Below are 57,671 nucleotides of genomic sequence, written 5' to 3' on the forward strand. Positions count from 1 at the left end.
TCAATTAGATTCTTCCTCCCCTGCTTCCCCTGCGCCCCCTGCCTCCCCTGCTCGCCAAAGCGATGGGATATTTTTTTAGTTGGAAGTCCCTTACCTTTCCTGCACAATCTTTGAATTAAATTTGTAAGCACCTTCAAGTTGTGGCAAATGTCAAGCAATAATTCCCTTTTGAACATTATCTGTATTAGTACGAACTTCATGTATGCGTTCCTCACCAAGATTTTCTGGGAGAAATCCACCTGCTTGCATTTTCCATAACCTGTGGTAAGCCCCGCCGAGTGCCAGCAGTTTGGTATGGGAACCATCTTCAATAATGCGACCTTTGTCGAACACCAAAATCCGATCTAGATGGACGATGGTAGATAGTCGATGAGCCACTACAATGACCGTTTTTCCATTCATTACGAAGTCGAGGGTATCTTGAATTGCTTTTTCGGTGATTGAATCAAGGCTAGAGGTAGCTTCATCTAAGATCAGGATCGGTGCGTCTTTGAGAATTACCCGTGCGATCGCAATCCGCTGTCTCTGCCCTCCAGATAACTTGACACCACGTTCGCCCACCAGAGAATTGTAACCATCCTGACTTTGGATGATAAAATCGTGAGCATTAGCCTTTCGCGCCGCCTCGAACACTTCCTCATCGGTTGCATCTAAGCGTCCGTAACGAATATTTTCTAGCAAAGTGCGATGGAACAGAGACGGATCTTGAGGAATCAAACTGATTTGAGCGTGTAGAGCATCCTGAGTCATATCTCGAATATCGACCCCATCAATGATAATCTGTCCAGATTGGGGGTCGAACAAACGCAGAATCAGATTAACAAAGCTGGATTTTCCAGAACCAGAGAAGCCCACTAATCCTATGCGCTGTCCCGGTTGAATGGTGACACAAAGGTTGTGGAAAACTTTCTTCTCCTGGGAGTAGTTGAAGTTCACACGGCGAAATTCAATCTTACCTTGGGTAATTGGGTGGGCGATCGCGCGATCGCTATCAATCAACTCGTGGGGTTGAACGATAATCAAAACACCATTGGCGACATTGCCGATATGTTCAAAAAACTCCAGAAAGCGGCGGCTCAAATTTCGCGCTTCACTGATGATTAATAGCGACAGGCTAGTTGCTACAACAAAGTCAGCAGTAGCGATCTTCCCTTGACTCCAGAGAGAGAGCGAGTAATACAGGGTGCTGATTTTCAGAATGGCTGCTGAGATGAACTGAAACCAGCGAATTCGCTCCGAGTACCAATTGGATTTTCTTACCTGTTTGATTTCGCGTCCTAATTGCTCATTCAAATAGCGTCGTTCAAAACCCAAACGGGCAAACAATCGGCTACTGGTAAGATTTGTTACTGCATCTACAATAATTCCAGTTGTCTCACTTCTAGCGGCTGCGGCTTTTCGGGAGTAAATTCGGCAGCGAGTTGCCAGCCAGAACGAAATACTGATGAAGAGAACTGCCCATATCCCCACGAGTGCAGCCAACGGAGGATAGGCGCGATACAGTATTGTCGTGGCGACGGTATACACAACGATTACTGGCATAAATTCAGTAATCATCATTTGCATGGTCTGAGTAACACCTAGAGAAGTTTCGCTAATCCGATGTGCCAATGCCCCGGAAAAACTGCTACTCATGTAGCGATGGGAATGATGTTGCAAGTAGGCATATAGCGATCGCACAATATGCTGTCGGTGGATGGGATGAAGGATGGTTTGCAAGAGTCCAGCCGATCGCCCGAATACCACTTCACCTACACTCAAAGCGGTGAACAGCATCAGGGGTTGCCTCATGGCATCAAAAATGGGCTTGCCGTCACCCGTTGATTTCGTCACGCCCCGGATGATCTCACCAATGGCATAAGGCAACATAATGCCACAGGTTGCGTGCATTACCTCCAGGAGCGCCATTAACACATACCACCAGCGAAACTGGTTAACGAAATACAAAATGAACCTGAATGGAGTTGATGGCAGATTTGGTGCATCAGCAGCACGTTGAAAGGATTTGAATTGTCTGGTCTTTTTCTTCATGAGAAGCAATCCACTAGCTGAGTAATTCGTAATTCGTAGTTAAAAGAGTCAGATTGAATCTAGTTTTTTATCTATTGGTTAATTTTTTAGTATTAGAGGTTGAATGAACAAGTATTTCGCTGTAATTTTAGGCACTCTTAGATCCCCCCTAACCCCCCTAAAAAAGGGGGGAACCGGAATCAAAGTCCCCCTTTTTAAGGGGGATTTAGGGGGATCTAGAACTTTTAATACCGACAAGAGGACTTTTCAAACATCCTCTTAGCTCGACTTTATCCATTTTTACAAAACCCAAAACCTAGCTCTGAAACCCTTGTATAAAGCTAGTTTTAGTTTTTGTACTTGAGGGATAATCTGTGATATAGAAAAAGTATTTGCCAAAAAACCAGGGTTTTTGCCGGATAAAGAAAGCGAGTTCTTAATTTTGGATAAAGTCGAGCTTAGGGTAAGTTGTTTTATGGTGTTAAATAAAATCATTTGTAATTAACAAATTATGTGGATTTAAGTCCACTACTTGTAACAGGCGGCAAGTTTTATATTGACGTATAAATCCTCCTTGTAAACTGAATTACGAATTACGTTAGCGTAGCGGTAGCGAGTCCGCGAGCGTCATTACGAATTACGAATTATTGTCCTCACTCCCTTAATCCCTAACGTAGAGAATCTCCCCTGCGGTATTCGGCGGTTATGTCGTCTAACTTTTGTTTCAAACTATCGTCGAGTTTTAGTTCCACTGCCTTAAGGTTGTCAGCAAGTTGTTGGGGGCGGCTAGCGCCGATGATGGGGGCAGTGATAATGGGATTAGATAAAACCCAAGCTACTGCTAGGGTGGTGAGAGAAAATCCGGCGAGATCCGCTACTGTGCGTAAAGCCTCAACAGTATTGAACTCGCGATCGTGCCAGTAACGATCTTGATAACGTTCTGCGGCAGCGCCTAGCGTGAAACGTGTATCGGTGGTAGGGCCTTCAGCGAGAATGTGTTTACCGGTGAGCAGACCACCCGCCAAGGGATTGTAGGAAATTACACCCAATCCTTCTTCTTTCGCTAGGGGTAATAGTTCTCGCTCAATTTCACGGAACAACAGGTTGTAGCGGGGCTGAATTGAGATGAACTTGGTTAGATTGCGCGTCTCGGCGCGACCCAAGGCGCGGGCGAGTCGGTAGGCTAAAAAGTTGGAAACACCGATGTAGCGCACTTTGCCAGCACGAACTACTGTATCTAAGGCTTCCAGAGTCTCATCTAGGGGGGTGGAGGCATCGTCAGAGTGCAATTGATACAGGTCGATATAGTCGGTTCCTAAACGTCGCAGGGAAGCATCGATCGCATCTAAAATATGTTTACGTGAAGCCCCTTGATCCCAAGGTGCAGGGCCAACCCTACCGACGCACTTAGTAGCTAAAATAAAATGTTCGCGTTTGCCTTTCAGCCAGCGCCCAACGATTTCTTCGGTACGCCCAGCAGTAGCAAGTCCGCCGCCAAGTGGATAAACATCGGCTGTATCTAAAAAGTTAATTCCGCCATCGGCGGCAGTATCGAGGATATCTCTAGAAGTTTCTTCGTCGGTCTGCAATCCAAAGGTCATAGTGCCAAGACAAAGGCGGGAGACGGTTAATCCAGTTTTTCCGAGATTGGTTGTTGGTAAAGTCATGGGTATGGGAATTGGAAATGGGGAATTGGAAATGGGGAATTGGAAATGGGGAATGGGGAATAGAGAAAACTTTTCTTTTGTCTCTCACTTCCCAGTCCTAGACCCGGATTTCTCACAAGGGTGTGGGAGGTTTGTTGCTTTTTTCTATCTCCCACACTCCTTGGATTTCTCACAAGTGAGAAATCCAGGCTAGATCGTCGGCGCGTTGGAATGAGAAGGAATAATTACGAATTACGAATTGTTTACGCCACCACCAGGCTCTGATCTACTTGGTTAAATTCAGTCTTACCTACCTTAGATTCGATCGCAGTACCCTTGAAGAATTCGGGGTTAGCTTGGGTGTAAAACTTGTAGGGATTAGCGAATACATAAGATTTAAAGTCGGCTTCAGAAATAACGCCTTCTTGAACCAAATCCCAACTTTCAGCCAAGGGTGAAGTCAAATCTGGCACATCCCAGTGACCAACATCGGAGGAATAGATGGCGTTGATCTTGACTCCCAAGGGGTTGGCTTTGTCATTGAATGCCGTCGCGATGGTGCGATCGTCTGACTCGGAACCAAAGAAGAAACTGTTCACCCAGCGATCGCGGATATCTTCAATTGTTTCAATGCCTGCTGCTGCAAAATCATCCAATTCGCTACCAATTGGCGCACGGCTATGACGGCTGAATGAAGCTCCCAGTACAGTCTTAGTCAATTCATCCTTATCTAGGGAATGCCCTTGAGTAACTTCTGCACCGTAGCGTTCAAATATCTCAAATAGCTCATCGGCATTTGTCAACGCTGGATTGTAGTTTTCCAGTGCCTTGATATTGCGCTTGGAGAAACGATCTACCAAATGAATGTAGACGCGGGCACCCCAATCTGAACCACCTTCAAGCATTGCTACGCGCAATTGTGGAAAACGCTTGGTAACACCACCGAAGAACAACGCCTTCGCAAATGCTTCTGAACCATCGGCAAAGTGACCAATATGATTGTTCATGTAGTTACTTATGGAAGAACGTCCAGTCCAACCCTGACTGCCGTAATGGGTGGTGACGGGTACGCCTAATTCCACGACTTTCGCCCAGAAGGGATCGTAGTCGTATTCACTATCTAGTCCGTAGAAGTCGATATAAGAAGCATACTTGGCGATTTCGGGGAATTTATCGGCTGGATATTTATCAGCGATCGCTTTAATCGGTCGTTTCACACCGCCAGTAATATTAATTACTTTTAAACCAAGTGTTTTTACTGCAAATTCTAGCTCCTCAATGCCTTCTTCGGGAGTAGTTAATGGGATACCAGCTACCGGTGTCAGGTGATCGCTATATTTCCGGTAGATATCAGCATGATAGTGATTGACCGCCCGTTGCAGTGCCTGACGATTCTCTGCACTGGCTCCAGCCGGTGCTAGGACATTATTCGGAAACAGCACCGAATAGTCCGATCCTTGCTCCGCTTGACGTTCATAGAGGAGTCCGGGGAGGGTGTAAGTAGCGAGATCCAGGGTATTTTTGGTAACTCTAGCCCACCAAGGCGATCGGATGGTGCGGTTGTATTGACGTTCTTCAGGGGTTTGTTGATACCAGTCCTTACCGTTACTTTTGGAGTTGAGACGGGAAGCTTCGGTTTTACGTAACTCGTCTACGAGCTTCACACCGCCATACTTGGCAATGTAATCTTCAAAAGCTGGGGTGAAATCATTAGTGTGAACGTCGGTGTCAATTACCGGATAATCAAGGGTTGCTCTGATTGCGGCGGAGCGTGAGGTCTTTAATCGGCTATATTCAGTCATGTTTTTATCCTTTAAAAAATTACAAGGTTTTCCTAGCAGGGTTAGATGCTGGTTAGTGTGTTAAGACTTACGCAAGAACTCTCTGAAACTTTTATTTCTCCGTGTCGCGCCAGTTGCTTCAAGTCGGGGAACCGCAAGGGCGCACTGGCTTCTCTGCGTCCTCTGCGGTTCGATTCCGGGCGGCGACCTACAGAAGGTACGGTTTAAAAGGTATAACTTAAGCATCTGCAAAAAATTTATTTACGCCAACACAAGGCTCTTGTCCACTTGTTTTGCTGCAAAACGATTCACCGGACGACGCAATCCCAGGTTTTCACGCAAGGTACTACTCTCGTATTCGGTACGGAACAGTCCGCGTTTTTGCAAGATGGGAACGACTAGGTTAACGAATTCATCCAACCCTGTAGGCAGGATTGGCGGCATGATATTAAAGCCGTCTGCTGCACCGTTGTTGAACCATTCTTCTAACTGGTCGGCAATGGTTTCGGGAGTACCAAGGATGGTGCGATGTCCTCGTGCAGTCGCAAGAGAAAGATACAACTGACGCAGTGTGAGAGTGTTACGAGTCGCCAAATCTCTGACTAGTTTGAGACGACTCTTATTTGTGTTGGTGTCGCTGGGTAGTTCGGGAGCCACATCATCTAGAGAATATTTCGACAGATCGACACCTTTGTAATAGTTCTTTAAAATCCCCCAAGCCACATCGGGATGAATCAGCGATTGCAGGAATTCGTACTTCTCTTGAGCTTCTGCTTCGGTACAGCCAATGATTGGGAAAGCACCAGGCATAATTTTTAGGTCGTCTGGCGATCGCCCATATTGTGCTAATCTCCCTTTGACATCAGCATAAAATTCTTGGGCATCAGCTAGGGTTTGATTGGCGGTGAAAATCACCTCGGCAGTGCGTGCAGCTAAGTCCCGTCCCGATTCAGAGGCTCCGGCCTGAACGATAACGGGGTAGCCTTGGGGCGGACGACCAACGTTTAAAGGGCCTTGGACAGAAAAATATTTGCCCTTATGGTTGAGTGTATGCAGTTTATCTGGGTCGAAATAGACACCAGATTCTTTGTCACGGATGAAAGCATCATCTTCCCAGCTATCCCACAGACCTTTCACCACTTCCACAAACTCTTCAGCGCGTTCATAACGCTGGCTATGTTCTGGGTGATGCTCAAGTCCGAAATTACGGGCAGCGTTCTCATTGCCTGTGGTGACTACATTCCAGCCTGCCCGGCCGTTACTCAAGTAGTCCAAAGAGGCAAACTTCCGAGCCAGGGTGTAGGGTTCCTCATAAGTGGTTGAGGCGGTGGAAATGAAACCGATGTTTTGGGTAACGGAGGACAAAGCCGAGAAAAGAGTGACTGGCTCGAAATGGGCCATTTTACCGTTGCGATACTGAGTTCCGGGAGCGTCACCCCACACTCCTGGGCTATCTGCGAGAAAAACTGCATCAAACAAGCCGCGTTCGGCAGTCTGGGTAATCTCCTTATAATGCTCGAAATTCAATCCAGCATCTGCTTGTGCATCAGGGTGTCGCCAAGAAGATATGTGATGACCGGTGGCTTGAATGAATGCACCTAAACGAAACTTGCGTGTTGTACTCATAAGCTTTTTTATTTTCTATAATGCGATCGCTGATTTGCGTATAGCCAATGGCTTTTCATGTAACATCAGCGATCGCTTGGCTAATTCCTAACTGTTTGTCAAACCCTTATGGCTACGTGGCAAGTGTCTAATGAGTAGACAACATGTATGCTTTCAACTGCTGATATCCACCCAAAAAATACTCAGATGGCAGATTGGTAAAATCCTTTCCATACAAAGCTTTGGGCTAGCATTTACTGCTAACTCAACACTGAAAATTAATAATGGAATGCTTTTAAAGCAGCTAAATTTACGCTTCAGTTGCTCTATATGGAATGAAATAACCAAACATGTAAGTTAGGTTAATACCACAGCAAAACTAGGGTTGCTGCTACTTGGCGCTCGAATTACCATAAATTTATGTGGCAATCTAACTCCGCACATAGAGTCTACACGATGCACACAAAAAAATATGTACTGACAAACACAATATCATGAAAATCTAATTATTAGATAATCTAATATTAAGTATTGCAAACTAATCGTTCGATATCTCAGATTAACTGTATTGTTTGCGATCGCAGCTAAATAATTTGATGGCGGTAGAATGGAGCATTGGTGAATATGGGATGAAATTCTTGCTGTTGGCTAATATAGCTGGGGACTGGGGGAGCAATGCGATTTTGTGAGCAGGGGGAGCAGGGGAGGCAGGGGAAGAGAAAGAAATAAGTGTATTTATAGCTATAAAGGTCGTAAAAATACTAAAGTTTTCTCTTCACTCCCCTTGCTCCCCCTGCTCCCCCTGCTCCCCCTGCTCACAAAATCGCATTGCTCCCCCTGCTCCCCCTGCCTCAAGAGCTCTTTTCACGAGGATCTCACTTTTTCGCGTTGCTCCCGGGGACTGGGGACTGGGTGAAAAGTCTTTTTGTGTCTAAGTTTCATCATCTGTTTGTTGATGTCCTAACCACCAAGGCTGTTGCTATAAAAATAGCTAGAGCGATCGCTCTAGCTATTGGTGTACAATATTTACTCAAATCAGCTTCGGAAACTGTGAGCAATGCCTGATGATACGGTTCAGTGGAAATCACAGCCTCTCATACTTGGCTAAGTATCTCTGCAATTCCCGCCTTTTGCAACTTAGCTTGATATAGCCACCCTTACACCTTAGTCATGAGAAACTTTGATATTTCCGCATGTGCCAACACAGCAGCAGGTTCGCGCTGGAGAGCGTTGTAATACTTTCTCTCAAAAGTATTACCCGTTTCTAACGGTATAATCAGCGTGCGGACATCAGCAATCAACTTTTCAAAGTCGTCCATTGATATTGGTTCATCTGCTTCGAGCATTTCATCAACTTGCACAACCACCTCAGAAATGCGATGTAGCCAAGCAAATTGTTCGTGAGCAATAACTAGCTGAAGAAGTTCTCCGCTTGATACTCGTCCACTAACCTGTTCGTAGGCAATGCGTTCTGTGTCCAGCAACATCTTGTGAAGGTGGAGTAATTTGTTGCGTAAATCGCGTAGATATTGATGTTGACGTATTCTTTGTGAAAGTGTATTTGAAGTCAATGTTATTCATCCTCTGGTTACAATAGTCTTTGTTGGTAAGCTGAAAAACATCTAAATTCCATAATCGAATTAAATCAAACTCTTGTGGGGTGGGCAACATGAGCGCTCTAATTATGCGAGATTATTTGTGAAACAGCTTATTCATCACGAATAGAATTTAACGAATAACTAGTTTGTTGAGCGATCCGCTAGCAATAAGTAGCATATTGAATGGTGGCGTAAACGCTCCTTGCTTTCTCTTCAAAAAGCTCTCCTCTCCGTAGAAGTACAGAAGCGCTCCTCAACAAATAATTCGTAATGATCCTCTTTACGAGTCGCTGTACGAACGTAATTCGTAATTAAAGTTTCAATTTTGCTCAACATCCATAGCCACTTCCTCACTGTTTTGTGCAAACAGCACTATTAACCATCTGCCCAACCTCAATTTATGTATTCGGTTTCTTTGTTAAGACGCATTACAATCAACATATCTTTTTATAGCAGTTATATCTTATATTGGATTAATCATATATTAGCATAAAATTATAAGAAGTACATAATGTAAAACCTATTGAGGAAATGTCAAATATGGGAAAACTGTATTAAATGTCCCTAGCATACGTAATTCTAGGTTTTCTTCAGCAGCAAGAAATGACGGGCTACGACCTCAAAACGAGCTGCTTCGATCGATGTATTGCCCATTTGTGGCCAGCAGACCAGGCACAAATTTACAGAACTCTTGATAAGCTAGTGGAGCAAGGCTGGATTACCTGTACAATTGAGATTCAACGCGATCGCCCCAACCGCAAAGTCTACAGTGTAACGGAGCCAGGAAAAGCCGAATTAGCTCGATGGCTTGAGACTCATCAGCCGTTACCAACTCTAAGAGAACCTTTGCTTCTCCAGTTACACTTTGCAGATCAGTTGCCGAATGAAACTATCATTTACCTACTAGAGCAACAATTGGCGGCTCGAAGCAAAAAGCTTGCTGAATGTGAAATTATTGATTTACCATCACTTAGTGATGAGTCTGCCAACCGCGAACAGGTAATGCAAAGGCTGGTACTGGAGTTGGTGATCCGTAGAGAACAGACTTACATTGATTGGTTGAAGATAGCAATCAATGTTATCAGTCAGCAAAAGCCATGTACATCACACTACCAGATTTTATAAATGGCAACAATAGCAGTCAATCCGTATCTCGATCGCAATTTTGCTCCAATCTGTGAAGAAATCACCACCGACAGATTGCTAGTCATTGGTGAATTACCCCTTGACTTATCCGGGATGTTTGTACGGAATGGCCCTAACCCTCAATGGACACCCATCGGTCAATATCACTGGTTTGACGGAGATGGGATGTTGCATGGTGTACAAATTAGCAACGGCGTAGCGACTTATCGCAACCGCTACATCCAGACAGCCGGATGGAAAAAAGAACGAGAAGCGGGTAAGGCTTTGTGGACAGGATTTTTAGAACCACGACGAATAGATAATCCCCATGGCCCCCGCAAAAACACTGCCAATACTGCCTTAGTGTGGCACGCTGGTCAGATGTTGGCGCTGAACGAGGGAGGTAAACCTCACGCCATCAAACTTCCTGAATTAGATACTATTGGTGAGTATACCTACAATGGCAAGCTGATTTCTGCCTTCACAGCCCATCCCAAGGTAGACCCGGTTACAGGAGAAATGGTCTTCTTTGGCTACTCTGTGTTTGCGCCACCGTACCTGCAATATAGTGTAGTCTCTGCACAAGGCGAACTGTTGCGGACAGTGCCAATCGACCTGCCTATAGGAGTGATGATGCACGATTTCGCCATCACTGAAAACTACACGATTTTCATGGATTTGCCATTGACTTTTAGTGTCGAGCGATCGCAACGGGGAGAACCCATTATGATGTTTGAGCGCGATCGGCCCAGTCGTTTTGGAATTGTACCACGTCATGGTGACAACAGTAATATCCGATGGTTTGAAAGTCCTGCTTGCTACGTCTTCCATACCCTCAATGCTTACGAAGATGGCGATGAAGTAGTGCTTATTGCCTGTCGTATGAGTTCTACTACTGTTTTGAGTGCTGATGATTCGCAACCCGACCCAGAAGGAAATATCCCGCGCCTGTATCGCTGGCGATTTAACCTCAATACGGGGACAGTGCGTGAAGAAATGTTGGACGATGTAGCCTCAGAATTTCCCCGCATCAACGAAAATCTATTGGGGCGGCAAACCCGATATGGCTACACTAACAAAATGGCGAATAGTCCCCTACCTTTATTTGAAGGCATCATTAAGTACGACTTCAGCAGTGGAAAGTCCCAAACGCACGAATTCGGACAGGGACGCTATGGCGGTGAAGCTGTATTTGCGCCGCGTCCTGGTGCAATTGCTGAGGATGACGGTTGGCTTGTGACTTTCATCCATGATGAGAATTCAAATACTTCAGAATTAGTATTGGTGAATGCTCAAGATTTAACAGCTGAACCTGTAGCGCGGGTGATAATTCCTCAACGAGTACCTTATGGATTTCATGGTACTTGGGTTGCTGAAGAATAGGGGATTAGGTATTGGGGACTGGGTAAGAGTACGAAAAAATGATGTTCAAGGCTTTGACCCTTCCCAAATTTTTTTCCCAGTTCCCAGTCCCCAGTCCCTAGTCCCCAGTCCCCAGTCCCCGGGAGCAACGCGAAAAAGTTAGATCCTCGTGAAAAAAGCTCTTGAGGCAGGGGGAGCAGGGGGAGTGAAGAGAAAACCTTAGTATTTTTTACGACCTTTATAGCTATAAATACACTTATTTCTTTTTCTTCCCCTGCCTCCCCTGCCTCCCCTGCTCCCCCTGCTCACAAAATCGCATTGCTCCCCCAGTCCCCAGTCCCCAGTCCCCAAAAAACCTTAAAACCGCGTTTGATACTCGACTACTGCACGACTATCATCGGTTAAATTAGTGGAAGCACGCACACGAAATTCATTGTTTATCCGGTAATTAACACCCCATTGGAAGGGGTCATTAGTTGTTAAAATTTTGATACTGGAAACAGATATTTTGGAAGAAATATCAACTCCCGCCTCGGCTGCTAATTCCAAAGTTGAACTGCTCCTTCCCGCTTCGGGATTATCAGAAATAACGGTAGGAAATATCCGCAGTTCGCTTAAGCCAAAGGTACTCCCAATCTGGTTAAAAGCTGACTGAAAATTGTTGAATACAGCTGAACCTGCGATGTTAATTAGACCCAGAGTACTGTCACCACGTCCTTGGGTGTCTACAAACCCACCTCCTAAAAGAGCAACAATTTCGTTTTGACTACGTGACGGACTGCTTGTTAGTTCTAGATTTTCATTTAGTTTACTAGCCAGGCCGTTGATAATGGCTTCGACTCGAACACTTTCTAATGCTGATAAACCCGTGGAATTTACCCGACTGAAATCATTACTTTGAGTAACATCTAGTACTTTGGCAAATAGCCGAATATCTAAGTTGGGATCGCGCGGTTGGGAGGGACTAAAAGTTGCGGTGTGTGTATAGCCAGAAGCAAGGTTAAATTGGGTAGTAAATAAATTCACGCCACCTTTTTCTAAGCGAATAGTGCCATCAGGTACTGGCTGATTGATTAAGCCATTAACAATGAGATTACCACTGGCACGGAAGTTGAGGATTGGGGGACGGGTAATTTGGACATTTTTACCGAGTTCTAAATCTAGATTATTAAATCTAGCGATACCTGACGGCAACGCATTTCCCTTGCCATTTTCAATTTCAGGTTTACTCTGCTTATTCTCTTTTGTGGGTAATACACCGAGACTACTATTTCCAGATGAACTAGCGTCGGTAGATTCTGCCAGCAATACCTGACCGTCAAATAAACTTACTTTACCGCCAATTATGGGGTTAAGGGCAGAACCAGTAATCTGCAAATTGCCACTAGCGCCTCCTTGGTAAAGTCCCTTGAGATTCAACGCCAACTGTTCGAGATTAACAGTCAGGGGATTGTTAATAGTCACGTTCTCATTGTTGAAAATGGGAATTGCTCCAGCAGCTTCCACCTTCCCACGGCTAAATCTACCTTGAAGATTTTCTACTAAGATGCTGTCAAAATTAAACAATACTCTACCTGTGACATGTCTGAGCTTACCTGGCAAAGCCTGGGCTGAAAAAGTAGCATCATTAATCGTAGCAGTTCCATTTACTTCGGGTTTTTGCAGTGTTCCCCGTACCTTAAGGTCTACTTCTCCTTCTCCTTTTTCAAATACTACTTGATTAGTCAATGCGTTTAACAGTCCCAATCCCTCGTTTTCCAACTTCATATCCAAACTGATTTGCTCGCTGTCTGATGCCACAGAAGCAAAAGGCAGTTTATAAGGTATGCTGCCAGTAATATCAACAGGTTTTGGTCCAGCAACTGCTACACTACTACCAAAGTCTAAGCGGCCGTTGGCATAGCTGAAACTTGCCCTTGCTGACTCTATTTTGTTCTGATTCAATAATCCTTCTGTTATTTGCAATTCCCCTCTAGCTTGGGGATTAGCAATGCTGCCGGCTATTGCTGCTGTACCATTAAGATTCCCTGTAATTCCAACTGGCAGTTTGACAAAATTATTCAGTACTTGTACCGGAAAATTATTCACCCGGAACTGTCCAGATTGTTCATCACCGCCAACATTACCGGTGAAGGCAATCAGCCTATTTTCAGATTCAAGCCGTAAAGGTCGCAAACTCAAAACACCGTTCTCAAAGCTGCCTTCGGCGATCGCTTTATCAGCAGTATAATAACGATTTCGTTCTTCCTTTTTACCCCAGGCAAAGTTTTGTCCATTCAATTTAAAATCCACTGATAATCCATTGGCTGTAGCTGTATTTACAGCCACTTCGCCGTTGAAAGTCCCCTTTAAGTCTGCTAAATCTGGTATTGGTGTGGAATTAAGTCGCTGTTCTTCCTGTTCTTCTACCAAAGTCGCAATTTCAGAAAACCGTTGGATTTGGGTGAATAAAGGTTGATTTGGCGCTCCTTGGGGGTTGGTGGTTAGATCCTCTGCTGTGCCGTAGATTTCTGGTGAACCACCAGGTAAATTTTGTAAATCAAATATCTGTGCTACAGCCAGAACATCTTGGATCTCTCCCTGGTTGACGTTCAGTTTACCTTGTAGTTGAGGGCCTTTGGGACTTTGAGCAAAAGTACCGACAAGAGCGTAACTACTTTTGCCTTTGACAAATTCGCTACTGGCAAGTGTGCCTTTACCGTTACCGTAGCGGAATTGAGCAGCTATTCGATCGCCTTTAAGCCGACCAATTTGTGGATTAGCGATCGCTAAATTCCCCGTAGATGCCAATGTCTGCTGATTAAATAGCAAATCCCCAGTTAACAAACCAGCGATCTTTCCAGCACCCAATCGAGTTATTGGTGGCGGAGTCAAATTCAATATTTGTAAGGGGAAATTTGCAACTTTGAGTGCCCAATCATTCCCTTGAACATTACCTGTAGCTGATGCGTCTTGCCATTTGACTAAGAAAGATTTCGGGCGATTATTGGCATCTAAATTAAAGGCCAAGCGATCGCTATTTCCTGCCAAGTTCAAATTTAACCCGCGTCCCTGGGCTGAATCAATATTTCCAGTTAACAATGGCTCAAAAGCAATATCTTGAACAACCAAGTCTCGTAATTTAATTTGCCCTACCACATTTGGTAAAGGCAGCTTACCAGTGATTTGACCATTAAAATCTACTTTCCCCGCCACAGCAACCTGATTAGGAAGATTGATCGGTAACTGTTTTAAGTTGTAATTCTGCGCTTGGACGTTGAGATTTAGGGCAGTAATTTCCGGTATGCCCGTTCCCCTGGCATTAGCTAATATGTTACCAGTCACACTTAAACCGGGAGCAGTTGCTCGCTCAATGGTAAGCCTTTCACCACTCCAAGCGATCGCAGCCGTCAGAGGTTGCTCAAGCCCAGGGATACCTTGGGATAATTGCACTTGTCCAGCCGCCCGCACATCCGCTAACTTAGACGATCCAACAGTGCCAGCTAATTGTAACTGACCGCCAAATTGACCCCGCAATTGCTCATTGAACCGATTTAATTCCACACCAGAAGCATCAACTAGAGCTTGATAGCGACCATTAGCCAATTGGATATTAGAAGCTGCGATCGTTCCACCTGCAATATTCAGCCGTCCTTGACCGCTAGCTTGGATAGTTTGCGGTTGGAACGACTCAACAGAACCCGCTACGTTTGCTTGACCAGTTAACGTCCCTCTAAACTGGGGTGGTACTGCTGCCAACTGCTGTAACGGGAGATTATTTGCCTGAACTTGGGCCTGGTATACACCGTTAGCCACTTGGATATTAGAGGCTGTAATTGTCCCACCCCCGACATTTACCCGCGCCTGACCGCTAGCTTGGATAGTTTGCGGTTGGAAGGATTCAACAGAACCAGCCACGTTTACTTGACCAGTTAACGTCCCTCTAAACTGTGGTGGTACTGCGGCCAATTGCCGCACAGGAACATTATTCGCTTGAACTTGGGCCTGGTATACACCGTTAGCCACTTGGATATTAGAGGCTGTAATCGTCCCATCTCCGACATTTACCCGCGCCTGACCGCTGGCTTGAATAGTTTCCGGTTTAAAAGAATCAACAGAACCCGCTACGTCGAACTGACCAGTTAATGCCCCTTGAAACTGCTTTGGTACTTTTGCCAACTGCTGCAACGGTACATTATTTGCCTGAACTTGCGCCTGATAGACACCATTAGCCACTTGGATATTTTTAGCTGTAACTGTTCCACCGTCGATAGCAAGACTACCTTCACCACTGCTACGGAGGGTTTTCAGGCTAAAATTATCTCTGTCACCTGCGATTTGAAATGTCCCTGCCAAAGGATTATTTAAAGCTGGGGGAGACTGTTTTAATATTTGTCCCAACCGCACACCATTAGCTACAAGTTGAGCAGAAAAGCTTTGTTCTTGCAGTTGGACATTAGAAACTGTAACTGTACCACCACCAATTTGAACTCCTGCCCCTTCACTGCGAATCGTGGCAATTTTAAATGGTGCTGTGCTACCTGAGAGGATAAGACGACCATTAAACTGTGCCTTTGCCAAAGAGACATTTTGCAGTTGACTTTTGTCTACAAAGGGTTCCAATTTTACCCCAGAGGCAACAGCCACAGCTTGCCAACGCTCATTAACATAACTCCCAGTTGCCTGGACTTTACCATCGCTGACATTAAGAGCCACATTGCGGAAAGAGACGATGCGATTTGGAGAAATCGCAACTTCACCAGTTCCGGGGTAAGTTCCGTTAGGCGCTTGGAATTGTACCGAAGTTTGGACATTGGTAGAAGCACCAGTTAATTGAGCTGTAGCTGAGACATTGCCGATTTGGAATGCGGGCGTTGTTCCATAAACTTTTGCGATCGCATCCCCTGGAACATTCTTGGCAGCGAAATTTAAATCCAGTCGCGGCGTTTTACTGAGTTTAATTGTGCCAGCACCAGTAATATCACCACCAACTATGACTTTACCTTGAATATCTTTGAGGGTCAGTAAAGAGGAACTAGAACTAGTAACAAGCTCAAATTTACTACTGATGCTCTTAAAATCAACTTTGTCAATCCGGGCAGTTTTTATTGTGGTAACTGAACCTGAGAGAATTGGCTCTTTAGTCGATCCGGTAATCAGCAAATCTGCTTGTACTTGTCCAGCGATCGGTATAGGTAGTTTTACCTTCAGAGTCTCCTGGGCATTAGCCAAACTCACGGCATTTACGCGCCCTGCCAACTTAAAGCCTGCTTGAGTGTCGATGATTCCTGTAGTCACCACAGGAATTTTGCCGTAGTTGGTAGTAACGTTATTTAAGTGCAACTCTGTTCCCTGAAAATGGAGATTTCCCTGGCTATTGCTTAACAGTTGCGGTACTTTGGGTATTTGAAGTGTTACCCCTTGCACAGCAGCATTGCCATACAATAAAGTCTGCTGTCCTGGTGTCAACCGAACTAACAAGTCGCCATCGGCTCGACCCGCCTGTAAGTTCACTGGTAACTTAATTAACCGGGTAATATCCGCAGCGAACAAATCTTGGGCTTGCAACTGAAAATTGCCTGCCAGCACCTTAGAACGTGTCTCTCCCTGAATGGAAATATTGCCACCACTGTCTGCTTGCCCCCCCACTTCAAACCGGATCAACTGGTTGTTTGCCAAAAGTTGGGCAGATCCATTCAGTTGAGAAAATGTTACCGGGGAGGTGGGAGACGCAGAAGATATTCCTCCCCCTGCCTCCCCTATTCTCTTGTGCGGCATCAACGCCAACTTGGCGTTGCGAAACCGCAGGTAATCCAAATCAGTTTTAATGGCACCGCCTTCACCTGACGACGCGATGCTAGTGGAAACCCAGCGCTCTTGGTTATCCTGTTCAATATAAATATCTGGATTGACTAAGGTAACATCTAGCTTTAAATGGCGGTTAAAAATTAGTTGTAACAGGTCAAAACCCACTTCTACAGTTTCGACTGTAGCCCGATCTGGATCTGTGGGTGTAGCTGGGATAGATGAAGCCCCAAACTGCACTCCCATCAAGGAAAATTGTGTGACTCTTCCCAGTTTTACCGGACGATTGAGTGTAGTAGTCAGACTCTGTTGTGCCAATGGTGTTAACTCTGTTTGGACAAAAGTCCACAACCGCCAAATACCAACGATAACTCCTAACAGTAAAAGTCCGCCCAAAGCAACACTACCCCGCCTCAACACCAGCAACCACAGACGCTTGCGGATAGGGCATGGGGAGTGAGTATCTTGATTGGGAGATTTAGTCATTTGCTTTCACTGTATTAATTGCCGGATGTCGCTGGCACACACAAGCATTAACTGACACATTGATTCAGTATGCCATTTCCAGGATACGCCAACTAAACCCAAGACCCCACTGGTTGAGTTACGGTATTTGCTTCATCCAATACTTATGCTTCATAATATTGGCCTTTTCAGGTAAATCTGATCTGAATAAAGTGAAAATTGTTCCTTTGACTTTCGCACAGGGACAACCTAGAACTTTAATATGAATAGAATTTAAAAAAGACAGATGATTACACCAATGCGTGTTTTTGTGTTGATTTTTAATGCTCGAACGGAAAATGAGGGGATTCACACGATTCGGGAGGGCGATGCCAAAGGCGGCAAGCTACGCAATAAAATTCTGATGTTCGAGTCAGAAGATGACGCGACGCGCTTTGCTCTAATGCTGGAAGCTCAGGATTTTCCCGCACCGACACCAGAGCCAATGGATGCTGAGGAAATCAAGGAATTTTGCGAAAGTGCTGGATATGAATGGGAAATCATCCCAGAAAACAGCAATTTAGTTGTCACTCCCCCAGAACTGAACGTGGAACAAACTGACTGGCAAGTAGATACCCAGAAGGAGGATACTGTTGAAGACACCTTCCCTCTCAATCAACAGCCACTAGAAGAACCAGAATTATCTGATTCTGAACTAGAGAAGATGCGTCGCAAATTGGAAGGATTGCTGTAATTAGTCATTAGTCATTAGTCATTAGTCATTGGTCATTGGTCATTGGTCATTGGTCGCTAACTGACTAATGACAAAGGATAAAGGACAACGGACAACGGACAAAGGACAAATGACATTGCAAGAACGCGGGCATCTTTTAACCGAGATGGTAAATTCTAACAGTCTTAACTTAGACCAGCTTAATTCTCTGGAATTAGTAGAACTGTTTAATAGTGAAGATCAAAAAGCAGTCGCAGCTGTTGCGGCGGCGAAAGTTCAGTTGGCTGAAGCAATTGATACCACCGCAGCGCGTTTGCGCCACGGGGGACGCTTATTTTATATCGGTGCAGGCACAAGTGGTCGGTTAGGGGTATTAGATGCTGCCGAATGTCCACCTACTTTTTGCACGCCCCCAGAATTGGTACAGGGGATTATTGCTGGTGGTGCGGGTGCGCTGGTACGCAGTTCGGAAGATTTAGAAGATAGCATTGAAGATGGCGAGGCTGCGATCGCTGGGCGACACATTACCCAGCTAGATGTTGTCGTCGGCATTACTGCTGGTGGCACAACACCTTATGTCCACGGTGCCCTTCACGCTGCTCGTCAACGGGGAGCCAGTACTATTTTTATCGCCTGTGTTCCGGCTGAACAAGTTAGCTTTGATGCCGATATTGACATTCGCCTATTGACAGGGCCAGAAATCATCGCCGGCTCAACTCGCCTGAAAGCTGGTACAGCCACGAAGTTAGCGTTAAATATCCTTTCCACTGGAGTAATGGTTAAACTAGGTAAGGTTTACGGCAATCGGATGGTGGATGTAGCAGTAACAAATCAAAAGTTACGCGATCGCGCTTTGCGAATTTTGCAAGACCTCACAGGTTTAAGTCGAGAAGCTGCTGGTTTTTTATTAGAACGCAGTGGTAAATGGGTTAAGCTAGCGCTATTGATGCACTGGACTGGTTTGGAAAAAGACCAGGGCGATCGGCTTCTTTCAGAACACCAAAGTAATCTTAGAGCAGCTGTTATCAGCTATCAAAACCACAACCAATCTTAAAAAAGTTTTCTTAAATAAATACTCTATGGGTGGCTGCTACTTGCCTGAGTAGCACACCTTTTTTTAATAGAATATTTCCTAGAAAGCTCACTAAATTGATGTGCGTTAATAAATGTACACTTAGATAAATATTTTTAACATTCAATAACTAAAGCAAAAATATCTAGAGACTGCTAATCTTTTTGTAAACAAAAATTCAGAACTTATACGGATATAATTCCGTGTGTAATTTATTAAAATAATATATCAATACTGAATGCATTTTAAATGATGTGGACTATAGCAATCTATTTGAGTTCTAAAGCCTATTGATAATGAACTCTAAGCTATAGAACTTATGGACTAGCAAAATGTTTGCTCTTTTTTGATCGCTCTTGATTTTAATAAACTTGATTTAAACTGCTATATATCAAATGTATTTCCACTTTTTGAGGTGTCTGCTGACCACTATATAGCTAGTGTTGGTTTTTCAATAACTGGCTTTTTAATACAAGGAACAAAGTATGACCCACTCGGAACTTATTCTTTCAAATAACCTGGTTAATGAATTTAAAACTTGTACTAAATTACAATATAATGGCAAATTAAATATTAAAAGTTCAAAAGGTAGCCAATGGACTTTTTACTATCGACTAGGACGGATAGTTTGGGCAACAGGTGGAACTCATCCCTTCCGGCGTTGGCGTAGACAGATGGCTCAAAATTGTCCTCAGATTGAGGTTGATAAGTTGCTGCTGCGTTCGCAAGACGTATCAATGGATTACTGGGATTACCGTCTTCTAGAAATCTTTCATAAAAAACAGAAAATTCAGAGAGAACAGATTCAGTGTATTGCCGAAAACACCATAGCAGAACTATTATTTGACCTAGCTCTACAAGGAAATTTTGCTTCTATAAGTTGCAATCGCAACCAAGAAGTTATCTTAGAAACACCAATAAGCTTCACGAGTGCAGAAATGTCTGTAAGGCACATGCAAGACTCGTGGAAAACTTGGTCAGAAGCTGGTTTAGCAAATTTTTCTCCTGACTTAGCACCAGTTCTGCGGCGACCAGAACAACTCCAGCAGATGGTAAGTCCGTCTGTCTACAAAAACTTTGTAAGTTTAATGAATGGCAAATTGACTTTGCGAGATTTAGCCGTGAAAATGAAGCAAAGTGTACTACCGCTCACCCGTTCGTTGCTTCCTTATATCCTTAAAGGAATCATCGAATTGGTGGAAGTACCCGACACGCCCTTAGTGCCTTTAGTCGTGACTGAGGTCAATAATAAGCCCGTCACTACACAACCAAAGAAACCAAATGCTCCATTAGTAGCCTGTGTGGATGATAGCCCTCAAGTCTGTAAAATGCTAGAGGATATTATCACTTCCAATGGATTAAGGTTTATGAAGATTCAAGATGCTGTACAAGCTCTCCCAACCCTTATTCAAGATAAACCAGACCTAATTTTCTTAGATTTGATTATGCCAGTCGCTAGTGGTTACGAAATCTGTACTCAACTGCGGCGAATATCTGCCTTTACCAATACACCAGTGATTATATTAACAGGCAGTGATGGTCTTTTAGATCGAGTTCGTGCGAAGGTAGTAGGTTCTACAGATTTTATTACTAAACCCGTAGTGGCTGACAAGGTAATGAGTATAGTACGTAAGTATTTACCTACATCGAGTGTCCCCATTGAGAAGAGTAAAGCTAAGGTCGATGTTTTTCAGGAGGCAGGAGGCAGGAGGCAGGAGGCAGGAGGAAGCCATGCTTAGAAATGTGAACTTCTCTTGTATGTAATTAGGGAGAATTAATCATTTTTATTGAAATTAATCATCAGATTCGCTGATGAGCTTGAAAATTTAATTTCTCAGCATTAACCTACTGTCACAAACAGCCATAAAAATTTTTTAGAAGGGATATTTACCGCCTCAAAAAACATAAAATTACTAAGGTGATAAATAAGAAATAAGAAATCATCATTCAGAAAAAGTTAGGTAGCTTTAAGAGGTTGAATGAACAAGTGTTTGGCTGTGATTGTAGGCACTTAGAGATCCCCCTTAGCCCCCTTAAAAAGGGGGATTTGAAATGTTTTGCTACCAACGAGAGGACTTGTTCATTCATCCTCTAAGACCGCTACCTAATTTTTTGCACCTAATCAAATATTGAGTAGATGCATAGAATATACTTATTCATCCGCTAGGGCTACAAAATTACTCCTAAATTAGAACGAATAATTCCTTGATTATTTATTGGTAAAATCATTTTATATTCACAAATATATATATTAAACTCTCTTCATTACGTACTTCTTCTGAGGTTAATACATAAAGATTGAATCAAAATTAGACAAATACAATTTTTTGTATTTATAGCAATTCTATTTGAATTGTGAAATAAATATTGGTTATAAAAAAGGCGTTGGCGTTAGGGTCTAGTCTTTTGCATGTCTTTGTTCACGAATCATTTAGGATTTGTATATCTAAGTTGTTTACATTCTTAAAAAATCAAGGGTAATTACCATGAATACTGTTTTAGTTGTTGAAGATGGCTTAACAGATATGGAGATAATCAGCCGTTACTTACAACAGGCAGGTTATTCTGTGATTAGCGCCACAAGCAGTGAAGAGGCTCAAGACAAAATAGATAAAAATAAGCCAGACCTAATATTTCTCGACGTAATTTTGCCAGGGAAAAGTGGCTTTGAGATTTGTCGAGAGCTAAAAAATAACCCCATCACTAGCAAAATACCAGTGGTTTTCTGTTCTACAAAAAATAGCGATGTAGATAAAATTTGGGGTAATATGTTGGGTGCTGAAGGTTATCTATCAAAACCAATTGACAGAGACGAATTAGTAGTAATTGTAAAGCAACTAATTAATAAGTAGTAATTTAGTAGATAAATACTCAAAAAAGTCAGTGTTTCTAATTTAGAATCACCATCAGATTAAAGCATAACTGCAAATAGTGGTTAAAGATAAATCATCAAGTACAAAGGATCGATAACTTTGGAAACCAAGGAAAAGTTTTTAAGTTTTAATTTGGGAGTCAGGGATACAGCCGTAATTTCGTTACACCATATCACAGAAGTTTTGCAAGTATCATTACCAGAAATATGTGGCGTTCCTCAGATGCCTAGCTGCGTCTTGGGTATCTATAACTGGCGGGGTGAGATGCTTTGGTTAGTAGACTTGGAAGCAATGTTAGGTTATCCTCCAATTTCGCAAGGAGCAAATTTACTTTCAAAAATGATGGCGATTGTTTTGGAAAACAATGGTAAGTATTTGGGACTTTTGGTGAGAGAACTTATAGATATTGAAGGGCTAGATACTCAGCAAATGAAACCTCCAAGTGCCGAATTATTTTATCCTAAAATATCACCTTTCTTGCAAGGGTATTTTATTAATGATTCCGAGGATATGATTTTTAATTTGGATGCGATTACGATTATCCAAGCTCCTATGTGGAAAAATCATAATTGAACTTTTGATAGTGAGTGATTAGATATAGGATTTTGGCACTTTTTAATCCTTGATAACCAAATAAGAGTTCATCTGTATTTGTCAAATATCCAAGTGTTACCAATAATAAATTTGAGGTTAATTCAATGACATTTCTATATAACAATAGCCATGAGAGTGAACATCTAATGCCTGAAGTAGAAAATATGAATGGAAACGCTAATATAGCAAATATTGCTAGCCATGAAATATCTTTGTTAAATGCGATCGCTCAAGAATTTAAAACTTGGAGACGACAATTGCAAGACATCGCAACTCACATGCGCCAAGCCCCAGACATTGATACACTACTCAAAATTACTGTAGCGCAGATTAGAGAAAAAATTGGTTGCGATCGCGCCTTAATTTATCAGTTTACTTCCCTTGATTCAGGTAATGTTTTAGCAGAATCTAGAACACTAGGCTGGACACCGACTCTCGGCGAAAATATTCCCGGAATTATTTTTGGCTTATATACCAATCAAGACTATATAGAAGCTGTAGTTATTGATGATATCAATCAGATTCAACTTACCCCTTATCAAAAGCAACTGCTAGATAAATTTCAAATTAAAGCTAGCTTGAGTTTACCGATAGTAGTAGAAGGTAAAGTCTGGGGATTACTGGCAGTAAATAATTGCTACTCAACACGGCAGTGGCAAGAAGTAGAAATTAGTCTCTTATCCCAAATTACAACAGAACTGATTTACAAATTGCAAAGTTTTGAATTCAAAATAGAAGAACAACAGCGAATCCTAGCAAAAAAATCGGTAGCTAAAGTCATCGACAAAATTCTCCGAGCATCAAGTGTCGATAAGATTTTTCAAACAACCACTCAAGAAGTACGTCAATTACTAAAATGCGATCGCGTCGGTGTTTATCGCTTCAACGCTGACTGGAGTGGCGAGTTTGTCGCTGAGTCAGTGGGTAATGGCTGGATAAAAATGGTCAGCCCTGATTTTTATATGGTGTGGGAAGATACCCATTTACAAGACACCAAAGGAGGACGTTATGCCAAGGGTGAAAGCTATGTGGCCAAAGACATTTATAAAATGGGTCATGCTCAATGCCACATTGATATTTTAGAGCAGTATGAAATGAAAGCTTACATCATTGCCCCCATATTTTCTGGAGAGAAATTATGGGGTTTGCTGGGAGCTTATCAAAATTTTGGGACTCGTGATTGGCAACCTTGGGAAGAAAGCTTTGTGACTCAAATTGGGCTGCAATTTGGCGTAGCTATTTCACAAGGTGAATATCTCGACCAAATGCATAAGAAATCTGAACAACTAGCTCAAATAGTTGAACAAGAAAAAGCTTTTACTAAGATAGTAGGACGCATCCGGCAATCTTTAGATGTAGATAGCATCTTCAAAACAACCACTCAAGAAGTCCGTCAATCACTACGATGCGATCGCGTCGCAGTCTATCGCTTTAACCCTGACTGGGGTGGCGAATTTCTGGCTGAGTCTGTGGGTGCTAGTTGGACAAAATTGGTAGGCCCTGATATTAAAACCGTTTTAGACGATACCTACTTGCAAGAAACTAAGGGAGGTCGGTATGTTAGAGGTGAAAACTTTATCGTTAATGACATCTATAAAGTAGGACTTGCTCCTTGCCATATTGAGATTTTAGAGCAGTTTGAAGCCAGAGCTTACATGATTGTTCCTATATTCTTCGGGGATAAATTGTGGGGTTTACTGGCAGCTTATCAAAATTCTAGCTCCCGTGAATGGCAAACCTGGGAAGTGAACTTTTTGGTTCAAACTAGCTTGCAATTTAGCCTAGCTAAATCACAGATAGATTATTTGGAATTAGTACGGTTGAAATCTGACAAACTAGCTCAGATAGCAGAACAAGAGAAAGCTGTCACCAAGATTAGTAACCGCATCCGCCAATCTTTAGATGTAGAAGAAATCTTCAAAACAACCACTCAAGAAGTACGGCAATTACTGCGATGCGATCGCGTCGCCGTGTACCGCTTCAATCCTGATTGGACTGGCGAATTTGTAGCAGAATCAGTCGGTCATACTTGGATAAAACTGGTAGGCCCCGATATCAAAACCGTCTGGGAAGATACCCACTTGCAAGAAACTCAAGGAGGTCGATATGCCCAGGCTGAAAGCTTTGTTGTAAATGACATCTATCAGGTAAGTCATTCTCCTTGCCACATTGAAATTTTAGAGCAGTTTGAAGTCAAAGCTTATGTAATTGTTCCTGTATTTGCTGGGGAGCAATTGTGGGGATTGCTGGCAGCTTATCAAAACTCTGAAACTCGTGATTGGGAAGAATCAGAAGTCACCTTGTTAGCACGCATTGGCAACCAGTTAGGACTGGCATTACAACACACCGAATATTTGCAACAAGTACAGGGGCAGTCAGCAAAATTATCAGAAGCAGCAGCACGAGAAAAGGCAGCCAAGGAGTTACTACAACAACGATCTATTCAACTCCTAACAGCCCTTAGACCTGCACTCAACGGTGACTTAACAGTACGCGCACCCATTACAGAAGACGAACTAGGTACGATCGCCGATGCTTATAATAATACTCTGCAAGCACTGCGGCAAATAGTTCTTCAAGTACAAGGGGCTGCTCAACAAGTTGCCCAAACTTCTACCAATAGCGAGTCTTCACTAGCAGGACTGACTAATCTGGCGCAACAACAATCTGAGGAAATTACCGCAGCATTAGGTGAAATTCAACAGATGGTGGACTCTACTCAAGCTGTGGTGGCGAATGCTGAGTTAGTCCAACTAGCAGTAAAACAGGCTAACCAAACTGTAGAGTCTGGTGATACCGCGATGAATCTGACTGTACAAGCTATCCAAGGAATTCGCGAAACCGTTGCTCAAACCAGCAAAAAGATTAAACGCCTCAGTGAATCTTCGCAAAAAATCTCCAAAGTGGTGAATTTGATTGGTAATTTTGCCACACAGACAAACGTGCTGGCTTTGAATGCAGCCATTGAAGCCACCCGTGCCGGTGAATATGGCAAAGGCTTTGCAGTTGTAGCTGATGAAGTCCGTTCTTTATCTCGCCAGTCAGCAGCAGCAACCATCGAAATAGAAAAATTAGTCCAGGATATTCAAGCAGAAACCGGAGAAGTTGCAGTAGCGATGGAAACTGGTATTCAGCAGGTAGTAGAAGGCACAAATCTAGTTAGTGATACTCGCCAAAACTTAAATGCGATCGTTTCTGCAACTGCCGAAATTAGTCAACTAATTGAGCGAATTACCGCAGCGACTCAAAAGCAAATGACGCAATCTGTAACAGTCACAAAATCAATGCAAGATGTAGCAGGAATTGCTAATAAGACTTTTGCTGAGTCTCAAGAAATTGCCACTGTATTTCAAGATTTATCAGGAATGGCGCAAGATTTATTAACAACTGCTAGCAAGTTTAAAGTCAAATGAAAAATAGTTAGAAGTTAGGAGTTAGGAAATATAAATTATGGAGAAAAAGTATTTGTTTGATAAGCTATGCAGACGAAATCATTCTGATTTTGAGTTGAATAGTCAAGACAACTGAAGAATCAATTGGTCGATCAACTCCTAACTCCCAACTCCCAACCCTTAATTCCCAACTCCCCACCCCTAACTCCAAACTCCTAACTATGATTACCGACGCTGCAATTCGTGAACAAGGATACATCTATTTTCTAGCTGAAGCCCCGGAATTAATACAAATTATTGAGCAAGAACTATTGAGTTTATCAGAAGACTATAGTATTGCCAAAGTTCATAATTTAATGCGGGCTACTCATACGCTTAAAGGTGGTGCTGCTAATGTTGGGCTAGAAGTAATTAAGATGATAGCCCATTTTTTAGAAGATGTATTCAAGGCTCTATATAATCCTAAAGTAGAAGTTGATGCTGAATTACAAACACTTTTACTACAAGCTTATGAGTGTCTTAGCATAGCATTAAATACTGAGTTAATAAGCAGCACTGTTAATGATGAAGAACTACTTCATCGAGCAACTTCAGTGTTTGCACAATTACAAGAAAAGCTGGGGGACGCATTTGGTGATGAGGCTCATATTCCCACTTCTGAGGAATTGGGGTTTGATATTGTGCAGTCCGTTTTTGAAGTTGGAGTAAAACAACGTCTAAATAGTATTGCTGAAGCTGTTAACAATCCCCCAAATAATGACGATTTTATCGAATTATTACAGTCTCAAGCTGAGGTGTTTCTCGGTTTAGCAGAATCTCTAAAGTTACCTGGATTAGGAGAAATTTCTCAAACAATTCTGTCAGCCCTGCAAGCAAATCCCACTCAAGTACAGCAAATTGCAGAAATTGCCCTTGCAGATTTACAGCAATCACAAAAATTGGTATTAGAAGGCGATCGCACATCTGGCGGAGCAACTTCTCCAGCTTTACGAAAACTGACGATAGTCGCAAATAAGGAGTTATCTGGAGAATGGCAAAATAATTTATCTACTGATACATTCGATGAAGAGCAATTTTACCAATTTCTTACTATATCTGATAATAATAAAAACGAAACTGTAAAGCCAATAACTGCCAAATTTTATTTAAAAGTAATTCGCTACATTTTTGGCTGGTTTAATCACGAGATCCAAATACCAGAGAAAGACCTTCATTTGGAATTACTAATTCCTAGCTTAGAAAGAGATGATTTACTTGATTATATTGGAAAATGGCTGAAAAACTTTCTTGATTATATCCAAGATGAAGAGGATAGCCAAAGTCTTTATATTTATCGAAATGGGATCATTTTGATTATCTTGTTTGCAATAACAAAATTCAAGTACTTTATCAAAAAACTTGATAGTTATCTTGCCGTAATAAAAATATTACAGAACCGGATTCATCTATTAGCGAAAGAATATAAAAATTATCCTCCTGTTACTAGTAAAGAGATAAATTGGCTTGATAGTCCCAGGTTACAATCACTATTAGCTATTAAAGAAATACCCCAATCTGTCTCTTATCAAACAACTGATAACCTCCTAGAGGCAATATGGGGAGAAGAAGCTAGCCAAAGTTTTACAGAGCAAGTGGTTACTACTCCAACTGAACATTCTCCAGAAAAGCTTGATTTATTAACTGTCAATGAGCAGGTAGCTATAGATGTTCCTGAAACAGCTATTGAAGTAATACCTGATTTAGCTACACAAGTAAACAAAGAAATAGAAGATAAATCACAGTATGTTCAAACTAAAAATTTTCGTCAGCCTTCATTTATTCGAGTAGATACAGAGAGGCTGCAACATCTAAACTATCTAGCTGGAGAATTGCTAATTTATCAAAAACGGCGTAGTTTGCAAGATGAACAAGTCCAAGAAATCATTGAACAATTAATCCGGCAAATCACTAGACATCAAATAACTTTAAATGAATTACGCGATTTACCATTACAAATACCAAATTTTGCCTCACAACAAACGCAAAATTTTGCGGTAAAATTTGACTCTTTAGAAATGGATATATATACAGAATTTCATATGACATTGCATGAAGCAATAGAAGAGACGCTGCAACTACAAGAAACTACAGAATCTCTTGAATTGCTCGTGACGCAAGCTACTCAAATTAGTAACAAACAAGAGAATTTAACTCTTAATATTATAGAGAGCTTAGTAGAAGCACGAATGTTGCCTTTGGGCAATATCTTAAATCGTTTCCCCCACATGGTAGATAAGTTTGGGAATGTTTATGCCAAACTTGTAGAATTGAAGCTTACTGGTACTGAGGTACTAGTAGATAAAGCGATCGCAGAAAAGCTGTACGATCCCTTATTACATTTAGTCCGTAATGCTTTTGACCACGGGATTGAAGCTCCGCAACTTCGCCGGGAGCTTGGTAAACCAGAACAAGGGTTAATCGAAATCCGCGCTTATCATCAGGGTAGCCAAACTGTTATCGAAGTTCGGGATGATGGTCAGGGATTGAATTTGGAAAGAATTCGCAGAAAAGCTGCTGAATTCTATCCCATACAAACTGAAGAAAAAACCAAAAGTTATGCTTCTAATCTGGCCGAACCTGAACTTTTAGATATGATATTTTCACCTGGATTTTCTACCGCTAATAAAGTGACTGAAATCTCTGGGCGCGGTATGGGGTTGGATATTGTTCGGACTCAGATGAATGCACTTAATGGCTCAATTTCAGTACAATCATTACCCAATCAAGGAACAATATTCATGCTCAAAATTCCTTTTTCTATGACTACAGAAAAATTAATGCTAGTTCAAGCTCAAGGTGTTATTTATGCCCTTCTTTTGGACAGTATCGAAAAAATATTGATTCCCTCCGAGCAGCAGATTAAAGAAATTGAAGGGCAAAAAGTCTTGCATTGGAACACAGACAATGATGAGACTATGGTTAGCCTCCGTCAACTTTCAAAATTGATTAATTATAATGACTCATCCTTGAATAGTCCTGCTCTATACAACACATCAAATACTGACGACCCAAGCATAGCGAAAAATCCGGTGCTTCTGCTCCGACGAAATCAAGGAATGTTTGCTTTGGAAGTTGACCAAATCATTGGTGAACAAGAACTGGTAATCAGACCTTTAGGAAATGCGATCGCACAGCCAAAATATATTTATGGTTGTAGTAGTTTACCCAATGGTAATCTTATCTTAGTGATTGATGCTTCCCTGTTGCTAGAGTCTAACAGGCTCCAACAAACAACACTTGATATCATGGCGCGACCAATTGCTTCTCCCTCAAATAAAAAAGCCTTGGCGATATTGGGAGAAACTTTTGAATCTACGCCATTACTTCCTGCATATACTTCCACAAAAACCATAGAAACCCAACCTAGTTATGCTCAAGAGTCAGAGAATAAATTACCAAAAGTTGTTTTAGTAGTAGATGACGCGATTAGTCTACGCCAAACTATCTCTCTCACTCTACAAAAATCTGGCTATCAAGTAATACAAGCTCAAAATGGTGTAGAAGCTTTAGAAAAGTTGCAGTTACATCCAGAAATTCAAGTCGTTGTCTCAGATTTAGAGATGCCACGAATGAATGGTTTTGAGTTGTTAGGCAATTTTCGTCAATACCCCAAATTAGCAAAAATACCTGTAGTGATTCTCACTTCTCGCAGTGCTGAAAAACATCGCCAGCTTGCCCAAGAATTAGGAGCAAAGGCTTATTTAACCAAGCCTTATTTAGAAAATGAGTTTCTTTCTACAATTAAGGGTCTAATCAATAGTAATGCAGATGATTTAAATCATTTGCTCATAGTGACAAATCATTAAAATTAAGATTAATTTTAGTTTGGTGCTATTGGTAAGTTATCTGTGAGAGTTTAAGTTAAGTGATGCGACAGTGGGGAGAGAGGCATGGTTTACCGATAAAGTGTATCAACCCTTGGGACGCGATCGCTTTAATTACCAGGTAGATTATTTGGATCTGCACCTAGAGAACGTAAATACTGCGCTAACTGTTCAGCCCTTTGTCGCTCCTGTTGTGCTAGTTCTGCATCTGTCAAATAACGGTTTCCTTGCTCATCATACCAACATAAAAATTCCTGTTGTATCCCGGCAATTACACCTTGGTGTCGCCCAATACCTAACCCAACCTCTGGCATCAAATAAGGTTCACCTATTTGTAGTTGGTAATTTCCATCTATCAACTTATACACTTCATAGGGTTGATGTTGGTCGCGTCGCCAAAATTCAGGGTTATAAATTACGTAGTACAATACACCCAGTTTTCTGTATATATCTAGCTTCTCTTCATATTCACCTCCAGGGGTGTGGGATACCATTTCTAATGTGAATATTGGAACTATCCCATTTTCTTCCCAAACCGCATAACTTTTGCGTGATTTGCCACCCTTTTTCCGTTCTACTCCCACACTTAAAAAAGCATCTGGCACTACAGGTACTCTGGGATTTACTCCTGTGGTGTGATATACTCCCATATCTACTCCGAAGTACCAATCTAGGCGATTTGCCCAAATGGAGTTGAGTAAGAATAGTAAAATGTTGGGTAAAAAGTTTTGATCTTCGTTATCCACTGGCGTATCGTCTGAACATGGGAGTTCATCAGTCGTTGGTAACGCATTTTTGAGATCGGGTGAGAGCATAACCGTTGTCTCGCTGGCGTTTGATGCCCTTATTATAAATGAGTGACGAAAAGTTTAATGTTTGGGTGCAGGTTCGCCAAACTTAATTAAAAGTGCGATCGCAATACTAACAAGCAAAATTAACGTCATACTTAAAGCCGAACCAAATCCCCAATTTTGGGTTGCTCCCAGAAACTGGTTATAAATTAACCGTGCCGCCGTCATACTAGAAGCACCACCAAGTAATTCTGGATCGACAAAATCCCCCAAGCCTGTGATGAATACAAGCATCGAAGCAGCCGCAATTCCAGGCAAAATTTGTGGTACAGTTACTTGAAAAAAAGTTTCCACTGGATTTGCACCTAAATCAGCAGCCGCTTCTAACAACCGCTTATCTAGTTTTTCGAGAGAAGCATATAAAATCAAAACCATATAGGGTAACAAGCTATAACTCATACCAATAAATACAGCTTGACTCTGATTAAGTAATTGCAAGGTAGGCAAACCGAAAGTGCTGAGTAAACTGTTGAATAAACCAGTAGGACGAAGAATTGTAATCCAAGCATAGGAGCGAAGTAACGAGGAAGTCCACAAAGGCAAAACAAAGCCTAATAGCAGCAAATTTCGCCAACGTTGCGGCGCTATTTGAGCAATCCAATAGGCGACGGGGAAGCCAAAAATTAAACAAATTATGGTGGTACCAAACGCAAAAAATAGCGATCGCCCAATCACTTGCACATAAAGCGGATCGAATATTCGGACGTAGTTTTGAAATCCATTGGGATTAACCAAATCTCCCGGCCGAATATCTGCAACTAAACTTAACTCGAAAATTATCAACGTTGGCAGCACTAACAAAAGTAATAACCAAATCCCCGATGGTGCAAGTAAGATCAAAGGTTGCAGCCAATTTCCTCGCAGCCGATGCAAATCTTCTATTTGAGAAATATCATTTTTTCCAATATTCATCACTTATAACTCCTAACTCCTAACTATTTTAGCTGCTAGTTAATTGAGTCCAATAGCGATCGTAAACCTCTTCAAAGTCTCCTACAGGAGTAACTCGTTCGCAATTTGCTAAAAGTGACTCTGAGGGAAATAAATTACCATTGTTTTGGATGACTTTTGGCAATTGCTCAAATCCCGCTTTGTTAGGCGTAGAAACACTCAGACGTTTACTGATTTGAGCGGCTATTTCTGGTTGCAAAATCATGTTAATCCAAGCATAGGCTCCATCCAAATTGGGAGATGCTTTGGGAATTACAATAGTATCTGTCCATAATGAAGAACCACTGCGAGGAATCACATATTTGAGTTTAGGGTTTTCTTGAGAGATTTTCACTGCATCTGCTGAATAACACATTGCCAATAGTAAATCTCCTGCCAGAATTTGATTTTGCCAAGCATCGGTGTCAAAACGGGCGATCGCAGGTTTTAACACCTTCAACTTTTCATAAGCTTGTTTGATTTCTGGTTCATTTTTGGAATTGTAAGAATAACCTAGCATCCGTAACGTCGCACCCATCACCTCTCGAACGTCATTAAGCAAGGTCATTCTCTGATTAAGTTCCTTTTGATTCTGCCAAAGGTAATCCCAGTCTTGTGGTGTATCTTTGATTTTTTCGGAATTGTACAGAAAACCTGTTGTCCCCCAGTTAAAAGGGATACTGTAACGGTTATTGGGGTCATAACTAGGATTCTGGAACCGGGGGAATAAATTCTCTAAACCGATTAAGCGATCGTGATTTATTTCTGTTAACAAACCCTTGTTTACCATCTTCTGCACCATGTAATCGGATGGGTAGATGATGCTGTAAGTACCACCACCTCCAGCTTGCAACTTAGCCAGCATGACATCATTGGAATCATATACGTCCGCTAGCACTTTCATACCGGTTTGGGTATTGAAAGTTCTCAGTAATTTTTGGTCAGTATATTGTGTCCAGGTAAAAATATAAAGTTGGTCACGCTGACTAGAAGTATTAGAATTAGCGCGGACTTCAGCCAGCCTCCAGCCACAACCAGCTAAAGATAAGCTAGAAAGTGCTGCCACCCCTTTTAAAAATTGCCGTCTGTTAGTCATTAAGTTAGAAATTATTCATCGACAACTTCTAGATTACGGTATGATTCCTAGCCCCTGGTGTGATTTACTGGCGTGAATGTGTCATTCTTCACACTTGCCAAACGCACCTTCTCCTGCGATCGCCAGCTACGTAAATGTAAGGCTCCTCGAACGGTTGGAATGTGGGGCTTCTATCAGATTTAGCTAAACACTTTATTTTACTTTCAGACTTGGTTAATCTATGATTGTTATCTTTCCTCAAGTGAAGATGCCTGGATGAAAGGGGTTTTTCACCATAGGGGTATCTGTGGGATAACAAACTAGAAGTTTTTGCAGATGAAATCACATAGATTTTGAGTATATAGCTTACACTAGTAGGTTTATGATCATATTTCTTATAGCTTCAATCAATAGGCTGTTATGCTCTTCCCAAGAAAGTCAAACAAGTTTGTAGAAAATTGCGGCACAAAGTATTTAAATATGTTGTTAAACATTTGTAAACTGTTAGCAGCCGAGTAGCCGCGTGTCACATCTTGTTAAGGAATTATCATGAGACAACTTGTTATCGCTGAACGCGTATGCCTGATTGGTCATATCGTGTCAAAAGCCTTTGGACTGGTAGGGATGCTACTGGTCGTACCTAATGCCGAAATAATCTTCAACTTATCGCAGGTTGGAGAAACTGCCGTACAGTTAAGTATGGCTGGCGGTGGTGTAGTTGATATCATCTTAGGGACAATAGCTGTTTCTATTTATGCCTACCGGACGCTAGGATTGGGAACTTGGCTAGCATTCATGCTGCCGGCTATGTTTATCTCTTTGGGAAGTGAACTACTGGGAACCAGCACAGGTTTTCCATTTGGTGATTATAGCTACTTGAGTGGCTTGGGTTATAAGATTGCGGGGCTAGTTCCTTTCACAATTCCTTTGTCTTGGTTCTATGTTGGGCTGTCGTCTTATTTAATTGCGAGAACTGGTTTGCAAGTGGCTCAAAAACCCAGTTGGGGTCGCCATATTGCAGCTATAGCCGTTGGTGCTTTACTCTTCACTTGCTGGGATTTTGCCCTTGAGCCAGCTATGAGTCAAACTTCTCTGCCTTTTTGGTATTGGGAACAACCAGGAGCTTTCTTTGGAACACCTTACCAGAATTATGCAGGTTGGTTTGGCACTAGCGCCCTGTTTATGAGTGTGGCAGGCTTGTTGTGGAGAAATACATCGATTAAATTAGAGCGATCGCAACTTAATCTACCCTTAGTCGTTTATTTAACTAACTTTGCCTTCGCCGCCGGACTAAGTTTGGCAGCTGGGTTCTCCATTCCTGTATTACTCGGCTTATTTCTTGGTGTGGTTCCCGCCGTGGCGCTGTGGTTAAGGAGTTCAACCACACCCACTGAAGTTGCTGTTGAACCAATAAGCAAAGAAGTATCAGTAGCAAAGGTTGAAGTTGCCTTGAAATAGTCTAGAGATTGGGGACTGGGGACTAGGGAGGGGAATAACCAATGCCCCATACCCCATGCCCAATGCCCATTTATTTTGTATAGTCGCACTTTTAATTGATAAGTATTTTGACAACAGTAGACAACGCTTTGATAGTAGAAAGTGCCATATCACTTTTATTGCTACTTATCCAAGTACCAGCAACGGCAATTCTGTTTTCGCGTCTGCTAAAGGGGCCAAGACGGCTGCCCCCACTAGAACCGCAACAGCCGACACCAAAGCTTTTAGGTAGGGTTAGCGTTGTTGTTCCCACATTGAACGAGGCACTTCGTATTAACCCTCTGTTGGCTGGTTTAAGTCAGCAAAGTTATGAAGTTCGAGAAATTATTGTTGTAGACAGTAACTCCAGTGATGGGACACCCGACTTAGTAAAAGCGATACAGCAAAAAGACCCGCGCTTTCGCGTGATGACAGACGATCCCTTACCCTCTGGTTGGGTGGGACGGCCTTGGGCGTTGCATAACGGTTTTCTATATAGTTCTGAAGGTAGTCAGTGGTTTCTGGGACTAGATGCTGATATTCAACCACATCCTGGTTTGGTTGCTGGTTTAGTAAAAACGGCCGAAGCACAAGATTATGACTTAGTTTCCCTTTCACCTCAGTTTATCCTTAAATATCCAGGGGAGTGCTGGCTACAACCAGCTTTGTTGATGACTCTGCTTTACCGATTTGACCCTGCTGGGATCAATGCAGAGCAGCCCGAACGGGTGATGGCAAATGGACAGTGTTTTTTGTGTCGTCGCTCCGTTTTAGCTGCTGTGGGTGGCTATAGCAGTGCAAGTAGTTCTTTTTGTGATGATGTCACATTGGCACGAAATATTGCTGCTCAAGGGTATAAAGTGGGCTTTTTAGATGGTGCAAAGGTGCTGAAGGTACGGATGTATGAAGGGGCGATGGAGACGTGGAAAGAGTGGGGGCGGAGTCTCGACCTTAAAGATGCAACTTCTCGTTCTCAGTTGTGGGGAGATTTATGGCTACTCACATCTGTTCAAGGTCTACCCCTTTTAATTGTCCCCACTTTTTTATTGATTTCTCCCCCACTCGCGCATTTCAACACTCCCCCACTCCTTCTGCTGGGACTGAATTTATTCTTGATGGTGATTCGCTTTGCGATGCTTTTTGCGATCGCCCCCTCTTACGATCGCAAAAGTGCTAAAGGCGGTTGGTTATTCTGGCTTTCCCCTTTAGCCGATCCCTTAGCTGTGCTGCGAATTTTCTTATCTGCGTTCCGCAAGCCACGCGAGTGGCGAGGACGCAAATATATATAGTTGGGAATTAGGAGTTGGGAATTGCTCAATAAGCAATAGTTATTCTTCCCCTACCCCCTTGCCCCTACTCCTCTTCACCTCCGACTCGATCCCCGCGTTCCAGTTCCCAAAGAATTTGATTTCCTTCACGGCGTACCCGTGACACTATCCAGTTTCGCCAGCGCCATTGATCTCCCCGACTGGTAACAGCGCTGGCATGGACATCCATCAAGTCTGCTAACTCAGAACTGGTGATTAAGTAGCCTTTTTCTGAAATTTCGTCAGCAATACGCAGAGTTTCGACCAAGCTGCGGAGTTGCGAAACCCTAATTTCTGGCGGTTTTTCATCGGTTGTGGCCGCAGTTGGCCCAGTTGATGGTTCCATAATGGTTATTTCTGGTGCAGAAGTACTGATTTCTTGCGGACTTTGGTTAATTATTCGAGAGTTTTTTTCATAATCAGCTACTTTTGCTACATTTAGTTCATTTCTGGAAGGTAAAGATTGATAAAAATTTGCAGGAGTTAGTTGTTGTAGGGAAGGGATTTTGCCACTAGCATAGCTGCGAGCGATCGCATCACAACGTTCGTTACCTATGTTACCAGAATGTCCTCGGACGTGTTGCCATTTTACCTGTTGGGTATTGAGTTCATCAAGACTTTCCAAAAGCTCTTGGTTTTGGACGGGTTTACCATCTGACTTTTTCCAGCCCTTCTTTTTCCAGCCTTTCACCCACTTAGTAACGCAGTTTATCAGGTATTCACTATCGGTATGGAGCGTAATTTGTTCAGCTTGTTGAGATGTTTGCAGGAATTGGAGGGCTGCGATCGCAGCTTGCATTTCCATTTTATTATTGGTGGTATGAGGGGATGCATCGCCCATTTCGTGGATTGAGCCATCGCTGAAGTAGACGACAACTCCCCAACCGCCAGGGCCAGGGTTCCCGGTACAAGCGCCATCGGTATATATGCTTTGGATTATAGGTTGAGTGGACATGGTTTAGGATATCGAACCGCAAAGGACGCTAAGGCAAGAGTGATTAGCTGCCAATTTTTAAAGAATATCCAGGCTATTATATCGGTTAGCACTCCAGCAACAACGCTCCATTAGAAGGCTGTTGTGACGAAAAATGGTGTTTTGCTATTGAGTGGGTATTGAGCAACCAACACTGAAGATCAGATTTGGCTGGTTACTAACCCCATATCTACGTTACTGATGAATGTTTTCTATGTTGCGATCGCTTTTCGCTTGGTAAGTGTGAATACTACCTTAAAGGATGTTTGAAAAGTCCTATTGTAGGTATTAAAACGTTCTAGATCCCCCTAAATCCACGCCACTGCGGTCTTGGGGTCTCCCCAAGACCGCAGTGGCTCCCCTTAAAAAGGGGGACTTTGATTCTTCCCCCTTTTTAAGGGGGTTAGGGGGGATCGCTAAGTGTCTAAAATCACGGCGAAATACTTTTAAAACATCCTCTTAAATTGTACTAATTAAATTTTGCTTTGCAGTCGGGTTAACTAGGGGCTAAGGTTGATGTAATCTGTTTATATTTGCAACAGATATTTATCAGCACTAAATTTTCTGGATCGCTTGATAAATTGGAGGTAGCTGTTGCTATTTTTTGTTCTAGCACTCCTCTTTTGCTACGACACTAAATTCAAGATTATATTCAAATTCTAACAAAAATATCTATGAAACTAATTAAAAAAGTATTTCCTATTCCCCGAATTATTTTCTCCTCAATTCTAATTTTAGGTATCATTTTTTTATTTAATAAATTATCGTTAAATGCTGTTGAAATTAGTAGCATAGACTTTATCGGTGAAGCTACTATGCCCAAAGGTTTAATTTTAAAAAAAACTGAAGTAGGAGGTTTGTCTGGAATTAGCTATGATGCAAAAAAAAACCTTTATTATGCTATCTCTGACGATCGGGGACAAAAAGCTGCTGCCCGTTTCTACACCCTAAAAATAGACTTAAGTAAGGGTTATCTGCGAAAAGGCGGAGTTATTGCTGTCAATATTACCACATTATTAAATGAAAAGGGTCAAACATTTCGCCCTGGTGAAACTGATACAGAAGGTATTGCCTTAACTAATAAATCAACTGTGTTTATTTCTTCTGAGGGTGATGTGGCAAAACTAATTAATCCTTTTATTAAAGAGTTTTCACTATCTTCTGGCAAAGAAATTACGACATTTACCATCCCAAACAAATTTTTGCCAGATAAAAGTGGTAAACAAGGTATCCGCAACAATTTGGCTTTTGAAAGCCTTACTATCACACCCGATAAAAACCATCTATTTACAGCCACTGAAAATGCTTTAATTCAAGATGGTATCGCCGCTAAACCTCACATCGGTAGTCCTTGCCACATCTTGCAATATAACTTGCTTAATAACCAGCCGGAAAAAGAATTCCTTTACCAAACAGAAGCCGTTGCACCCTTTTTAGATCTGACTGGCAAATTTGCTAGTGGATTACCTGATTTACTTGCTCTCGATAATCAAGGACACTTCCTAAGTTTAGAACGGTCTTTTACTGGTTTAGGATTTGCTATTTCCTTGTTTCAAGTTTCTTTAGAAGGATCTGATGATATTCACAATATTGATAGCCTTTTAGCAGTTGACTCGAAAAATATTAAACCAGTTCATAAAAAACTACTGTTAGATTTGAGAAGTCTAGATGTACTGCTAGACAACATTGAAGGCTTAACTCTTGGCCCCAAACTACCCGATGGTCAACAATCATTAATTCTTGTCAGTGATAACAATTTTAACTCACTACAACGGACTCAAATACTAGCCTTTAAAATGAAAATTGAAACACCACTGAGTAGATTATTTCGGCGATTACTACTGAATCTCAACCGCTAACTGTACAGAGATATCGCACTTTTAATGCTATTTACTTATTCCTGTGTATTCACGGAATCTATTAGGCAACTTTATCTAGCCTATTCGTAGTTTCCGTGTAATTTCTCAGCCGTATTCCTTAATAAATATGTTACATAATGTTTAGAAAATTTTGCAACCAGATTAACCTTGATGGCGGTGGATGATTAATTTCCTACAAATTATGATATTTTTTTAAATTTAAAATTAGTGCTTAACTATACTTATTAAAGTAATTTGCCAACAATATTTTTCATAAATGATTTTTATGCCACAAAAAAAAACTGAGAATATGGTAGGGCAAAAAGCAGAATTAGACGATTATATTGGGCAATTTTTAAATAATCGCTATTTAATCAGAGATTTGATCGGTAAAGGGGGGATGGGGAGAGTTTATTTAGCAGAAGATAGTGCTAAAGGTTCTATGCCGATCGCAATCAAAATTTTATCACTCAGTTTGGCAAATCAGCAAATGTCCCAACGCTTTGCCAGAGAAATTTTTATTGGCGCTCAATTGGGGCGTAAAAGTAAACATATTGTTCGCATTTTAAGTTATGGCGTTACTGAAGATAAAACCCCTTTTTTTGTAATGGAATACCTTCAAGGGAAAAATCTCAAACAAATTCTTAAAATTCAACCCTTAACAATACCCAAGTTTTTGGAGATTTGTAATCAAATTTGTTTAGGCTTACAATGCGCCCACCAAGGTATCAGCCTCAAAGGAGAGATTTATCCCATTGTTCACAGAGATATAAAACCCGAAAATATATTCCTTACTGAAGATAGTAAACAAGGAGAAATTGTTAAAATACTAGATTTTGGCATTGCCAAATTTTTAACAGAACGAAGTGGGATGACTCTGACAGATTCTTTTATTGGCAGTTTACCTTACTGTTCTCCAGAACACATGGAAGGGCGTAAATTGCTAGATGTCCGCTCTGATATTTATAGTTTGGGAGTACTAATGTTTGAGATGCTGTCAGGAAAACATCCATTTCAGACAAAAAGTAACTCTTTTGGTACTTGGTATCAGGCGCATCGCTTTCAAATGCCACCTACAGTTGAAGAAGTGAATCCGCAAGTCAAAATACCGCAAGTATTAGAAAAATTATTGATGAGTTGTTTAGCGAAAGAAGTAAGCGATCGCCCGCAAAATATTAACCAAATATTAGAAGAATTAGAAAAGGTTAATAATCAGATTAATGATGTTATTCCTAACAAGAGTAGTGAGATTATTAAACTCCCACTTCCGGTTCAATTAGTCCCTGCAACTTTATTGTCAGAACAAGAGTGTTTACAGAAAAACTGGCCTAAAAATAAGCCAATTGGTGCAATTGGTTTTCCCCATTTACTACAAACTCCTCAAAGACCTATACCAACTTTTTGGGCAATGTTGCCCAAACAAGAAATTACAAAATTTTTGGATAAAGTACATGGCACTGAATTTATTAGTCAAATTAACATATACCCGATGTTATTGTGGATAACAGTCTTATACGATGCCCAGCCTTCTATGACTAAGTGGCTACCTTATTTTCTAGATTTGAAAGATAATAAAGGGCAGAACATAGCACGAAGTTTAGCAGAGGTAGGGTATTATCATCTACTATTTTTTCCCCTAGAAGATCCAAATCGTTGCTCTCATGTAACGACTTTAAGCCTCACAGCTAATCAGCGCCAGCAACTTCTAGATTGGCTAGATATGAGTCAACAGTCAAATGAGTTAATTTTGTCTAATCAAGCCAAAAGTCTTCTAAAAACAGAGTACGAAAAGTTGAAATCAGACATTTTACAAAAGTTAACTACAGATCAAAAAGCTGAGAAAGAAGGTTTAAAAAATTGGATGGCTAAATTTTTGGATATTTTTTTTAAGCTTCTATCACATTCTTGAAAGTTTGCGGCTCAAAATCAAAAAACTTACCACTATTACCTAAGCATATTTTTATGTGTATATTGCTATCTTTAAATAGACTCAGTAGCAGAGGTGAATAAAGTGAATCAAAGCCCATTTATATCTCCAAATAGTACGGGCTTGCTTGCTAATCGTTATCAACTCAAGGAATTAATTGGTAGCGGTGGTATGGGTGAAGTTTTCTTAGCAAATGATATTTTGTTAGGAGGTATACCAGTTGCTATCAAGTTTTTGACTCAGACTGTTGTCGATAGCAAGATGCAACAAGATTTTGCTCGTGAAGCTTTGATGAGTGCGGCTTTGAGTCAAAAGAGCTTACATATAGTGCGGGCGTATGATTATGGTGTAAATGAAAAAGGAAAACCATATTATGTCATGGAATATCTAAGTGGTAAGAGTTTAAAAGATTTAATTCCGCTACCATTGTCGATATTTTTGACTCTCTCTCGCCAAATTTGTTTAGGCTTACAGTGCGCCCATCAAGGTATTAATATTGATGGAAAAGTTTGTCCGTTAGTTCATCGAGATATCAAGCCTGCCAATATATTAGTTATTCCCGATCCAATATTGGGTCAGTTAGTTAAAATCCTCGATTTTGGAATTGCTAGATTTTTAAATTATGCATCAACAGCCAGTACAAGTAGAGGATTTAATGGCACTTTGCCTTACTGTTCTCCAGAACAGCTAGATGGGGAAAAATTAGATAGTCGTTCTGATATTTATAGTTTAGGTGTAATGATGTTTGAAATGCTTACAGGGAAAAAACCCTGGGAGCCAGAAACGGATTACTTTGGTGCTTGGTATAAAGCACATCACTTTGAAGCACCAAAAACGATCGCAGATGTTAAACCTACTCTGAAAATACCTCAGAAGCTAAATAATTTAATCATGTCTTGTCTTGCAAAAAAGGCAAACGATCGCCCACAAAATATCGCTCAAATTTTGCAAGTATTAAATAGTTTAGAACAGTCAGATTGTCCGGGCTTACCTACAGATTTAGCTTCTAATTCTATCCTTAGCCGTCCCTTAGATTCGGGATTAGCAATCACACTAGAAGAAAGCTTTCGGCAACTTTTATGGCCTCAAAATAAACCAATTCAAGAAATTGTTTTTCCCCAGCTTCTAGATACCCCACAAGGATTTATAACAGCACTATGGTTAATGTTACCTAAACAAGAAATCAAAAACTATACGGTTTCTAACCGTTATAACCAGTTTATTTTCATGACATCCCCTCACCCAATGCTGTTGTGGGTGACTGTACTCTACAATCGGCAACTGACTCCTAAGTGGCTACCCTGCTACTTAGATATGCAAAATCCTCAAAATCTTAGGCTGGTAAGTTTACTGGCTGAAAATGAACACTATCCTTTGATTTTCTTTACTCTGGAAGTACCACATTCCTGCACCAGCGTTCTCAGCAGTCCGATTGAACTAACTCAGCGACAAATGTTGAAAACCTGGGTGCAACAGGCTCATCGTCTACCACCAACTTCTCAGCCCCAATTGAGCAAACAGCTATTAAAGCAGCAGTATAAACAAATGCAATCCCGGATATTGCAACATCTGGAATCCAAGCCCCAGGTTGTTTTATCAAGGTTTTAACGGTAAATTCGCACCTTAGAGAAACGGGGCAAAAATGATTCTTAATTTCCCACTCCAAAACACTTGACAAGTTAGAAAAAAATAGTGATAATAGCAAAGTTGGACAAACAAGGGACTGTAGTTCAATTGGTTAGAGCACCGCCCTGTCACGGCGGAAGTTGCGGGTTCGAGCCCCGTCAGTCCCGTTCTAAATTTATAAATAGTTAATCGCCGAAATGAACTTCGGTGATTTTTTATTCCGAATTCAAAGGGATTGACTCAGAATTCAGGGTTTGAATATAAGCTACATTTATCATGCTTTGCAAAAGAGAGAATTAACTGTGACTGTTAGAGTCCGTATTGCGCCGAGTCCAACCGGAAATTTACATATTGGTACAGCTAGAACGGCTGTATTTAACTGGCTATTTGCCCGTCACCAGGGCGGGAAGTTTATTCTGCGAATAGAAGATACAGACCTGGAGCGATCGCGTCCCGAATACACCGACAATATTCTTGAAGGATTGCGCTGGCTAGGTTTGAACTGGGATGAAGGGCCATTTTTCCAATCCCAACGCCTGGATCTTTATAAAGAAGCAGTACAAAAACTGTTAGATAGAGGATTAGCCTATCGCTGCTACACCACCAGCGAGGAACTTGAGGCCCTTAGAGAAGGCCAAAAAGCTAGAGGCGAAGCTCCCCGCTATGACAACCGTCACCGCAACCTCACGCCAGAACAACGCGCCGCTTTTGAAGCCGAAGGTCGTTCTTCTGTAATTCGTTTCAAAATTGAAGATGGGCGGGAAATTGTCTGGAACGACCTAGTAAGGGGAAAAATGTCTTGGCGAGGTAGCGATTTAGGTGGTGATATGGTCATCGCCCGCGCTTCAGAAGAAGGAAGCGGTCAACCTTTATACAACTTTGTAGTTGTAGTGGATGACATCGATATGCAAATCACCCATGTTATTCGCGGAGAAGACCACATCGCCAACACCGCCAAGCAAATTCTGCTGTATGAAGCAATGGGTGCAAAAATTCCAGAGTTTTCCCATACACCCCTGATTTTGAACATGGAAGGGCGCAAACTTTCTAAGCGGGATGGAGTTACTTCTATTTCCGAATTTCAGAAAATGGGCTTTACTGCTGAAGGCTTGGTGAATTACATGACATTGTTGGGTTGGTCGCCACCAGACTCGACGCAAGAAATATTTACCTTAGAAACAGCAGCCAAAGAATTTAGTTTTGAGCGGGTAAATAAAGCGGGTGCAAAATTTGACTGGGACAAGCTGGATTGGTTAAACAGTCAGTATATCCACCATACGCCTGTAGATAAACTGACAGATTTACTTATACCCTATTGGGAAGCATCTGGGTATAAATTTGATGGTGGAAGAGAACGCCCCTGGTTAGAGCAGCTAGTAACTTTAATTAGCCAAAGTTTGACTCGTTTAGTAGATACAGTACCTCAAAGCCAACTGTTTTTTAGCGATACAGTTGAATTTAGCGAAGAAGGCAGTACACAACTTAAACAAGAAGGTTCTACTGCTGTCCTTAAGGCAATTGTTACAGCTTTAGAAAATCAGCCGCAACTGTCGGAAGCAGCCGCCCAGGACATTATCAAACAAGTGGTGAAAGAGCAAAAAGTCAAAAAAGGCTTGGTAATGCGATCGCTCCGAGCAGCTTTAACTGGAGATGTTCATGGCCCCGACCTTATTCAATCTTGGTTACTACTAAATCAGATTGGTTTAGATAAGTCACGCTTGAGTAGAGCAATAACAGAAGCTAATTAGCGATCGCTTCCAAATTTTAGAAATATTTTAGATTTTAGGGGCGCACAAAGGTGTGCCCCTACCCATAAGGTAGAGCAACTATAAGAACAAGAAATCATTGACTAATTACTAATGAATTATCCCTAAATTTAAATCTAAAATAGGTAGTCAATTCTCCTCATCTTGGGAACTTGGTGTGTAAAATTAATGTCTTCAGAAACACTTAGAAGCAAACGTAATTACAATGCCAACAAAAGCGCTCAATAGAGGGATGAGATTATCGTTGATGATAGTTACGCTCTTCATCACATCGACAGTTAACGCTGTGACGGATGCTCAGGAAGTGCCAACGATATTTGGAGATGTCACCATTGGCCCTCAGTTTTCGCCAGACCCCCTGACAGTTCGCGGGATGAGTGGTGGTTCAATACCTGGAAGTAAAGTAGGTGGGAGAGGCGAAACAGCCACTGGCCCTTGTACCGGATTTGTTGATGAAACACCAGACCACACATTAGCACTAACAAGTAAATTTGACTACCTGAAGCTGCAAGTCCAAAGTCCTGAAGACACCACGATCGTTATTAAGGGGCCGGGTGGTACTTGGTGCAATGACGATTTTGATGGCAAAAATGCCGGCATGATTGGTGAATGGCTGCCTGGAAGTTACCAAATTTGGGTTGGTTCCTACGAAAAAGGTAAGTACCTTCCTTACACTCTAAAAATTACAGAAATTAAGTAGGGAATGGAGAATAGGGCAATAATCGCGTCTTTACAGAAGCGATTAGTCGCGTCTCTACCCCTAAATATGATGATTGTGAGGGGTTGAAAGGACATGAGGAGCCTTGTGGATAAATTATCCGTGGCTTTGCATCCCGTTGCACTCCCTTTTCTCGTGCAATATTGTATTAAAATTAAGTTAACTTTGATTAAGATTCTTGTTGGCATTGCCATAATGCTCTAATTGCCTTATGGCAGTGCATGTAAGAGATCAAATTAAACAAAATGGAGTTATAGACATCCGTTTAACAGCTTAAAGTGACAGAGTGATTAACATTCGGTTGCTAAGGCTAACGAGTTGTATAGGCATCTAGAGGCAAATTAAGATGAAATTCTCTTGGAAAGTCGTAGTACTCTGGACATTGCCGGCTTTGGTAATTGGCTTTTTCTTCTGGCAGGGGGCTTTTGCAGGCGCTCCTACTGACATGAACAAGAATACAGCCAATACCCGCATGACTTATGGTCGCTTTCTAGAATACTTGGACGGCGATCGCGTCAGCAGTGTGGATCTGTACGAAGGCGGTAGGACAGCTATTATCGAAGCCCGCGATCCAGACATCGAAAATCGCGTCCAAAGGTGGCGGGTAGATTTGCCTGTTAATGCTCCTGAGTTAATTAGCAAGCTCAAAGAAAAAGATATTAGTTTTGATGCTCACCCCATGCGGAATGATGGCGCAATCTGGGGATTATTGGGCAATCTCGTGTTTCCAATTTTATTGATTACCGGACTGTTCTTTTTGTTCCGGCGTTCTAGCAACCTTCCCGGCGGGCCAGGTCAAGCGATGAACTTCGGCAAATCCAAAGCGCGTTTCCAAATGGAAGCGAAAACTGGGGTTAAATTTGACGACGTAGCCGGGATTGAAGAAGCTAAGGAAGAACTACAAGAAGTCGTTACCTTCTTGAAGCAGCCAGAACGATTTACGGCTGTAGGCGCACGGATTCCCAAGGGAGTGCTGTTAGTTGGGCCTCCAGGAACTGGTAAAACTTTACTAGCAAAAGCGATCGCTGGCGAAGCAGGCGTACCTTTCTTCAGTATTTCCGGTTCGGAATTTGTGGAAATGTTCGTTGGTGTGGGTGCATCCCGCGTCCGCGATTTGTTCAAGAAAGCCAAAGACAACGCCCCTTGCATCATCTTCATTGATGAAATCGACGCAGTAGGACGACAACGGGGTGCTGGTATTGGTGGCGGTAACGACGAGAGAGAGCAAACCCTCAACCAATTGCTTACCGAAATGGACGGGTTTGAAGGTAACACAGGCATTATTATTATTGCTGCTACTAACCGTCCCGACGTACTAGACTCAGCTTTGTTACGTCCCGGTCGCTTTGACAGACAAGTAACAGTCGATGCACCCGATATCAAAGGGCGTTTGGAAATCTTACAAGTTCATGCGCGGAACAAGAAATTAGATCCTAGTGTATCTTTGGATGCGATCGCTCGCCGCACTCCTGGATTCACTGGGGCTGATTTAGCTAACTTACTCAACGAAGCGGCAATTTTGACCGCTAGAAGACGCAAAGAAGCGATCGCTCTCCGCGAAATTGATGACGCGGTAGATCGGGTAGTCGCTGGTATGGAAGGCACTCCATTAGTAGATAGCAAGAGTAAGCGCTTAATTGCATACCACGAAATTGGACACGCTTTAGTTGGCACTTTATTAAAAGACCACGATCCAGTGCAGAAAGTCACCTTAATTCCACGGGGACAAGCACAGGGTTTAACTTGGTTTACTCCCAACGAAGAACAGGGATTAATTTCTCGTTCTCAGTTGAAAGCTAGGATTACTGGTGCTTTGGGTGGTCGCGCCGCCGAAGAGGTGATTTTTGGGGCTGCGGAAGTTACAACTGGTGCGGGTGGAGACTTGCAGCAGTTATCAGGAATGGCACGGCAGATGGTGACTCGGTTCGGGATGTCCGACTTAGGGCCACTTTCATTGGAAAGCCAGCAGGGTGAAGTTTTCTTGGGTCGTGACTGGACAACCCGATCTGAATATTCCGAATCCATCGCTTCCCGCATTGATGGACAAGTTAGAGCGATCGTGGAAGAATGCTACGAAAACGCAAAGAAGATTGTCCGCGATCATCGCACTGTCACCGATCGCTTAGTCGATTTGCTCATCGAAAAAGAAACCATTGACGGCGAAGAATTCCGTCAGATTGTGGCTGAGTACGCTGAAGTTCCTGAGAAACAGCAGTACGTACCGCAACTGTAACCACTGTTCTATAAATCACTGAAATGGGTATGGTCAAAAGGCTATACCCATTTTTGTTTTAGGTATTTGCAATCTTAAGTTATTTTATGTAGTGTCAGGGAATACTAAGCATATTTAAAAATTTGATATAGCTATGCAATACCTAATCTACCCGATCGCAATTTACGTTCTACTGATTGTTATTCGCTATCTCATTCTCTTTTTACTACTTTGCAAATCTCAGATTCAATATCCCAAGTACCAGATTACAAAGGCTGATACAGTTCCTATCTATTTAAAAGATTTATTTCAAACTCCCATTAAAGAACTAGAGCAATTCGGCTTTCTTCCATGCAGCTATTTGCAATATCAACCAATCAGCAAAGCCTATGAGCAAACAAATTGGGAACTTCTTTTATATCACAAAGCACTCAAAAGCTATGCCACAGTAGTTATTCGTCGTTTAGCCGAACCTGTCAATTTATTCGATATAGAGTTTTATACCTTTTTTAAGGATAAAACTTTATTGCTGACTGTCAACGGCAAACAGCATGGACTGATAGGTGAGTTTCCCAACACTATTGTTCAGGATGTTTATACCAGCGAAGCATCAGTACAATGGCAGATTCATCAAGATCGTCTTAAAGAATTAACTACCAGCAAAACACCTTGTGGTTTATCACCAGAGTCTTTTGCTCAAGCCCTACAGATACAGATGAGTGGCTATGTTAGTAACTTAGCCAAGACTGGAAAAATATTACCAATCAAGGGAACAGAGTTATTTCAGATACATTGGTTAACAATCGTGCGATCGCTTAACCCGCTGATGCAGGGTAGCAAGAAAGCAGCAAATATCATCAAGCAACGCAGACAACAAGCCAAAACTGATTCCAGCATTTTACAAGAAATCCCTATAGAACTGGAAGTAGAGGGATTTAAACAAATGGAATACACTCAAACCGGTTTAGTGGGTAAAAAATTTCGCATTTGGCTTTTGTTGGGTAGTCTAGGGTTGTTTATGGCCAGTTATACAAGCTTTCTTACTCCACAAAGTGTGGTGATTTTCATCGCTGTACTGTTTTTCCATGAAGGCGGACATTTATTGGCGATGAAACTGTTTGGTTATCGTGATACCTCTGTTTTATTCATACCGTTTTTAGGCGCTTTAGCTACTGCCCGTAAAGATGACGCTACACTCACCCAAAAGTTTTGGATATCTTTAGCAGGGCCATTACCAGGGTTAATTTTGGGGATTGGGTTGGCGATTATTGCACCTTTTGGCAGTGGTTATCCTGATTGGGTACAAAAAACAAGTTGGACGCTGATATTTCTAAACTTGTTCAATCTCCTCCCGATTTATCCTCTAGATGGAGGACAAATTGCTGATTTACTAGTGTTTTCTCGTTTCCCTTACATTGGTGTTTTATTTAAAGTCTTTGGTGTGATTATTTTGGGATTTCTAGGAAAAGGTAGTCCAACAATGTTATTATTTGCGATGTTGATAGCTATAAGTATCCCTAATAGCTTTCGCAGCGCTAAAATTAATCAGAAATTTCAAAAAGAGCTACAACAAAATCCACCCATAGATCGGGATAATATTCTGCATTTCATTTTCAAGTATTTGAAGCAACTTGGATATGGAAACTTGCCTTTCAGTAAAAGATATGCTTTAGTCAAGGGATTGATTCAACAGCAGTACGAATCCCGTAGTAAATGGAAAACTAGAGTTTTTCTATTAGTTATATACTGTATAACATTGTTAGGTGGAATGGTAGGCATTCTGCAAGCTATGGCTCCTAGCTGGGTAAAGTTATTGACTTATTACTCTCAAAATTCTCAGCAAAGAATTGAGCAGATTAGAAAAAATAGACAACAACAAATTGAGCTTACAACTGCTGCTTTACGTACAAACCCCAATGATGTTAATGCTTATATCAAGCGATCGCGGGCGCGTTTGGGACTGCATGATGATAGAGGCGCACTAGCAGATTATGACCAAATTGTGCGCTTAAAACCTCACGATATTGAATCTCGGATGACTCGTGCCAGCTTTCGTAATAGATTAAAAGATTATAAAGGCGCAATTCAAGATTATAACGATATTTTGCGCCTTAACCCCAAAAATGTCAGTGATGTCTATTACCAGCGAGCGCAAGTTCTTAATCATCTGGAAGACTATAAAGGAGCGATCGCTGATTACAACGAAATTATTAAATTGAATGCCAAAGATACCTACGCTTATATCTCTCGTGGATATACTCGTCAAAAACTCCAAGATTACAAAGGTGCGATCGCAGATGCTAACTATGTAATTCAGCTAAATCCTAAAGAGGCAGAAGCATATATATTGCGTAGCGAAATTCGTCGTCATTTGGGAGATAATCAAGGAGCGATCGCAGATGAACAAACTGGAAATACTCTTTTTAAAGCTATGGATGAGGAAGATCCTAGTTGAGAAAAAGCAATTATTAATAATTTATGTCAACAACTAACGATCTTCGCCTGCTTCGCGCTCAATCCTCCCTTGAAGGTTTATCAGTGGGTGATGCTTTTGGAGAACGGTTTTTTCTGCATCCAGATGTGGTGGAAAGTCTGATTGTTAGCCGTGCTATCCCTGCATCACCTTGGTACTACACTGACGATACCCAGATGGCGCTCTCAATTGTGTCTATTCTCCATAAATACGGGGAAATTAACCAAGATTATCTGGCAGAAAGCTTTGCGAAACAATACGACAGTGAACGGGGTTATGGTGCAGCAATGCACAGGCTGTTAACGCAAATACGCAATGGCAAATCTTGGCAGAACTTGGCAAGTAGTCTGTTTAACGGACAAGGTTCTTATGGAATGGAGCAGCGATGCGCGTTGCACCAATAGGGGCGTTCTTTGCCGAAGATTTGGATTTAGTTGTCAAGCAAGCACAAGCCAGCGCCGAAGTAACTCATACCCATCCAGAAGCGATCGCTGGTGCAATTGCCGTAGCAGTTGCTGCTGCTTGGGCGTGGAGACTCAAAGATTCTTTACCTAGCAAAGAAGATTTTCTCAACCTTGTCTTACCTTATGTTCCAGAAAGCGAGGTGAGTGCAAAAATTCATCAGGCTGTGAATTTGTCGGAAAACACATCAGTGCAATCAGCAGCTACTCTCCTGGGAAATGGCACTCAAGTCTCAGCACAAGATACAGTCCCCTTTGCACTATGGTGTGCTGCCCAGTACCTTGACAACTACGAAGAAGCACTGTGGCTAACTGTAAGTGGTTTGGGAGATAGAGATACTACTTGTGCGATCGCGGGTGGTATTGTGGCGCTATCTACAGGTGTGGAAGGTATTCCCACGGCATGGGTGCAAGCACGAGAACCTTTGCCCAAGGGCGATCGAGAAACGATCGCACTCTTCCGTCCTACTGGGCCAAAAGAACTGGCTTTGATTAAAGAAAGTGGCGATCGCGAATTTCCTTCTCGACTACCTGAACAGCCTATTTTCTACCCAGTACTTAATGAAGAATACGCCGCACAAATCGCCCGTAACTGGAATGCGGCAAGTACTGGCACAGGATACATCGGCTATGTAACACGTTTTCAGGTGCGTGCAGAGTTTTTAAGGCGCTACTCCGTAAAAACTGTAGGCGGTTCTATACATCAGGAATATTGGATACCTGTGGAAGATTTACCTGAATTCAACCGTAACATTGTTGATTTGATCGAAGTAATATCAGAATTTCGTCAATCAACAACTTGAAAATCCGAAACTGGCAGCATAGGCGCTGTATACAAAAATATACCCACTTTTATTTGCACAATTTATGAATAATAAAGTTAAATTATTGACTCTTGCTTCCTTAACATTGGCAGTTTCTTTTCTAACTGTCGGCACAGTTGTAGCACAAGCGAAGCTGACAAATAAATCGAAATTGTTCATCAATGGTATCGGAGAGGTAAGAGTTGGGATGACTGTTTCCCAAGCGGCAAAAGCTGCTGGTACTAAGCTAGCGGGAGATTCGCCGAATAACAGTTGCTACTATGTTAAGCCACAAAACGAACCCAAAAATCTTTTGTTTATGGTTACAAAAGGTCGCATTTCTAGAGTAGATGTGCGGCAGAATACCCAAATTACGACCCTTAAAGGTGCAAAAATTGGCGACACCGAAGCGCAAATCAAGTCTCTCTACCCAGGACAAATTAAAGTCACACCTCATAAATACGTCCAAGGCGGACACTACTTGACATTTATCCCGAAAGACCGTTCTAACCAGAACTATCGTGTGGTATTCGAGACTGACGGTAAGCGTGTCACTCAGTTTCGCTCAGGTAAACTACCGGAAGTTGAATTTGTTGAAGGCTGTTCTTGATCTGAGATATCATCAAATTTACTTTCTTAGCGATGCCTACCAAGATGATACTATGCAGTTAAGCGTGATTGAGGGGTGATACATTGCCGTACAGCGCCTTTAATCTTGGCAAAGTAAAAACAGACTTTCAATTAATCTTTGTTGAAAATCAAGATTTATTTACAGATGTGCAGACAGTTTCACCTAGTGAATATCTAAATTTGATTTTTTCTGAGCATCTACCATTGGTGACAGCAATAAATACAGAAAAAGCTCGTTCTGAACTAATTATTATGCCTGTTTTAATTGAAGTGAAACGCTTCTTTAAATACCAAATTAGTATATTTTCTGGTTCAGAGTTTAATGTAGATGCTTCTAAAGGTTTAGAAGGACGCTGTGATTTTATTCTCAGCTGTTCACCAGAACAATATGATATTACTAGTCCTGTCGTGACTATTGTGGAAGCTAAAAATGAGAGTATTAAATCTGGTTTAGGGCAATGCATTGCAACAATGATTGCATCTCAATTATTTAATCAGCAACAAGGAAATATTATCAATGAAATTTATGGTGTAGTCACAACAGGAACAGATTGGAAATTTCTCAAACTTTGTGACAATACCATCTTTATCGATAAGAACGATTACTTTATTAAAGAAATAGACAAAATCTTAGGAATTCTGACAACTACCCTAATGGCTTGTCCTCAATTTTAGTTTGGGGATGGTACGAACCATCCCCATTTTCTATCTTTCCACTTCATGTACTGCCTTGGGAACCCCCGCAGTTAACACTTCATGTCCATCATATGTAACTAACACATCATCCTCAATCCGAATACCAATACCAACCCATCGAGAATCAGTCTCTGGTTGGTCTTCTGCTAGTTTGGTATCTGGCACAATATATAGTCCCGGTTCCACTGTCAAAATTTGACCTGGTTGTAAAATCTGTGGTTTATCTTCACCGTGCTGGTAAACTCCCACATCATGAACATCCAACCCTAACCAATGACTGGTGCGGTGCATATAATATGGCTTATATTTCTCTTCTTCAATTAACTTATCAATTTCACCTTTGAGGATGCCAAGTTCAACTAAACCTTCGGTGATAACACGCACTGCTGTATCGTGAACTAATTTAAAGGGATTACCTGGTTTTACTTGAGCGATCGCTTGTTTTTGCGCTTCTAGTACAATCTCATACAGTGTCTTTTGCTCTGACGTAAATTTACCCCCCACAGGAAATGTCCTGGTAATATCTGAGTTGTAATAACCGTAAGCACACCCAGCATCAATTAGCAGTAATTCTCCATCCTGCATTTGACGATTATTTTCAATGTAGTGGAGTACGCAAGCATTCACTCCAGAAGCCACAATCGAAGGATAAGCTGGCCCCATTCCACCCCTGACTCGAAAGATGCGTTCCATCTCCGCTTGAATTTCATACTCATAACGTCCAGGAGCAGCGATTTCTTGGGCGTAATTGTGTGCTTCGACTGCGATCGCCACGGCTTGACGCATTAACCCCAATTCTGCTTCACTTTTAATCAATCTCATGCTGTTGAGGACAGGGCCAGTATCTTCAATAGCGATCGGCCCAGTACCGCGTTTAGGATAAGTCCGCAGTAAACTTTGGTAATGTGCAAGGATTTGGTCGTTGAAAGTGCGATCGCGTCCTAAGTGATAGTAAATACGGCTGGCTTTTTCCAAATACTGCGGCAATTTTTCATCTAACTCGCTAATGGGGTACGCTTCATCAGCACCATACATTTCCTTGGCTGCATCTATCCCAGAAAGATAACCAGTCCATACTTCTTTTTCGCGATCCTTCGGTTGGACAAACAGCACAAACCGATGTTCTGAGTGATGCGGCGTTAACACTGCTACCGCCTCTGGTTCGTTAAAACCAGTCAGGTAGAAAAAATCACTTTCTTGGCGATAAACATACTCGACATCGTTGTGCATCACTGCCATTGGCGCACTGCGAAAAATAGCTGTGCCATCACCAATTTTTGCCATTAACTGCTCACGACGCTGCCGATATTCTACTTGCATAACTAAATGTATGTATTAATGTATTGTGTTATTTTACACTCTAGGCAACCGACGACTGCACAGTCTGTGCTTCTGGATAGTTGCTAATCTAAGTTATTCTAACCAATATTTGTTTCTACTTAAATCATAAATCATTGAAAAATAATTAATTATCTTGAAAAACTCAGATTTTCTAAGTTTTAAATAACTCAAAAATATTGTTGCCATCAAATACTTTAGGATATTCAGAAAAAAATTAATTTTTTACTTGTTTATCTTATTTAAATTATGGTAATTCATAAATTAAAAAACACACTGTCAAAACTATGTCTACTCAACCCACAACAAAAAAAGCGATCGTTTACGTAACCAATAGATAGTTAGTATCTATATTGTTAGTATGACTACTTAAGTATATTTAAATATCACAAAACATAGATATCAGAGATGGAATATCTACAAATCATCATATATGACTTTGTTGGATTTAAGGGAATTATTTAGATAAAGTGTTTAATATTTTAGTCTCAATATGCTTACAGCGCTTCCGGCTATTATGCAATACAGTTTTTCTCCTTGCCCTTTCCTATCAAAGCTTTCAGATTTGGGAATGTACCTCATAGCTGCCGTAAGTGCTGTATTAGAAATAAAACTAGATTTATATGTACATAAAATACAGCGAAACATTTTTTAATTGTTTATGTAAGACGGGGTAACTTATTAGCATGTTTAAAACAAACATTTATTTATCTTAAAAGACTGACATTTAGAAAAAATAAATGGTTATAAATAAATATTGAGAAATTAGTAAATGTTATTTCGTTACAGAAAAGTATTTCCAAAAAAAGTTAAAAGAATATGACAACCAATCATAAAAATACACCATGCCTGCAAATACAAATTCCTCACCCTTATCTTTAAATACATCTGGATGGGCATCAGACTCTTTCAAAAAATCAGAAATCTTGACATCTTCTTTTGAGAATTTAAATTATGATTTGGGATTGGGGGGTAAGAGTTCCTCGTATGCACTACAAGATGAACCAGCTTCCCAGCCTGTCAAAACGTCATCAAATCCCAATCCTAATCCTTACATAACCAGTGCAGCCATTACTCCTGATTTCAACGGTGATGGCAAAACAGATAAAGTTTGGGTCGATTCTACAACCGGTGAGATTATCATTCGGTTGATGGATGGCACAAAAGTTCTTGAACAGGGTTCTCTGGGTCAATACGATCTATCGGCCTATGATTACAAAATTGCTGACTTTAACGGTGATGGCAAAACCGACTTCTTATTACGGAATAAGACAACCGGTGAGAATAGCATTGTGCTGATGGATGGAACCAAAGTTGCGACTGCGGCTGCTCTCACTAGCGTTGACCCAGCTTGGACTCCTCAGATTGGGGATTTTAACGGCGATCGCAAAACCGATATCTTCTGGCATAATGCTACAACTGGTGAGAACGCCATTTGGGAGATGGATGGCACCACAGTTCTGAGTGCAACTGTTTTAGATAAAACAGACCCAGCACTAACTCCTAGCATTGTTGATTTCGATGGCAACGGCAAGAGTGACATCTTCTGGCGCAATCAGACAACTGGCGATAACACCGCTTGGTTTATGGATGGTACGCAAAAGACTGACTTTGCCCTCCAATCACAAGACGCAGCCTGGACTGCTAGCTTTGGTGATTTCAACGGCGACTATAAGACCGACATTCTGTGGAGAAACGCTCAAACTGGTGAGAACAAGGTTTGGACAATGAATGGTATCTTAGTCACAGAAGGGGCTTTAGGAACACTTGACTCATCCTGGACTTCCAAAATTGGTGATTTCAACGGTGATGGTAAGACTGATATCTTCTGGCACAATGGCACAACTGGTGCAAATACTGCTTGGTTGATGGATGGTACAACAGTTGCTACTGAAGCTTTCTTACCAACTAATAACGCGGCCTTGACACCATCCCTTGGTGACTTCAATGGCGATGGTAAAACCGATATCTACTGGCGCGATCAGACAGCAGGTTCAGATAATATTTGGACTATAGATGGCACAACAGCCGTTGAGAATCCCATCGGTGACGCAGATAAGCTTGGTGGACAGTGGTATACGTTCTAAAAGTTAGAAGTAGGAGTTAAGAGTTAGGAGTTAGGAGTTCTTTCTCCTGCTCCCTCGTCTCCTAACAATTAAAACTTGTAAGTCAAAACCTGAATTTCCTTATTTTCTGGCAATTTACCAGGGCTAATGGAAATACTATCTCCACTGCTACGCCGGACTGGCGTACCTTGCATTAAGGTTAAAAAATCATCAAGTGGTGAAATATCGCACTTAGCAGCATCAGCCGCCTGTGTCCGATAATGGGTTGGAATCACCAGCTTGGGATTTAATACTTGAATAGCCTGCTTTGCTTCCTGAGCATTGTAGGCTTTTGCACTGCCTCCCACTGGAACAAATGCCACATCGGGCCGTCCCATCAAGATTTTTTGCTCAATGGAAATGGGTGCAGCAGCTCCGCCTAAATGTAGGATATTAATTCCGGCTTGCTTCCAACTCCAAGCAGTATTTAAACCAAATTGCTTACCACCTTTGCGATCGTGGTCTATAGCAATTCCTTGGAACTTAATACCTTTAAACTCGTAAACTCCCGGTTCGTAGATGAGTTTTGCATTTCCTGGCAGTACATCTACAGCACCTTCATCCAGCAGTTGACTGCTAATTAGTACCAAATCTGCTGCAACTTTTGGTGGACGATACTTAGCAGTACAGCCGACCGACCGAAATGGATTGACAAGGATTTTCGCACCGCCACCAGTAAAAAGAAAGCAAGTATGACCCAACCACTGAACTGATAAACTGCTAGATTGTGCGTCAGCTTGAGATTCAGAACTCAAGGTAGTAAGGAAAGCTGTGGCCAACCCCGCCCCAGCATAGCCCATCAACTGTCGTCGTTTCATTAATTATGCTCTTGACTATAACTGTTCCAGAAAATTTCGCAATAACTGTTTTCCTGAAGATGTCAGGACACTCTCTGGGTGAAACTGCACGCCCTGAATGTGAGGATAGTTTCGGTGTCGCACTCCCATAATAGTGTTATCTTCAACCCAAGCGGTGATTTCTAACACATCTGGGCAAGTCTCACGTTCGATTACCAAACTATGATACCTAGTAGCGATTAGAGGATTTTCTAATCCCCGGAAAACCCCCACCCCAGTGTGAGACACCTCAGAGGTTTTGCCATGCATCAACTCTGGAGCAGAAATTATTTTACCACCGAATACTTGACCAATGCTTTGATGTCCTAAACAGACACCCAAAATTGGCAATTCTTGTCCTAGCTGTTTAATCAATTCTAGGGAAATACCGGCATCTTCTGGGCGACCTGGCCCAGGAGAAATAACCACGGCTTCCGGTTTTAATGCCCGAATCTCATCTATCGATATCTTGTCATTACGAAAAACTTTAATATCATCTGCTACTGAGAATTCTGCTGCCAATTCTCCCAGATACTGCACCAAATTATATGTAAAACTGTCGTAATTGTCGATAACTATAATCAAAGCTCATCACTCCTGGTTTTTAGCACTTATCAGATTACTCGTGCTATTTGTTCGCTAGGTCTAAAAATAATGCCGATGTAGACGTATAAATATGAAGCGGCTACTCTACGACCAGCCACTTCTCAAACTTTGAATTGCTTATAGTGTCTTCTCCAAAGTAGATTGGGTAGAGTGCGATTTCTCTTACCAAGTCACTTGGGATGCCTACAGTTTTTGCTAGCCGACGCAAATCATATTTACAAAGTCAATATAATTAACTTTACCAAAGGAGGGAGCAATAGCGTACCAGCTACCAGCACCGCTACCAAGGCAGAGACAAGAACTGCACCAGCTGCACAATCTTTAGCAATTTTTGCCAATTCATGGTATGTCTGCTTAACGGTTAAGTCTACAAGAGACTCGATCGCTGTATTTAGTAACTCTAGTGCCAAAACTAAACCACTAGTTATACCAATTACCGCTATTTCCACGGCTTGCAGATGCAAAAAAACGCTTAAACTGATAGCCATTGCACAAACACTTATGTGGATGCGAAAATTTCGTTGAGTCCGAAAACTATAGCTGATTCCAGCCCAGGCATATTTAAAACTAACAAATAAATTAGAGGCTACTTTCCAGGAAAATTCCCGTTCGTTAGACACCAGTGGTTGAAAAGAGGTAGGCGTTGGTGATGGAGAAATTTTTGGGGACATAGACTTAAAAAATACAAAAATAGAGTTGCTACAGTGGGAATATTCGCCGATCTTAATGGCAGAATTAACTTTGAGGCAATCTTTAAGCAATTTTCCACAGAAGTATTATAAAAGTATTACCCCAAATTAACATTAAGGAGACATAACTACTGCTATTCTATGTCAATAGCAATACCTATTGCATTCAGCAATTTTACTTGCTGTTTTAACATTCGCCCCAAACTCTCCTCATCAGGATGATCCCAGCCTAATAGGTGTAATAAACCGTGAGTAGCTAACCAGGCTAGCTCAGTTGATAAGCTATGTTCCATCTGTTGAGCTTGACGCTGTGCTGTATCTACAGACACGATAATATCACCTAAGTATAATGGCACAGAAGCAAGCATTTCTTTATTTTGCGGAAAATCCACTTCTAAAGCAGCAAAAGCTAAAACGTCTGTGGGCTTATTT

40 protein-coding genes and 1 tRNA gene (1 of these 41 running past the window's edge) are annotated in these 57,671 nt (G+C 41.7%); 26 read left to right on the forward strand and 15 right to left on the reverse strand.

Annotated elements, in window-relative coordinates; all coding sequences use genetic code 11:
• Window positions 1–150 precede the first annotated feature (150 nt).
• The 3 genes from V7K42_RS22890 to V7K42_RS22900 form a co-directional block, all read right to left on the reverse strand.
• Complete coding sequence (locus V7K42_RS22890) at window positions 151–2,031, reverse strand: ABC transporter ATP-binding protein (protein ID WP_334919587.1); 1,881 nt, start codon at window positions 2,029–2,031, stop codon at window positions 151–153.
• A gap of 647 nt (window positions 2,032–2,678) precedes the next feature.
• Complete coding sequence (locus tag V7K42_RS22895) at window positions 2,679–3,677, reverse strand: aldo/keto reductase (RefSeq protein ID WP_334919588.1); 999 nt, start codon at window positions 3,675–3,677, stop codon at window positions 2,679–2,681.
• A 242-nt stretch (window positions 3,678–3,919) separates the two neighbouring features.
• Window positions 3,920–5,458 (reverse strand): amidohydrolase family protein, encoded by a 1,539-nt coding sequence (locus V7K42_RS22900; protein ID WP_334919589.1) that lies wholly within the window; start codon window positions 5,456–5,458, stop codon window positions 3,920–3,922.
• 57 nt (window positions 5,459–5,515) lie between these two features.
• On the opposite strand from V7K42_RS22900, the gene V7K42_RS22905 reads away from it, so the two are divergent.
• Window positions 5,516–5,665 (forward strand): hypothetical protein, encoded by a 150-nt coding sequence (locus V7K42_RS22905; RefSeq protein ID WP_334919590.1) that lies wholly within the window; start codon window positions 5,516–5,518, stop codon window positions 5,663–5,665.
• 33 nt (window positions 5,666–5,698) lie between these two features.
• Here V7K42_RS22905 and V7K42_RS22910 read toward each other — a convergent pair whose 3' ends face one another.
• Window positions 5,699–7,063: an LLM class flavin-dependent oxidoreductase gene (locus V7K42_RS22910; protein ID WP_334919591.1), complete on the reverse strand. Its 1,365-nt coding sequence runs from the start codon at window positions 7,061–7,063 to the stop codon at window positions 5,699–5,701.
• 906 nt (window positions 7,064–7,969) lie between these two features.
• On the opposite strand from V7K42_RS22910, the gene V7K42_RS22915 reads away from it, so the two are divergent.
• Window positions 7,970–8,107: a hypothetical protein gene (locus V7K42_RS22915; RefSeq protein ID WP_334919592.1), complete on the forward strand. Its 138-nt coding sequence runs from the start codon at window positions 7,970–7,972 to the stop codon at window positions 8,105–8,107.
• 92 nt (window positions 8,108–8,199) lie between these two features.
• On the opposite strand, the gene V7K42_RS22920 is transcribed toward V7K42_RS22915, so the two are convergent.
• Window positions 8,200–8,613, reverse strand: a complete 414-nt coding sequence (locus V7K42_RS22920) for a hypothetical protein (protein ID WP_189525147.1) — start codon at window positions 8,611–8,613, stop codon at window positions 8,200–8,202.
• A 585-nt stretch (window positions 8,614–9,198) separates the two neighbouring features.
• On the opposite strand from V7K42_RS22920, the gene V7K42_RS22925 reads away from it, so the two are divergent.
• Entirely contained in the window at window positions 9,199–9,765 is a 567-nt protein-coding gene (locus V7K42_RS22925; protein WP_334919593.1) for a PadR family transcriptional regulator, read from the forward strand.
• The gene (locus tag V7K42_RS22930) at window positions 9,766–11,148 is read left to right on the forward strand and encodes a carotenoid oxygenase family protein (protein ID WP_334919594.1); all 1,383 of its coding nucleotides are present in this window, start codon (window positions 9,766–9,768) and stop codon (window positions 11,146–11,148) included. It begins immediately after the preceding gene.
• 336 nt (window positions 11,149–11,484) lie between these two features.
• Here the strand turns inward: V7K42_RS22930 and V7K42_RS22935 are convergent, their stop codons facing one another.
• On the reverse strand, window positions 11,485–17,397 hold the full coding sequence (locus V7K42_RS22935; RefSeq protein ID WP_334919595.1) for a translocation/assembly module TamB domain-containing protein: 5,913 nt from the start codon (window positions 17,395–17,397) through the stop codon (window positions 11,485–11,487).
• 265 nt (window positions 17,398–17,662) lie between these two features.
• On the opposite strand from V7K42_RS22935, the gene V7K42_RS22940 reads away from it, so the two are divergent.
• The 7 genes from V7K42_RS22940 (at window position 17,663) to V7K42_RS22970 (ending at window position 29,864) form a co-directional block, all read left to right on the forward strand.
• The gene (locus V7K42_RS22940) at window positions 17,663–18,109 is read left to right on the forward strand and encodes a DUF3110 domain-containing protein (protein ID WP_334919596.1); all 447 of its coding nucleotides are present in this window, start codon (window positions 17,663–17,665) and stop codon (window positions 18,107–18,109) included.
• A 67-nt stretch (window positions 18,110–18,176) separates the two neighbouring features.
• Entirely contained in the window at window positions 18,177–19,142 is a 966-nt protein-coding gene (murQ, locus tag V7K42_RS22945) for an N-acetylmuramic acid 6-phosphate etherase (RefSeq protein WP_334919597.1), read from the forward strand.
• Between the two features lie 503 nt (window positions 19,143–19,645).
• Window positions 19,646–20,899 (forward strand): response regulator, encoded by a 1,254-nt coding sequence (locus V7K42_RS22950; RefSeq protein WP_334919598.1) that lies wholly within the window; start codon window positions 19,646–19,648, stop codon window positions 20,897–20,899.
• Between the two features lie 747 nt (window positions 20,900–21,646).
• Window positions 21,647–22,012 carry a response regulator transcription factor gene (locus V7K42_RS22955; protein ID WP_094329653.1) on the forward strand — a complete coding sequence of 122 codons (366 nt, stop codon included), beginning with the start codon at window positions 21,647–21,649 and terminating at the stop codon, window positions 22,010–22,012.
• A gap of 120 nt (window positions 22,013–22,132) precedes the next feature.
• Window positions 22,133–22,606 carry a chemotaxis protein CheW gene (locus tag V7K42_RS22960; RefSeq protein ID WP_334919599.1) on the forward strand — a complete coding sequence of 158 codons (474 nt, stop codon included), beginning with the start codon at window positions 22,133–22,135 and terminating at the stop codon, window positions 22,604–22,606.
• Window positions 22,607–22,731: 125 nt separating this feature from the next.
• Window positions 22,732–26,040, forward strand: coding sequence for a GAF domain-containing protein (locus V7K42_RS22965; protein ID WP_334919600.1), 3,309 nt, complete (start codon window positions 22,732–22,734; stop codon window positions 26,038–26,040).
• Between the two features lie 200 nt (window positions 26,041–26,240).
• Entirely contained in the window at window positions 26,241–29,864 is a 3,624-nt protein-coding gene (locus tag V7K42_RS22970; RefSeq protein WP_334919601.1) for a hybrid sensor histidine kinase/response regulator, read from the forward strand.
• Between the two features lie 128 nt (window positions 29,865–29,992).
• Here the strand turns inward: V7K42_RS22970 and V7K42_RS22975 are convergent, their stop codons facing one another.
• From V7K42_RS22975 to V7K42_RS22985, 3 genes are read right to left on the reverse strand one after another with little or no spacing between them, the layout of a single operon-like run.
• Window positions 29,993–30,697, reverse strand: a complete 705-nt coding sequence (locus tag V7K42_RS22975; RefSeq protein WP_334919602.1) for a Uma2 family endonuclease — start codon at window positions 30,695–30,697, stop codon at window positions 29,993–29,995.
• Window positions 30,698–30,751: 54 nt separating this feature from the next.
• Entirely contained in the window at window positions 30,752–31,645 is an 894-nt protein-coding gene (locus V7K42_RS22980; RefSeq protein WP_334919603.1) for an ABC transporter permease, read from the reverse strand.
• Between the two features lie 28 nt (window positions 31,646–31,673).
• Entirely contained in the window at window positions 31,674–32,759 is a 1,086-nt protein-coding gene (locus tag V7K42_RS22985; RefSeq protein WP_334919604.1) for an ABC transporter substrate-binding protein, read from the reverse strand.
• A gap of 528 nt (window positions 32,760–33,287) precedes the next feature.
• Between V7K42_RS22985 and cruF the strand changes: the two genes are divergently transcribed.
• Window positions 33,288–34,196, forward strand: coding sequence for a gamma-carotene 1'-hydroxylase CruF (gene cruF / locus V7K42_RS22990; RefSeq protein WP_334919605.1), 909 nt, complete (start codon window positions 33,288–33,290; stop codon window positions 34,194–34,196).
• Window positions 34,197–34,303: 107 nt separating this feature from the next.
• On the forward strand, window positions 34,304–35,503 hold the full coding sequence (cruG, locus tag V7K42_RS22995; RefSeq protein ID WP_334919606.1) for a 2'-O-glycosyltransferase CruG: 1,200 nt from the start codon (window positions 34,304–34,306) through the stop codon (window positions 35,501–35,503).
• 64 nt (window positions 35,504–35,567) lie between these two features.
• Here the strand turns inward: cruG and rnhA are convergent, their stop codons facing one another.
• A complete protein-coding gene (gene rnhA / locus V7K42_RS23000) occupies window positions 35,568–36,476 on the reverse strand; it encodes a ribonuclease HI (RefSeq protein WP_334919607.1) in 909 nt (302 codons plus the stop codon).
• 692 nt (window positions 36,477–37,168) lie between these two features.
• Between rnhA and V7K42_RS23005 the strand changes: the two genes are divergently transcribed.
• From V7K42_RS23005 to V7K42_RS23060, 12 genes are all read left to right on the forward strand, one after another.
• Window positions 37,169–38,353, forward strand: coding sequence for an esterase-like activity of phytase family protein (locus tag V7K42_RS23005; RefSeq protein WP_334919608.1), 1,185 nt, complete (start codon window positions 37,169–37,171; stop codon window positions 38,351–38,353).
• A 286-nt stretch (window positions 38,354–38,639) separates the two neighbouring features.
• Entirely contained in the window at window positions 38,640–40,262 is a 1,623-nt protein-coding gene (locus tag V7K42_RS23010) for a serine/threonine protein kinase (protein ID WP_442938619.1), read from the forward strand.
• 102 nt (window positions 40,263–40,364) lie between these two features.
• Window positions 40,365–41,888: a serine/threonine protein kinase gene (locus tag V7K42_RS23015; RefSeq protein ID WP_334919610.1), complete on the forward strand. Its 1,524-nt coding sequence runs from the start codon at window positions 40,365–40,367 to the stop codon at window positions 41,886–41,888.
• 111 nt (window positions 41,889–41,999) lie between these two features.
• Window positions 42,000–42,073: transfer RNA gene (locus V7K42_RS23020), tRNA-Asp, on the forward strand.
• Window positions 42,074–42,208: 135 nt separating this feature from the next.
• Complete coding sequence (gene gltX / locus V7K42_RS23025) at window positions 42,209–43,654, forward strand: glutamate--tRNA ligase (RefSeq protein ID WP_334919611.1); 1,446 nt, start codon at window positions 42,209–42,211, stop codon at window positions 43,652–43,654.
• Between the two features lie 223 nt (window positions 43,655–43,877).
• Window positions 43,878–44,372 carry a hypothetical protein gene (locus V7K42_RS23030; RefSeq protein ID WP_334919612.1) on the forward strand — a complete coding sequence of 165 codons (495 nt, stop codon included), beginning with the start codon at window positions 43,878–43,880 and terminating at the stop codon, window positions 44,370–44,372.
• A gap of 364 nt (window positions 44,373–44,736) precedes the next feature.
• Window positions 44,737–46,623, forward strand: a complete 1,887-nt coding sequence (gene ftsH2 / locus V7K42_RS23035; protein ID WP_334919613.1) for an ATP-dependent zinc metalloprotease FtsH2 — start codon at window positions 44,737–44,739, stop codon at window positions 46,621–46,623.
• A gap of 133 nt (window positions 46,624–46,756) precedes the next feature.
• Window positions 46,757–49,057, forward strand: a complete 2,301-nt coding sequence (locus tag V7K42_RS23040; RefSeq protein ID WP_334919614.1) for a site-2 protease family protein — start codon at window positions 46,757–46,759, stop codon at window positions 49,055–49,057.
• Window positions 49,058–49,080: 23 nt separating this feature from the next.
• A complete protein-coding gene (locus V7K42_RS23045; RefSeq protein ID WP_334919615.1) occupies window positions 49,081–49,479 on the forward strand; it encodes an ADP-ribosylglycohydrolase family protein in 399 nt (132 codons plus the stop codon).
• Complete coding sequence (locus tag V7K42_RS23050) at window positions 49,461–50,339, forward strand: ADP-ribosylglycohydrolase family protein (protein ID WP_334919616.1); 879 nt, start codon at window positions 49,461–49,463, stop codon at window positions 50,337–50,339. Before V7K42_RS23045 ends, V7K42_RS23050 begins: the two co-directional genes overlap by 19 nt.
• A gap of 64 nt (window positions 50,340–50,403) precedes the next feature.
• Window positions 50,404–50,949 (forward strand): hypothetical protein, encoded by a 546-nt coding sequence (locus V7K42_RS23055; protein WP_334919617.1) that lies wholly within the window; start codon window positions 50,404–50,406, stop codon window positions 50,947–50,949.
• A gap of 83 nt (window positions 50,950–51,032) precedes the next feature.
• On the forward strand, window positions 51,033–51,644 hold the full coding sequence (locus tag V7K42_RS23060) for a hypothetical protein (RefSeq protein WP_334919618.1): 612 nt from the start codon (window positions 51,033–51,035) through the stop codon (window positions 51,642–51,644).
• A 30-nt stretch (window positions 51,645–51,674) separates the two neighbouring features.
• Here V7K42_RS23060 and V7K42_RS23065 read toward each other — a convergent pair whose 3' ends face one another.
• The gene (locus tag V7K42_RS23065; RefSeq protein ID WP_334919619.1) at window positions 51,675–52,985 is read right to left on the reverse strand and encodes an aminopeptidase P N-terminal domain-containing protein; all 1,311 of its coding nucleotides are present in this window, start codon (window positions 52,983–52,985) and stop codon (window positions 51,675–51,677) included.
• 863 nt (window positions 52,986–53,848) lie between these two features.
• Between V7K42_RS23065 and V7K42_RS23070 the strand changes: the two genes are divergently transcribed.
• A complete protein-coding gene (locus tag V7K42_RS23070; protein WP_334919620.1) occupies window positions 53,849–55,090 on the forward strand; it encodes an FG-GAP repeat domain-containing protein in 1,242 nt (413 codons plus the stop codon).
• 68 nt (window positions 55,091–55,158) lie between these two features.
• Here V7K42_RS23070 and V7K42_RS23075 read toward each other — a convergent pair whose 3' ends face one another.
• From V7K42_RS23075 to ybeY, 4 genes are all read right to left on the reverse strand, one after another.
• Window positions 55,159–55,926 carry an MBL fold metallo-hydrolase gene (locus V7K42_RS23075; protein ID WP_334919621.1) on the reverse strand — a complete coding sequence of 256 codons (768 nt, stop codon included), beginning with the start codon at window positions 55,924–55,926 and terminating at the stop codon, window positions 55,159–55,161.
• 15 nt (window positions 55,927–55,941) lie between these two features.
• Complete coding sequence (locus V7K42_RS23080) at window positions 55,942–56,529, reverse strand: anthranilate synthase component II (RefSeq protein WP_334919622.1); 588 nt, start codon at window positions 56,527–56,529, stop codon at window positions 55,942–55,944.
• A 236-nt stretch (window positions 56,530–56,765) separates the two neighbouring features.
• A complete protein-coding gene (locus tag V7K42_RS23085) occupies window positions 56,766–57,221 on the reverse strand; it encodes a diacylglycerol kinase family protein (protein WP_334919623.1) in 456 nt (151 codons plus the stop codon).
• A gap of 152 nt (window positions 57,222–57,373) precedes the next feature.
• A protein-coding gene (gene ybeY, locus V7K42_RS23090; protein WP_334919625.1) for an rRNA maturation RNase YbeY crosses the window boundary here: on the reverse strand, window positions 57,374–57,671 show its 3' portion. The gene runs 230 nt beyond the window's last position; only the last 298 of its 528 coding nucleotides appear in the window; its start codon lies off the right edge, out of view; the stop codon is at window positions 57,374–57,376.

The organism is Nostoc sp., assembly GCF_036917455.1.
Classification (GTDB): domain Bacteria; phylum Cyanobacteriota; class Cyanobacteriia; order Cyanobacteriales; family Nostocaceae; genus Nostoc.

Coding starts and splice junctions, on each gene's coding strand:
- V7K42_RS22965 (WP_334919600.1), top strand. CDS start 22,732: ATGACATTTCTATATAACAATAGCCATGAGAGTGAACATCTAATGCCT.
- rnhA (WP_334919607.1), bottom strand. CDS start 36,476: ATGTCCACTCAACCTATAATCCAAAGCATATATACCGATGGCGCTTGT.
- V7K42_RS22930 (WP_334919594.1), top strand. CDS start 9,766: ATGGCAACAATAGCAGTCAATCCGTATCTCGATCGCAATTTTGCTCCA.
- V7K42_RS23075 (WP_334919621.1), bottom strand. CDS start 55,926: ATGAAACGACGACAGTTGATGGGCTATGCTGGGGCGGGGTTGGCCACA.
- V7K42_RS22910 (WP_334919591.1), bottom strand. CDS start 7,063: ATGAGTACAACACGCAAGTTTCGTTTAGGTGCATTCATTCAAGCCACC.
- V7K42_RS22935 (WP_334919595.1), bottom strand. CDS start 17,397: ATGACTAAATCTCCCAATCAAGATACTCACTCCCCATGCCCTATCCGC.
- V7K42_RS22925 (WP_334919593.1), top strand. CDS start 9,199: ATGTCCCTAGCATACGTAATTCTAGGTTTTCTTCAGCAGCAAGAAATG.
- ftsH2 (WP_334919613.1), top strand. CDS start 44,737: ATGAAATTCTCTTGGAAAGTCGTAGTACTCTGGACATTGCCGGCTTTG.
- V7K42_RS22980 (WP_334919603.1), bottom strand. CDS start 31,645: ATGAATATTGGAAAAAATGATATTTCTCAAATAGAAGATTTGCATCGG.
- V7K42_RS22950 (WP_334919598.1), top strand. CDS start 19,646: ATGACCCACTCGGAACTTATTCTTTCAAATAACCTGGTTAATGAATTT.
- V7K42_RS22975 (WP_334919602.1), bottom strand. CDS start 30,697: ATGCTCTCACCCGATCTCAAAAATGCGTTACCAACGACTGATGAACTC.
- V7K42_RS23040 (WP_334919614.1), top strand. CDS start 46,757: ATGCAATACCTAATCTACCCGATCGCAATTTACGTTCTACTGATTGTT.
- V7K42_RS23030 (WP_334919612.1), top strand. CDS start 43,878: ATGCCAACAAAAGCGCTCAATAGAGGGATGAGATTATCGTTGATGATA.
- cruF (WP_334919605.1), top strand. CDS start 33,288: ATGAGACAACTTGTTATCGCTGAACGCGTATGCCTGATTGGTCATATC.
- V7K42_RS23070 (WP_334919620.1), top strand. CDS start 53,849: ATGCCTGCAAATACAAATTCCTCACCCTTATCTTTAAATACATCTGGA.
- V7K42_RS23065 (WP_334919619.1), bottom strand. CDS start 52,985: ATGCAAGTAGAATATCGGCAGCGTCGTGAGCAGTTAATGGCAAAAATT.
- V7K42_RS22900 (WP_334919589.1), bottom strand. CDS start 5,458: ATGACTGAATATAGCCGATTAAAGACCTCACGCTCCGCCGCAATCAGA.
- V7K42_RS23005 (WP_334919608.1), top strand. CDS start 37,169: ATGAAACTAATTAAAAAAGTATTTCCTATTCCCCGAATTATTTTCTCC.
- V7K42_RS22890 (WP_334919587.1), bottom strand. CDS start 2,031: ATGAAGAAAAAGACCAGACAATTCAAATCCTTTCAACGTGCTGCTGAT.
- V7K42_RS22895 (WP_334919588.1), bottom strand. CDS start 3,677: ATGACTTTACCAACAACCAATCTCGGAAAAACTGGATTAACCGTCTCC.
- V7K42_RS23045 (WP_334919615.1), top strand. CDS start 49,081: ATGTCAACAACTAACGATCTTCGCCTGCTTCGCGCTCAATCCTCCCTT.
- V7K42_RS22970 (WP_334919601.1), top strand. CDS start 26,241: ATGATTACCGACGCTGCAATTCGTGAACAAGGATACATCTATTTTCTA.
- V7K42_RS22985 (WP_334919604.1), bottom strand. CDS start 32,759: ATGACTAACAGACGGCAATTTTTAAAAGGGGTGGCAGCACTTTCTAGC.
- V7K42_RS23055 (WP_334919617.1), top strand. CDS start 50,404: ATGAATAATAAAGTTAAATTATTGACTCTTGCTTCCTTAACATTGGCA.
- murQ (WP_334919597.1), top strand. CDS start 18,177: ATGACAAAGGATAAAGGACAACGGACAACGGACAAAGGACAAATGACA.
- V7K42_RS23010 (WP_442938619.1), top strand. CDS start 38,640: ATGCCACAAAAAAAAACTGAGAATATGGTAGGGCAAAAAGCAGAATTA.
- V7K42_RS22955 (WP_094329653.1), top strand. CDS start 21,647: ATGAATACTGTTTTAGTTGTTGAAGATGGCTTAACAGATATGGAGATA.
- V7K42_RS23050 (WP_334919616.1), top strand. CDS start 49,461: ATGCGCGTTGCACCAATAGGGGCGTTCTTTGCCGAAGATTTGGATTTA.
- V7K42_RS23085 (WP_334919623.1), bottom strand. CDS start 57,221: ATGTCCCCAAAAATTTCTCCATCACCAACGCCTACCTCTTTTCAACCA.
- V7K42_RS22940 (WP_334919596.1), top strand. CDS start 17,663: ATGATTACACCAATGCGTGTTTTTGTGTTGATTTTTAATGCTCGAACG.